Source organism: Meridianimarinicoccus zhengii, from assembly GCF_003254465.1.
In the GTDB taxonomy this organism is placed as follows: Bacteria; Pseudomonadota; Alphaproteobacteria; order Rhodobacterales; family Rhodobacteraceae; genus Meridianimarinicoccus; species Meridianimarinicoccus zhengii.
The window spans coordinates 1-56,135 of the sequence record NZ_QDFI01000013.1; the positions used below are offsets into that span (position 1 = coordinate 1).

At 66.6% G+C, this 56,135-nt stretch carries 57 protein-coding genes, 1 pseudogene and 1 riboswitch (1 of these 59 running past the window's edge); of the genes and pseudogenes, 14 read left to right on the top strand and 44 right to left on the bottom strand.

The genetic code is table 11. The features are described from left to right. Window positions 1-47: 47 nt before the first annotated feature. Window positions 48-1,040, bottom strand: coding sequence for an alpha/beta hydrolase (locus DDE13_RS06055; RefSeq protein ID WP_111402485.1), 993 nt, complete (start codon window positions 1,038-1,040; stop codon window positions 48-50). Window positions 1,041-1,214: 174 nt separating this feature from the next. Continuing rightward, window positions 1,215-1,309: riboswitch (TPP riboswitch) on the top strand. Window positions 1,310-1,356: 47 nt separating this feature from the next. On the opposite strand from DDE13_RS06055, the gene thiM reads away from it, so the two are divergent. Genes thiM through DDE13_RS06090 form a run of 7 tightly spaced genes read left to right on the top strand, consistent with a single transcriptional unit; the run spans window position 1,357 to window position 6,709 of the window. Further along, window positions 1,357-2,151, top strand: coding sequence for a hydroxyethylthiazole kinase (gene thiM / locus DDE13_RS06060; protein WP_111402487.1), 795 nt, complete (start codon window positions 1,357-1,359; stop codon window positions 2,149-2,151). Window positions 2,152-2,154: 3 nt separating this feature from the next. After that, the gene (thiE, locus tag DDE13_RS06065) at window positions 2,155-2,784 is read left to right on the top strand and encodes a thiamine phosphate synthase (protein ID WP_111402489.1); all 630 of its coding nucleotides are present in this window, start codon (window positions 2,155-2,157) and stop codon (window positions 2,782-2,784) included. After that, a complete protein-coding gene (gene thiD, locus DDE13_RS06070; protein ID WP_111402491.1) occupies window positions 2,781-3,593 on the top strand; it encodes a bifunctional hydroxymethylpyrimidine kinase/phosphomethylpyrimidine kinase in 813 nt (270 codons plus the stop codon). The genes thiE and thiD overlap by 4 nt, the downstream gene beginning before the upstream one ends. Window positions 3,594-3,598: 5 nt before the next feature. Continuing rightward, window positions 3,599-4,531 carry an ABC transporter substrate-binding protein gene (locus DDE13_RS06075; RefSeq protein ID WP_111402493.1) on the top strand — a complete coding sequence of 311 codons (933 nt, stop codon included), beginning with the start codon at window positions 3,599-3,601 and terminating at the stop codon, window positions 4,529-4,531. Then, window positions 4,528-5,196, top strand: a complete 669-nt coding sequence (tenA, locus tag DDE13_RS06080) for a thiaminase II (RefSeq protein WP_111402495.1) — start codon at window positions 4,528-4,530, stop codon at window positions 5,194-5,196. Before DDE13_RS06075 ends, tenA begins: the two co-directional genes overlap by 4 nt. A gap of 38 nt (window positions 5,197-5,234) precedes the next feature. Next, window positions 5,235-5,975 (top strand): ABC transporter ATP-binding protein, encoded by a 741-nt coding sequence (locus tag DDE13_RS06085; protein ID WP_111402497.1) that lies wholly within the window; start codon window positions 5,235-5,237, stop codon window positions 5,973-5,975. After that, complete coding sequence (locus DDE13_RS06090; RefSeq protein ID WP_111402499.1) at window positions 5,972-6,709, top strand: ABC transporter permease; 738 nt, start codon at window positions 5,972-5,974, stop codon at window positions 6,707-6,709. Before DDE13_RS06085 ends, DDE13_RS06090 begins: the two co-directional genes overlap by 4 nt. 105 nt (window positions 6,710-6,814) lie before the next feature. On the opposite strand, the gene DDE13_RS06095 is transcribed toward DDE13_RS06090, so the two are convergent. The 6 genes from DDE13_RS06095 to DDE13_RS06120 form a co-directional block, all read right to left on the bottom strand. Then, complete coding sequence (locus tag DDE13_RS06095) at window positions 6,815-7,210, bottom strand: F0F1 ATP synthase subunit epsilon (RefSeq protein WP_111402501.1); 396 nt, start codon at window positions 7,208-7,210, stop codon at window positions 6,815-6,817. Window positions 7,211-7,222: 12 nt separating this feature from the next. After that, window positions 7,223-8,647, bottom strand: coding sequence for a F0F1 ATP synthase subunit beta (gene atpD / locus DDE13_RS06100; protein WP_111402503.1), 1,425 nt, complete (start codon window positions 8,645-8,647; stop codon window positions 7,223-7,225). An 18-nt stretch (window positions 8,648-8,665) separates the two neighbouring features. Further along, window positions 8,666-9,538 carry a F0F1 ATP synthase subunit gamma gene (locus tag DDE13_RS06105; protein WP_111402505.1) on the bottom strand — a complete coding sequence of 291 codons (873 nt, stop codon included), beginning with the start codon at window positions 9,536-9,538 and terminating at the stop codon, window positions 8,666-8,668. Window positions 9,539-9,561: 23 nt separating this feature from the next. Further along, complete coding sequence (gene atpA, locus DDE13_RS06110; RefSeq protein ID WP_111402507.1) at window positions 9,562-11,100, bottom strand: F0F1 ATP synthase subunit alpha; 1,539 nt, start codon at window positions 11,098-11,100, stop codon at window positions 9,562-9,564. Between the two features lies 1 nt (window position 11,101). Then, a complete protein-coding gene (locus tag DDE13_RS06115) occupies window positions 11,102-11,662 on the bottom strand; it encodes a F0F1 ATP synthase subunit delta (protein WP_111402620.1) in 561 nt (186 codons plus the stop codon). 221 nt (window positions 11,663-11,883) lie between these two features. Further along, entirely contained in the window at window positions 11,884-12,690 is an 807-nt protein-coding gene (locus DDE13_RS06120) for a class I SAM-dependent methyltransferase (protein ID WP_111402516.1), read from the bottom strand. Between the two features lie 62 nt (window positions 12,691-12,752). Between DDE13_RS06120 and gloB the strand changes: the two genes are divergently transcribed. After that, on the top strand, window positions 12,753-13,520 hold the full coding sequence (gene gloB / locus DDE13_RS06125; RefSeq protein WP_111402518.1) for a hydroxyacylglutathione hydrolase: 768 nt from the start codon (window positions 12,753-12,755) through the stop codon (window positions 13,518-13,520). A 183-nt stretch (window positions 13,521-13,703) separates the two neighbouring features. After that, window positions 13,704-16,025, top strand: a complete 2,322-nt coding sequence (clpA, locus tag DDE13_RS06130) for an ATP-dependent Clp protease ATP-binding subunit ClpA (RefSeq protein WP_111402520.1) — start codon at window positions 13,704-13,706, stop codon at window positions 16,023-16,025. Between the two features lie 106 nt (window positions 16,026-16,131). Here clpA and DDE13_RS06135 read toward each other — a convergent pair whose 3' ends face one another. The 3 genes from DDE13_RS06135 to DDE13_RS06145 form a co-directional block, all read right to left on the bottom strand. After that, complete coding sequence (locus tag DDE13_RS06135) at window positions 16,132-17,901, bottom strand: peptidoglycan -binding protein (protein WP_111402522.1); 1,770 nt, start codon at window positions 17,899-17,901, stop codon at window positions 16,132-16,134. Between the two features lie 3 nt (window positions 17,902-17,904). After that, a complete protein-coding gene (locus DDE13_RS06140; protein ID WP_235868611.1) occupies window positions 17,905-19,041 on the bottom strand; it encodes a biopolymer transporter ExbB in 1,137 nt (378 codons plus the stop codon). A gap of 162 nt (window positions 19,042-19,203) precedes the next feature. Beyond that, window positions 19,204-19,758 carry a gamma-glutamylcyclotransferase gene (locus tag DDE13_RS06145; RefSeq protein WP_111402622.1) on the bottom strand — a complete coding sequence of 185 codons (555 nt, stop codon included), beginning with the start codon at window positions 19,756-19,758 and terminating at the stop codon, window positions 19,204-19,206. Window positions 19,759-19,821: 63 nt separating this feature from the next. Here DDE13_RS06145 and DDE13_RS06150 point away from each other — a divergent pair, with 63 nt between their 5' ends. After that, window positions 19,822-20,829, top strand: a complete 1,008-nt coding sequence (locus DDE13_RS06150) for a DUF2125 domain-containing protein (RefSeq protein WP_162630881.1) — start codon at window positions 19,822-19,824, stop codon at window positions 20,827-20,829. Here DDE13_RS06150 and DDE13_RS06155 read toward each other — a convergent pair. The 4 genes from DDE13_RS06155 to DDE13_RS06170 form a co-directional block, all read right to left on the bottom strand. Beyond that, window positions 20,774-21,745, bottom strand: a complete 972-nt coding sequence (locus DDE13_RS06155; protein ID WP_111402528.1) for a prephenate/arogenate dehydrogenase family protein — start codon at window positions 21,743-21,745, stop codon at window positions 20,774-20,776. The two genes, DDE13_RS06150 and DDE13_RS06155, sit on opposite strands and share 56 nt — an antisense overlap. After that, the gene (hisC, locus tag DDE13_RS06160; protein WP_111402530.1) at window positions 21,742-22,830 is read right to left on the bottom strand and encodes a histidinol-phosphate transaminase; all 1,089 of its coding nucleotides are present in this window, start codon (window positions 22,828-22,830) and stop codon (window positions 21,742-21,744) included. Before hisC ends, DDE13_RS06155 begins: the two co-directional genes overlap by 4 nt. A 124-nt stretch (window positions 22,831-22,954) precedes the next feature. Continuing rightward, entirely contained in the window at window positions 22,955-23,575 is a 621-nt protein-coding gene (rpsD, locus tag DDE13_RS06165; RefSeq protein ID WP_111402531.1) for a 30S ribosomal protein S4, read from the bottom strand. Window positions 23,576-23,774: 199 nt separating this feature from the next. Next, window positions 23,775-24,620, bottom strand: a complete 846-nt coding sequence (locus tag DDE13_RS06170; RefSeq protein WP_111402532.1) for a flagellar motor protein MotB — start codon at window positions 24,618-24,620, stop codon at window positions 23,775-23,777. Window positions 24,621-24,747: 127 nt separating this feature from the next. Between DDE13_RS06170 and DDE13_RS06175 the strand changes: the two genes are divergently transcribed. Further along, window positions 24,748-25,311, top strand: coding sequence for a gamma-glutamylcyclotransferase family protein (locus DDE13_RS06175; protein WP_111402533.1), 564 nt, complete (start codon window positions 24,748-24,750; stop codon window positions 25,309-25,311). Here DDE13_RS06175 and gltX read toward each other — a convergent pair. Next, on the bottom strand, window positions 25,308-26,636 hold the full coding sequence (gltX, locus tag DDE13_RS06180) for a glutamate--tRNA ligase (protein WP_111402535.1): 1,329 nt from the start codon (window positions 26,634-26,636) through the stop codon (window positions 25,308-25,310). The two genes, DDE13_RS06175 and gltX, sit on opposite strands and share 4 nt — an antisense overlap. 57 nt (window positions 26,637-26,693) lie before the next feature. Between gltX and DDE13_RS06185 the strand changes: the two genes are divergently transcribed. Both DDE13_RS06185 and DDE13_RS06190 read left to right on the top strand, forming a co-directional pair. Further along, window positions 26,694-27,104: a metallopeptidase family protein gene (locus DDE13_RS06185; RefSeq protein WP_111402537.1), complete on the top strand. Its 411-nt coding sequence runs from the start codon at window positions 26,694-26,696 to the stop codon at window positions 27,102-27,104. Window positions 27,105-27,228: 124 nt separating this feature from the next. Further along, the gene (locus tag DDE13_RS06190) at window positions 27,229-28,146 is read left to right on the top strand and encodes an MBL fold metallo-hydrolase (RefSeq protein ID WP_111402539.1); all 918 of its coding nucleotides are present in this window, start codon (window positions 27,229-27,231) and stop codon (window positions 28,144-28,146) included. A gap of 22 nt (window positions 28,147-28,168) precedes the next feature. On the opposite strand, the gene DDE13_RS06195 is transcribed toward DDE13_RS06190, so the two are convergent. The 28 genes and pseudogenes from DDE13_RS06195 to DDE13_RS06325 all read right to left on the bottom strand — a co-directional run bounded on the left by DDE13_RS06195 (window position 28,169) and on the right by DDE13_RS06325 (window position 54,267). After that, complete coding sequence (locus tag DDE13_RS06195; RefSeq protein WP_111402541.1) at window positions 28,169-29,209, bottom strand: succinylglutamate desuccinylase/aspartoacylase family protein; 1,041 nt, start codon at window positions 29,207-29,209, stop codon at window positions 28,169-28,171. A gap of 103 nt (window positions 29,210-29,312) precedes the next feature. Then, window positions 29,313-30,806, bottom strand: coding sequence for a DEAD/DEAH box helicase (locus DDE13_RS06200; RefSeq protein ID WP_111402543.1), 1,494 nt, complete (start codon window positions 30,804-30,806; stop codon window positions 29,313-29,315). 129 nt (window positions 30,807-30,935) lie between these two features. Then, complete coding sequence (locus tag DDE13_RS06205) at window positions 30,936-32,201, bottom strand: glycosyltransferase family 4 protein (protein WP_111402545.1); 1,266 nt, start codon at window positions 32,199-32,201, stop codon at window positions 30,936-30,938. After that, window positions 32,198-33,817, bottom strand: a complete 1,620-nt coding sequence (locus DDE13_RS06210; protein WP_111402624.1) for a peptide chain release factor 3 — start codon at window positions 33,815-33,817, stop codon at window positions 32,198-32,200. Before DDE13_RS06210 ends, DDE13_RS06205 begins: the two co-directional genes overlap by 4 nt. A 59-nt stretch (window positions 33,818-33,876) precedes the next feature. Then, a complete protein-coding gene (locus DDE13_RS06215) occupies window positions 33,877-35,547 on the bottom strand; it encodes a ribonuclease J (protein ID WP_111402547.1) in 1,671 nt (556 codons plus the stop codon). Then, window positions 35,544-36,320, bottom strand: coding sequence for a type III pantothenate kinase (locus tag DDE13_RS06220; RefSeq protein ID WP_111402549.1), 777 nt, complete (start codon window positions 36,318-36,320; stop codon window positions 35,544-35,546). Before DDE13_RS06220 ends, DDE13_RS06215 begins: the two co-directional genes overlap by 4 nt. A 15-nt stretch (window positions 36,321-36,335) precedes the next feature. Then, entirely contained in the window at window positions 36,336-37,085 is a 750-nt protein-coding gene (locus tag DDE13_RS06225) for a biotin--[acetyl-CoA-carboxylase] ligase (protein ID WP_111402626.1), read from the bottom strand. Window position 37,086: 1 nt separating this feature from the next. Next, window positions 37,087-38,526, bottom strand: coding sequence for an NADH-quinone oxidoreductase subunit NuoN (nuoN, locus tag DDE13_RS06230; RefSeq protein ID WP_111402551.1), 1,440 nt, complete (start codon window positions 38,524-38,526; stop codon window positions 37,087-37,089). A gap of 9 nt (window positions 38,527-38,535) precedes the next feature. Further along, complete coding sequence (locus DDE13_RS06235; protein ID WP_111402553.1) at window positions 38,536-40,080, bottom strand: NADH-quinone oxidoreductase subunit M; 1,545 nt, start codon at window positions 40,078-40,080, stop codon at window positions 38,536-38,538. Beyond that, on the bottom strand, window positions 40,080-42,140 hold the full coding sequence (gene nuoL / locus DDE13_RS06240; RefSeq protein WP_111402555.1) for an NADH-quinone oxidoreductase subunit L: 2,061 nt from the start codon (window positions 42,138-42,140) through the stop codon (window positions 40,080-40,082). The genes DDE13_RS06235 and nuoL overlap by 1 nt, the downstream gene beginning before the upstream one ends. A 5-nt stretch (window positions 42,141-42,145) precedes the next feature. Next, the gene (gene nuoK / locus DDE13_RS06245; RefSeq protein ID WP_111402557.1) at window positions 42,146-42,451 is read right to left on the bottom strand and encodes an NADH-quinone oxidoreductase subunit NuoK; all 306 of its coding nucleotides are present in this window, start codon (window positions 42,449-42,451) and stop codon (window positions 42,146-42,148) included. A 54-nt stretch (window positions 42,452-42,505) separates the two neighbouring features. Next, a complete protein-coding gene (locus DDE13_RS06250; protein ID WP_111402559.1) occupies window positions 42,506-43,120 on the bottom strand; it encodes an NADH-quinone oxidoreductase subunit J in 615 nt (204 codons plus the stop codon). Window positions 43,121-43,141: 21 nt separating this feature from the next. Beyond that, a complete protein-coding gene (gene nuoI, locus DDE13_RS06255; RefSeq protein WP_111402561.1) occupies window positions 43,142-43,636 on the bottom strand; it encodes an NADH-quinone oxidoreductase subunit NuoI in 495 nt (164 codons plus the stop codon). Window position 43,637: 1 nt separating this feature from the next. Further along, on the bottom strand, window positions 43,638-44,675 hold the full coding sequence (gene nuoH, locus DDE13_RS06260; RefSeq protein WP_111402563.1) for an NADH-quinone oxidoreductase subunit NuoH: 1,038 nt from the start codon (window positions 44,673-44,675) through the stop codon (window positions 43,638-43,640). A 147-nt stretch (window positions 44,676-44,822) separates the two neighbouring features. Beyond that, entirely contained in the window at window positions 44,823-46,844 is a 2,022-nt protein-coding gene (nuoG, locus tag DDE13_RS06265; RefSeq protein WP_111402564.1) for an NADH-quinone oxidoreductase subunit NuoG, read from the bottom strand. A 55-nt stretch (window positions 46,845-46,899) separates the two neighbouring features. Then, window positions 46,900-47,307, bottom strand: a complete 408-nt coding sequence (locus tag DDE13_RS06270) for a DUF5333 family protein (RefSeq protein ID WP_111402566.1) — start codon at window positions 47,305-47,307, stop codon at window positions 46,900-46,902. Then, entirely contained in the window at window positions 47,298-47,501 is a 204-nt protein-coding gene (locus DDE13_RS06275) for a hypothetical protein (protein ID WP_222626040.1), read from the bottom strand. Before DDE13_RS06275 ends, DDE13_RS06270 begins: the two co-directional genes overlap by 10 nt. Before the next feature lie 31 nt (window positions 47,502-47,532). Next, entirely contained in the window at window positions 47,533-48,828 is a 1,296-nt protein-coding gene (nuoF, locus tag DDE13_RS06280) for an NADH-quinone oxidoreductase subunit NuoF (protein WP_111402570.1), read from the bottom strand. Window positions 48,829-48,838: 10 nt separating this feature from the next. Next, window positions 48,839-49,081: a DUF5337 domain-containing protein gene (locus DDE13_RS06285; RefSeq protein ID WP_111402572.1), complete on the bottom strand. Its 243-nt coding sequence runs from the start codon at window positions 49,079-49,081 to the stop codon at window positions 48,839-48,841. Between the two features lie 3 nt (window positions 49,082-49,084). After that, on the bottom strand, window positions 49,085-49,663 hold the full coding sequence (locus DDE13_RS23795) for an NADH:ubiquinone oxidoreductase (protein WP_394340287.1): 579 nt from the start codon (window positions 49,661-49,663) through the stop codon (window positions 49,085-49,087). A gap of 108 nt (window positions 49,664-49,771) precedes the next feature. Then, window positions 49,772-50,470, bottom strand: a pseudogene (nuoE, locus tag DDE13_RS06295) (NADH-quinone oxidoreductase subunit NuoE); the annotation flags it as partial. A gap of 1 nt (window position 50,471) precedes the next feature. Continuing rightward, on the bottom strand, window positions 50,472-50,837 hold the full coding sequence (locus DDE13_RS06300; RefSeq protein WP_111402574.1) for a hypothetical protein: 366 nt from the start codon (window positions 50,835-50,837) through the stop codon (window positions 50,472-50,474). A gap of 1 nt (window position 50,838) precedes the next feature. Further along, entirely contained in the window at window positions 50,839-52,050 is a 1,212-nt protein-coding gene (locus DDE13_RS06305) for an NADH-quinone oxidoreductase subunit D (RefSeq protein ID WP_111402630.1), read from the bottom strand. A 14-nt stretch (window positions 52,051-52,064) separates the two neighbouring features. Continuing rightward, complete coding sequence (locus tag DDE13_RS22785) at window positions 52,065-52,226, bottom strand: hypothetical protein (RefSeq protein WP_162630882.1); 162 nt, start codon at window positions 52,224-52,226, stop codon at window positions 52,065-52,067. Next, window positions 52,223-52,666: a thioesterase family protein gene (locus DDE13_RS06310; protein WP_235868612.1), complete on the bottom strand. Its 444-nt coding sequence runs from the start codon at window positions 52,664-52,666 to the stop codon at window positions 52,223-52,225. The genes DDE13_RS22785 and DDE13_RS06310 overlap by 4 nt, the downstream gene beginning before the upstream one ends. Continuing rightward, on the bottom strand, window positions 52,667-53,269 hold the full coding sequence (locus tag DDE13_RS06315; protein WP_111402576.1) for an NADH-quinone oxidoreductase subunit C: 603 nt from the start codon (window positions 53,267-53,269) through the stop codon (window positions 52,667-52,669). A gap of 24 nt (window positions 53,270-53,293) precedes the next feature. Next, window positions 53,294-53,911, bottom strand: coding sequence for a NuoB/complex I 20 kDa subunit family protein (locus DDE13_RS06320; RefSeq protein WP_235868613.1), 618 nt, complete (start codon window positions 53,909-53,911; stop codon window positions 53,294-53,296). Then, window positions 53,902-54,267: an NADH-quinone oxidoreductase subunit A gene (locus tag DDE13_RS06325; protein WP_111402578.1), complete on the bottom strand. Its 366-nt coding sequence runs from the start codon at window positions 54,265-54,267 to the stop codon at window positions 53,902-53,904. Before DDE13_RS06325 ends, DDE13_RS06320 begins: the two co-directional genes overlap by 10 nt. A gap of 264 nt (window positions 54,268-54,531) precedes the next feature. Between DDE13_RS06325 and DDE13_RS06330 the strand changes: the two genes are divergently transcribed. Further along, window positions 54,532-55,821: a glycoside hydrolase family 108 protein gene (locus DDE13_RS06330; protein ID WP_162630883.1), complete on the top strand. Its 1,290-nt coding sequence runs from the start codon at window positions 54,532-54,534 to the stop codon at window positions 55,819-55,821. Window positions 55,822-55,879: 58 nt separating this feature from the next. On the opposite strand, the gene DDE13_RS06335 is transcribed toward DDE13_RS06330, so the two are convergent. Further along, a protein-coding gene (locus tag DDE13_RS06335; RefSeq protein ID WP_111402582.1) for a DegT/DnrJ/EryC1/StrS family aminotransferase crosses the window boundary here: on the bottom strand, window positions 55,880-56,135 show its 3' end. The gene runs 959 nt beyond the window's last position; 256 of the gene's 1,215 nt are visible here — the last part of the coding sequence; its start codon lies off the right edge, out of view; it ends in the stop codon at window positions 55,880-55,882.

Consider the following 56,135-nt stretch of genomic DNA (forward strand, 5'->3'; position numbering starts at 1 on the left):
GCGGCACGTCCCACGCCGCCGGCGGCGCCGTGCCCGGCCGGCCCGCCTCAGGCTGCCGCACTTGTTGCGCGCGCGGCGCACCAGTCCCGGATCGCCGCCCCCGCCTGTGCCGCCTCCGCATCATGCATCAGCATGTGGCCCGCCCCCGGCAGGATCACGGGCCGCGTGCCGTAATACCCGGCGGTCAGCCATGTGTCCGTGGGCGGCACCACCACGTCGCGCCCGCCCCCGATCACCAGCACGTCTTCGCGCGGGCCGGGCAACGGCGCGAAGGGGGGCCAGCCCGACGCCTGCACCAGTGCGGCCAGCGATTCGTCGCGCAGGTTGGCGACCAGCGCGAGAAAGGTCCGGTCGCGAACGCCGCCGGGAAAGAACACCTGCCGCATCAGGTCCATGTCCGCGGCCGCGGGTCCCTCCAGCGCGAAACGGCCCAGCATCCGCCAGACATGCGGCGCCGTCAGCGCCAGTTCGGCCGAGGCGCGCCACGTGCCATAGGGCGGCACTGAAGCCAAAAGAACCGTACCCGCCGGGGCCATGCCGCGTCGCAGCAAAAGCTGCGCCACGGCACCCCCCAGCGAATGGCCGACCACCACGGCGGGGCGGCCCACCTGCGCCAGCGCGCGCGCCAGCGCATCGGCGAAATCGCCCAGGTCCGGCCCGTCGACCAGCGACGCGCCCGGCAGCGCACGCACTAGCATCCGCAGCGCGCCTTCGCTGTCGCCGGTCTCCATGGCATGGGCCAGCGCGCGGTCGATCACGCCGGGGTCGCGGCTGATGCTTCCGCCCCCGTCGCGGCCCGGCAGGGTCATGGTCCAGACCGCGTAGCCATCTGATGTGAAACCGGAAATCCAGTCCTCCGGCCATATCCATGCGCCCGCCGACATGCCGTGCAGCAGCACGATATCCACGTCGCGCGCCGGTCCCGCCACCGCGCCATGGCGGGTCAGCGCCCAGCCCTGGTGCACCGCGATATCCCCTGTCCCGGCGGCGCCGGGCGGCATCCGCGTGAGATGCGGTTCTTCCGCCTGTGTCTGTGTCATCACCGTCTCCTCACAACGCTGGCGAGCATGCCGCACCCGCAATGCGGCAACGCGGCAATCCTATCCCGAACACGGGCGCCTGTCGCGGGTCTTTGCATCCGGATCGCCGCGGGCGCGCCAGCGGACCCCGAAAATTCCCCCGTGACAGCCCCGGCGGGCTGTGTTTTACACGGACGTCAAAGACAGGGGCGCCCCCGACAAGGGGCTGAGAAGCACCCTTTGAACCTGACCCGGTTAGCACCGGCGGAGGAAGTCTTGGCAGACCGGCCCCGCAGGCCGTGCCCGCCCGGCTTCCCCGACACCGACGGAGGCCAAGATGACCCTGACGACCACGCCCGATGCCGCCCTGACGCAGATGCGCGCCGCCCCGCCGCTGGTGCATTGCATCACCAATTACGTCGCCATGAACATCGCCGCGAACGTGCTGCTGGCCGCCGGGGCCTCCCCCGCGATGCTCCACACGCCCGAAGAGGCCGAGGATTTCGCCGCAATCGCAGGCGCGCTCACGATCAATTTCGGCACGCTCTCGCCCAACTGGGTCGCCGGAATGCACAAGGCCATCGACGGCGCCACCGGCGCGGGCAAGCCATGGGTGTTCGACCCGGTCGCCCATTACGCCTCCCCCTGGCGGGGCGGCATCGCGCGCGATCTGCTGGCCCGCACCCCCACGATCCTGCGCGGCAACGCGTCGGAAATCATGGCGCTGGCGGGCATCGACACCGCCAGCCGCGGCCCCGACGCCGCCGACAGCGTGGCCGCGGCCGAAGACGCCGCGCGCAGCCTTGCCGGGACCCAAGCCACCATCGTCGCCGTCACCGGCGAGGTCGATTTCGTCACCGACGGCACGCGCGCCGTGCGTGTCGAAGGCGGCGATCCGATGATGTCCCGCATCACCGCCATGGGCTGTTCGCTCACGGCCCTGACCGGCGCCTATGCCGCGACCGTCCCGGACCCGTTCGACGCCACCGTCGCGGCCCTTGCGCATTTCGCCGCCGCGGGCAACGCCGCCGCGGGTGCGCCCGGCCCGGCGTCGTTCCAGGCGCTCTTCGTCGATGCGCTCTACACCGCGACGCCCGACACGCTCGCCGCCATCCCCGTCACCGCGGCCTGAGCGATGCGCAGCCTGCCTGACCTGTCGCTCTACCTCGTCCTAGACCCGGCGCTTTGCGACCGGCACGGGCACGGCATGGTGGACACCGCCCGCGCCGCGGTGGCGGGCGGCGTCACCGCCGTGCAACTGCGCCACAAGACCGCCACGACGCCCGAGCGGATCGCCCTGGGCCGCGCGCTCATGACCGCCCTCCACGGCACGGGGGCCGCGCTCATCGTCAACGACGATGCCGACGCCGCCATCGCCATCGGCGCGCATGGCCTGCATGTCGGGCAGGACGACACGGACCCCGCGCGCGCCCGCGCCGCCATCGGACCCGCCATGATCCTCGGCCTCTCGGTCGAAACGCCCGAGGCCGCCGCCGCCATCGACCCGCGCGTCGTGGACTACGCCGGCGCAGGCCCGGTCTTCGCCACGCAGACCAAGCCCGACCACCGCCCGGCCACCGGCTGGAACGGGCTCATGCGCATCATCGCGGCCTGCCCCGTCCCCGCCGTCGCCATCGGCGGGCTGAACGCCACCCATGTCGCGCCCGCCCGCGCCGCCGGGGCCTGCGGTCTGGCGGTCGTGTCGGCCATCTGCGGCCAGCCCGACCCCGAAGCCGCCGCCCGCACATTCACGGAGCAGCCATGACAACCATCCGCAACGTCCTGTCGATCGCAGGCTCCGACCCGTCGGGCGGCGCGGGTATCCAGGCCGACCTGAAAACCTTCGCCGCGCGCGGCACCTATGGCATGGCCGCGCTCACGGCGCTGACCGCCCAGAACACCCAAGGCGTCACCGGTATCCACACCGTGCCACCCGAATTCGTCGCCGACCAGATCGCCGCCATCTTCGACGACATCACGGTCCACGCGGTCAAGATCGGCATGATCGCCAACGCGGACATCGCCCGCGCCGTGGCCAGCGCCCTGCGCCCGCACCGCGGCATCCCCGTCGTGCTCGACCCGGTGATGGTCGCCAAGGGCGGCGCGCGCCTGCTGCCCGACGACGCGGTGGCCGCACTCCGCGACGATCTCTTGCCCCTGGCCACGCACCTGACGCCCAACATCCCCGAAGCCGCCGTCCTGCTGGACGCGCCCGAAGCGACGGACCGCGACATGATGCAGCTTCAGGCCGCCGCCCTCGCCGCGCTCGGCCCGCCCGCCGTCTTGCTGAAAGGCGGGCATCTCGCGGGCGACGACAGCCCCGACGTGCTGGTGATCGAAGACGCCGCCCACTGGTTCACCGCCCCGCGCACCGACACCGCGAACACCCACGGCACGGGCTGCACGCTCTCCGCAGCACTCGCCGCGGAACTCGCCAAGGGCCTGCACGACACCGACGCCGTCGCCGCCGCGAAGACCTATGTCGCGGGCGCCGTGGCCCAGGCCCACCGGCTGTCGGTCGGCCATGGCCACGGCCCCACCCACCATTTCCACGCGCTCTGGAGCCAGCAATGACACGGATGACACATTTCGCCCTCGCCGCCGCCCTGTTCGCCACGCCCGCCGCGGCACAGGACCGGATGACCCTGATCCTCGACTGGTTCATCAACCCCGACCACGCGCCGATCATCGTGGCCGAGGAACGCGGTTACTTCGCCGACGCGGGGCTTGAGGTAGACATCGTCCCCCCCGCCGATCCCGCCGACCCGCCCAAGATGGTCGCCGCGGGACGCGCCGATCTTGCCGTCTCCTACCAGCCGCAGCTTCACCTTCAGGTGGCCGAGGGGATGCCGCTCGTGCGCGTCGGCACGCTGGTCGCCACGCCGCTCAACTGCCTTCTGGTGCTCGAAGACGGACCCATCGAGACGCTCGCGGATCTCAAGGGCAAGCGCGTCGGCTTCTCCGTCGCGGGGGTTGAGGAAGCCCTCCTCGAAGCGCTTCTCGCGCAGGCGGACCTGACCATGGACGACATCACGCTCGTCAACGTCAACTGGTCGCTCTCGCCCGCGCTGATGGCGGGCAACGTGGATGCCGTCCTTGGCGCCTATCGCAATTTCGAGCTGAACCAGATGGATATCGAAGGCGTGCCCGGCAGATGCTTCTATCTCGAAGAACACGGGATCCCCGCCTATGACGAACTGATCTACGTCGCCAATCCCGACACCATGGACGCGGACATGATCCGCCGCTTCCTCAAGGCCACGGAACTCGCCACCCATTACATCGTGAACAACCCCGACGCGGCGTGGGAAATCTTCTCGGGCACCGCCCGCGAATTGCAGGACGAACTGAACACCCGCGCCTGGGCCGACACGTGGCCGCGCCTCGCGCTGTCGCCCGCGGGTCTCGATGCCGGGCGCTATGCCGCGTTCGAACAATTCCTGTTCGACGGGGGCCTGATCGACGACATGCGCCCCGTCAGCGCCATGGCCGTCGATCTCGGCGCGCAATGACTTACGGGACCACCTTCCCCCTCTGGCGCGCGTCCTGCGCGCCGGACTGGGAGGATTACACCCGCCACCCGTTCGTGGCGGGCATGGCCCACGGCACCCTGCCGCGCGATGCGTTCCTGTTCTACATGCGGCAGGATTACCTGTTCCTGATCCATTTCGCGCGGGCATGGGCGCTGGCCGTGACCAAGGCCGGCAGCATCGCCGACATGCGCGCCTGCGCCGCCACGGTTCACGCCCTGATCGACGACGAGATGCGCCTGCATGTCTCCACCTGCGCGGCGCTGGGTCTGTCCGAGTCCGATCTGGAAGCGACCCGCGAACACCCCGCCACCCTCGCCTATACCCGCTACGTGCTCGACGCCGGGCACGCGGGCGACATGGCCGACCTTCTGGCGGCCCTCGCCCCCTGCGTGCTCGGCTATGGCGAAATCGGCGCGCGGCTGGCGGGCACGGGCGGGCCTTACGCCGACTGGATCGCCACCTATGCCGGCGACGACTACCAGCAGACCTGCGCCGATGTGAGCGCGCTGATCGACCGGGTCATCGCTGCGCGGCTGGGGGCCGACCCGGCGGCATCGCCGCGCTGGCCCGCGCTCTGCGACCGTTTCGCCGTGGCGACCCGGCTCGAACGGGACTTCTGGCAGATGGGCTGGGACGCTGCGTGATGGCCGGGAACGTCGGCTCAGATTCATATGAAAGTCATATGGGAGTCATACGCGATTCATACGACGCGCCGGGGCTGCGGCTGGCAGGGTCGGTGCGCTTCGGCGGCGTGCCGCTTCTGGCCGACGTGACCCTCGATCTCGCCCCCGGCGGCTGGACCTGCCTGCTCGGCCCCAGCGGGTCCGGCAAGTCCACACTGCTGCGCCTGATCGCCGGCCTGGACACCGGCGCTGATTTCGACGGCACGATTATCCCGAGCGATGACAAGGACTTGTCGGGCCGCGTCGCCTACATGGCGCAGGACGATCTGCTGATGCCGTGGCTGGATCTGCGCGGCAACGTGGCGCTTGGCGCCCGCCTGCGCGGCGATCCGGTGGACTGGCCGCGGCTCGATGCACTGGTGGACCGGCTGGGCTTGTCGGACCATGCTGCCAAGCGCCCGGCCAAGCTGTCGGGCGGGCAGCGCCAGCGGGTCGCGCTTGCCAGAACCTTGATGGAAAACAAGGACTTCGTGCTCCTTGATGAACCATTCTCCGCGCTCGATGCCCGCACCCGCGCCGACATGCAGGACCTCGCCGCCCGGCATCTGGCGGGCCGCACCGTTCTCCTGGTGACCCACGACCCGATGGAGGCCGCGCGTCTGGGCCACAAGATTTACCTGATGGAAAACAACGCCCTGTCAGAGATACCTCCAGCTCCCGGCGCGACCGTCCCCCGCCCCGGCGATGATGCCGCGATGCTGTCCCATGGTGCGGCACTGCTCGAGCGGCTGCGCACATGATCCGCACCCTCACCCCCCTCGCCATCGCCGCCACCGTCCTGCTCGCATGGCAGGCGCTGGTGACGCTGGCAGCCCTGCCGCCCTTCATCCTTCCGGGGCCATGGCGCGTGGCCAAGGCCTTGGCGGAAAACGCGGATCTCATCGCGTGGCACGCGGGCGTCACGCTGACCGAGGTGATCCTCGGCCTCATCCTCGGCTCGCTCCTCGGGGCCGGGACCGCCCTGCAACTGGCGATTTCCCCCGTCGCCCGCCGCCTTTTGCGCCCGGTTCTGGTGCTGACACAAGCGCTGCCGGTCTTCGCCCTCGCCCCGATCCTGACGCTCTGGCTCGGCTACGGGCTGGAATCGAAGATCCTGATGGCCGTGCTCATCATCTATTTCCCTGTTACATCAGCCTTTTTCGACGGGCTGATGCACACGCCGCGCGGCTGGCTCGACCTTGCGCAGACGATGCAGGCCCGGCCCCGCCACGTCCTGTGGCGCATCCGCGTCCCCGCAGCCCTGCCCTCGCTGGCGTCGGGCCTGCGGCTTGCAGCTGTCTATGCCCCTATCGGCGCGATCATCGGCGAGTGGGTCGGCGCAAGCCAGGGGCTCGGCTATCTCATGCTGCTGGCCAACGGGCGCGCGAAGATCGACCTGATGTTCGCCGCCCTCGCCGTGCTCGCGGTGATGACGCTTCTGCTGCACAAGGCTGTCGGGATCGCCTGCGACCGGCTGGTGGCGCGGCTGAACTGACCGCGGGCGCGGCCCCCAACACCTTGCCCTTTCACGAAAAACCCCCGCCTCCGGGACGGAGACGGGGGATGACGTTTCGCGGGCGAAACACGCCCGACAGACGGATTACTGCATCCGCTCCAGAAGATGCACAAGATCGGACACCATCTTGTCGGCCCCCGCCTTGTCGTGATCCACCGCGTCGCTTGCCGCCTTCCGCGCGTCTTCAAGATGCGCCTCGATCGCCGCGCGGTTATCCGCGTGGCGCTCATAGGCCCGTTCCGCCAGAACGGTCGTGCCCTCGGGCGTGATTTCCGCGAACCCGCCCGTGACGGCGAATTCGGTCACGCCATCGGGCGCGGTCACGGTCAGGATACCCGGACGCAGGATCGTGATGACCGGCGCGTGGTTGGCCATCGCGGTCATGTCGCCCTCGGCGGCCGGGATCTGCACCGCCGTCGCCGGGCCGGAGGCAAGGCTCCGTTCCGGCGACACGAGGTCGAATTGCATGGTATCGGCCATCGGTGGGTCCCCTTACGCGGCGGCTGCGGCCAGTTTCTCGGCCTTGGCGACAACCTCGTCGATATCGCCCACCATGTAGAACGCCGCTTCCGGCAGGTGGTCGAACTCGCCCGCGACGACGCGCTTGAAGCTGTCGATGGTCTTGTCGAGCGGCACCTGGATGCCGTCGGATCCGGTGAAGACCTTCGCCACGTCGAAAGGCTGCGACAGGAAGCGCTGGATCTTCCGGGCGCGGGCCACGGTCAGCTTGTCCTCTTCGCTCAGTTCGTCCATCCCGAGGATCGCGATGATGTCCTGCAGCGACTTGTAGCGCTGGAGGATCCCCTGCACGTCACGGGCGACCTTGTAGTGCTCCTCGCCCAGAATGGCGGGGTCCATCAGGCGCGACGAACTGTCGAGCGGGTCTACGGCCGGGTAGATGCCCAATTCCGAGATCGCGCGCGACAGAACGGTCGTGGCGTCGAGGTGGGCAAAGGTCGTGGCCGGCGCGGGGTCGGTCAGGTCGTCTGCAGGCACGTACACGGCCTGGATCGACGTGATCGAACCAGCCTTGGTGGAAGTGATCCGTTCCTGCATCGCGCCCATGTCGGTGGCCAGCGTCGGCTGGTAGCCCACGGCGGACGGGATGCGGCCCAGAAGGGCCGACACCTCGGACCCCGCCTGCGTGAAGCGGAAGATGTTGTCCACGAAGAACAGAACGTCCGACCCGGACTGGTCGCGGAACTGTTCGGCCAGCGTCAGGCCGGTCAGCGCCACGCGGGCCCGCGCCCCCGGCGGTTCGTTCATCTGGCCGTAGACCAGCGCCACCTGCGATTCCGACAGGTTGTCGGGCTTGATGACGTTGGATTCGATCATCTCGTGATAGAGGTCGTTGCCTTCGCGGGTCCGTTCCCCCACGCCCGCGAACACCGAATAGCCCGAGTGCACCTTGGCGATGTTGTTGATCAGTTCCATGATGAGAACTGTCTTGCCCACGCCCGCGCCGCCGAAGAGGCCGATCTTCCCGCCCTTCGCATAGGGCGCCAGCAGGTCGATCACCTTGATGCCCGTCACGAGGATGTCGGACGATGTCGACTGCTGTTCGAAGCTGGGCGCGGGCTGGTGGATCGACCGGGTCTCGGACGATTCAACAGGCCCCTTCTCGTCGATCGGTTCGCCGATAACGTTGAGGATCCGCCCGAGCGTCGCGTCGCCCACGGGGATCGAGATCGGCGCACCGGTATCGGTCACGGGGGCGCCGCGCACGAGCCCCTCGGTCGCGTCCATCGCGATGGTGCGGACGGTGTTCTCGCCCAGGTGCTGGGCCACTTCCAGAACCAGTTTCTTGCCGTTGTTGTCGGTCGTCAGCGCGTTGAGGATCGCGGGCAGTTCGCCTTCGAACTGCACGTCCACGACGGCGCCGATGACCTGGGCCACTTTGCCATTTGCTTGAGCCATGGGGGTTCTCCGGTTCCTTTAGAGCGCCTCGGCGCCCGAGATGATTTCGATAAGCTCGTTGGTGATGACGGCCTGGCGCGAGCGGTTGTACTCGATGGTCAGGTCCTCGATCATTTCACCGGCGTTGCGGGTCGCGTTGTCCATGGCGGACATCCGCGCGCCCTGTTCCGACGCGGCGTTTTCGAGCAATGCGGCGAAGATCTGCACCGCGACACCGCGCGGCAACAGGTCGGCCAGGATGCCTTCTTCGCTGGGTTCGTAGTCGTAGAGCGAGCTGGCCGCGGGCGCATCACCGTCGAACTTCGCCGGGATGACCTGCTGCGCCGTCGGCACCTGGCTGATCACCGTCTCGAAGCGCGAGAAGAAGATCGTGCAGATGTCGAACTCCTCCGCGTCGAAACGCGTCAGCAGATCCTTGGCGATGGCCTGCGCGTTCTCGTAGCCGACGCGCTTGACCTCGGTCAGGTCCACATGGCCGACCAGATAGTCGCCGTAATCCCGCTTGAGCTGTTCGCGGCCCTTCTTGCCGACCGTGACGATCTTCACGGTCTTTCCCTCGCCCAGAAGCTTTTCGGCCCGCTGCTTGGCCAGCTTCACGATGGACGAATTGAAGCCGCCGCACAGGCCGCGTTCCGCCGTCATCACGACCAGCATGTGGGTCTTGTCGGACCCGGTGCCGCGCAGCAGCTTGGGGGCCGTCGGGCTGTCGCCCACGGACGCCGCAAGCCCCGACATCACGTCGTTGAACTTCTCGGTATAGGGGCGCGCCATCTCGGCCGCCTCCTGGGCGCGGCGGAGCTTTGCCGCCGCGACCATCTGCATCGCCTTCGTGATCTTCCGCGTGCTCTTGACGCTGGAGATCCGGTTCTTGAGATCCTTGAGATTTGCCATTGGCCTGTTCCCTTTCGCCCCGCTTACGCGAAGGTCTCGGCGAACTCGGAAATGGCGGCCTTCAGTCGGTCGGCGGCATCACCCTTGATCTTCGGATCGTCCTTGGTCAGCCAGTCCAGCAGGTCCTTGTGCTGGTTGCGCAGGTGCGACAGCAGCCCGGCCTCGAACTTGCCCACGTCGCCGACTGCGATCTTGTCGAGGAACCCGTTGGTGCCCGCGAAGATCACGCAGACGATTTCCGCGTTGGTCAGGGGCGAATACTGGTTCTGCTTCATCAGCTCGGTCAGGCGCGCGCCGCGGTTCAGAAGCCGCTGGGTCGATGCGTCGAGGTCCGAGCCGAACTGCGCGAAGGCCGCCATTTCGCGATACTGCGCCAGTTCCAGCTTCACCGGCCCCGCGACCGACTTCATCGCGTTGGTCTGCGCGGACGAACCCACGCGCGACACCGACAGGCCGGTGTTCACCGCGGGGCGGATGCCCTGGTAGAACAGTTCCGTTTCAAGGAAGATCTGCCCGTCGGTGATCGAGATCACGTTGGTCGGGATGAAGGCCGACACGTCGCCGCCTTGCGTTTCGATGATCGGCAGCGCCGTGAGCGAGCCGTTGCCATGGTCGTCGCCCAGCTTGGCCGAACGCTCCAGCAGGCGGGAGTGGAGGTAGAACACGTCGCCCGGGTAAGCTTCGCGGCCCGGCGGACGGCGCAGCAGCAGCGACATCTGGCGATAGGCCACGGCCTGCTTCGACAGGTCATCGTAGACGATCAGCGCGTGGCGGCCGTTGTCGCGGAAATATTCCGCCATCGCGGTCGCGGCATAGGGTGCGAGGAACTGCATCGGCGCGGGGTCCGACGCGGTGGCGGCCACGACGATGGTGTAGTCGATGGCCCCCGACTCTTCGAGCTTCTTGACCAGCTGCGCCACTGTCGACCGCTTCTGGCCGATGGCGACATAGATGCAATACAGTTTCTTGCTCTCGTCGTCGCCCGCCGCGTCGTTATAGACCTTCTGGTTCAGGATCGTGTCGAGCGCCACGGCCGTCTTGCCCGTCTGACGGTCGCCGATGATGAGTTCGCGCTGGCCGCGCCCGATCGGGATCATGGCGTCGACGGATTTCAGGCCGGTCGCCATCGGTTCGTGCACCGACTTGCGCGGGATGATGCCCGGCGCCTTCACGTCCGCGATGCGGCGCTCGGACGCCTCGATTGCACCCTTGCCGTCCAGCGGGTTGCCCAGCCCGTCCACGACCCGCCCCAGCAGGCCGTCGCCCGCGGGCACGTCCACGATGGAGTTGGTGCGCTTGACCGTGTCGCCTTCCTTGATGTCCTGGTCGGACCCGAAGATCACGACGCCGACATTGTCGGATTCGAGGTTCAGCGCCATGCCGCGGATACCGCCGGGGAATTCCACCATCTCGCCGGCCTGAACGTTGTCCAGCCCGTAGACACGGGCGATCCCGTCACCGACGCTCAGGACGCGGCCAACCTCGGCGACTTCGGCTTCCTGCCCGAAGTTCTTGATCTGCTCCTTGAGGATCGCAGAAATTTCGGCTGCCTGGATTCCCATGTTATCCGACCTCTTTCATGACTTGCTGGAGGGTCGCAAGCTTGGCGGCGATCGACGTGTCGATCATCCGCGAGCCCACCTTGACGACGAGACCGCCGATGAGAGTTTCATCCACGGTCGATGTAATCTTGACGTCCTTACCAACCTTCGCACGCAGCGTGTCGGCAAGTTTCGCGATCTGTGCATCGCTCAGCGCGGTGGCCGAGGCGACCTCGGCGGTGACGATGCCCCGCGCGTCGGCGATCCGGTCGCGCAGCTGCGCGATCAGCGCGGGCAGCACGAACAGGCGCCGCTTGGACGCCATCAGGGACAACGTGTTGCCGGTCAGGGCCGACAGCCCCATCGCCCGCGCCAGCGCGGCCACCGCCGCCTGCTGATCGGCCCGCGCTACGAGCGGCGAGTGCACCATCCCGGCGAAATCGGGACTGTCGCGGAGTGCGGCGTCGAGCGCGTCGATGTCGGCTTCGAGCACGTCGAGCTGGTTGTCGGCCTGCGCCAGTTCGAACACGGCCGTCGCATAGCGATCGGCGATGCCCTTGGAGATCGAAGCTGGTTCGGACACGTCCACCCTTTCGATGTCTTGGCCCGAGCCTGAACGATCAGCGCCGGGCGAGGTCTGCGGCCCGTGCGCTCACGATGCCGTCACAAATCGCGCAGGGTGTAGCAAAGGGTTCCTGCGCAGGCAACCGCTCAACTGGCCGAAGGAATGCCCCCATCGACCTTGCGCGGAACGGAATTTCTGCAGGTGCGACCCTATGCGCAGTCTGCGACACACGATTTGTTTCAGCATCGCTGCCGCGCGGCAACGATTCCCGTTGCTGCACCGGCAGCGTTGGTGGCGCAAACATTGTCGCGGGCCGGTTGCGCCAGCGCGCCGGCCGTCCGCAAGGGCGCGCGCATCCCGTCGCGCACGGGGGTCCCACCCGGTTGCGGCGCGTCCTTGCTGGCGTCCACCAGCAGCACGCCACCGGCATAGCGATTGGACAGCCGGTTGCCCACGCGTTCGCAATAGGGGCCGGCACGCAGCCAGAACCGCCGGTGCGACGGCGGCTGGAACAGCGCGACCTCGTGCGTGTCGGCGGTGAAGCCGTGGCGGGACAGCTGCGCCTCCAGCTGCCCGAGGCTGTAAGGCCGCCCGTAGCCGAACGGTGTCTGGTCGCTCCGCGCCCAGAGCCCGGCCCGGTTCGGCACGATGAAAAGAACGCGCCCGCCGGGCCCGAGAACGCGGCGCACCTCGTCCAGCAGCAGCGACGGGTTTTCCGACGTCTCCAGACCGTGCATCACCACGAGCCTGTCCACGAGCCCGGTGGGCAAGGGCCAGAGCGCATCCTCGCACAGCACGCTGACATTGCCGAGCCCCCCGCCCGGCCACGGCATGACCCCCTGCGGTGCGGGCATGAGCCCGATTACCCGGCGCGCGCGGTCCAGAAACGGGCGCAGCAGCGGCACCGCGAAACCGAACCCCACCACGGTCTGGCCCTTCGTGTCCGCCCAGTGCGCCACGACGCGATCGCGGATCACGCGCTGCGCCGCGCGTCCCAACCGGGTGCGGTAATAGAATGTTTTCAAGTCCTGCACGTCGAGATGCATTGCGAAGCCCCGCAGCGGCGCCTTAGCCTGCGGGGACCATAGCGCAAGCGGAGTGAAACGCCATGCCTCTCGACCTCGTCACCGTGCCCTGTCTGAAGGACAACTATGCCTATCTCGTCCATGACGCGGCCAGCGGCGCGACCGCCGTCGTCGATGTTCCGGAGGCCGCGCCGATCGAAGCGGCGCTTGCCGCGCGAGGCTGGCGGCTGACGGACATCCTGCTGACCCATCACCATCATGACCATGTCGGCGGCGTCGATGCGCTGCGCAAGGCGACCGGGGCGGCGGTCTGGGGGGCCGCGCAGGATGCCGCGCGGCTGCCCGCCCTGGATCGCCCGGTGCGCCCGGGCCGGGACGAAGGCTTCGCAGGCCAGTCGGTGGAGATCATCGATGTTCCGGGCCACACCATCGGCCACATCGCCTATTTCTTCGCCGGGGCGCATTTTCTGTTCTCGGGGGACAGCCTGATGGCGCTCGGATGCGGTCGCCTTTTCGAAGGAACGCCGGACCAGATGTGGGACAGCCTGTCCCGGCTCGCGGCGCTGCCGGGCGACACGCTGGTCTGTTCGGGACACGAATACACGCAGTCGAATGCACGATTTGCCCTCAGCCTTGGCGACGTGCCGCCCGCACTGGCCGAACGCGCCGAAATAATTGACGTCGCGCGCGCAGCGGGCGAAGCGACAGTGCCGGTCCGGCTCGATGTCGAACGGGCCACGAACCCGTTCCTGCGCGCGGCGGATCCGGGCCTGCGGGCCGCGCTCGGGCTGGAAAAGGAAAGCGATGCCAAGGTCTTCGCCCATATCCGCGCCCTCAAGGATTCGTTCTGATGAAAATAGCGGCAGACCCGGCGGGCGATGCCATCCGGCGCATCGTGCCCAGCCGCACAGAACCGCTGCCAAGGACGTTACGAAAAAAGACTTGAAGACGGGCGCGGAAAACCAAACTTTAAACCTACGAGCCCACGGTGGTGGCGGGAGACCCCATCGCCCCGACTGAAAGGAGCACGTCGCGTGCCGTCATTTTCGAATACGCTTGAACAAGCAATTCATGCGGCTCTGGCCCTGGCAAATACCCGTCGTCACGAACTGGCCACGCTCGAGCATCTGTTGCTGGCGCTGATCGACGAACCGAATGCCGCGAAGGTCATGCAGGCCTGCGGGGTAGACCTGGCCGCGCTCAAGACAACGCTGGTCGAATTCGTGGACGAGGAACTGTCGACCCTCGTCACCGATATCGACGGTTCCGAAGCCGTGCCCACGGCAGCCTTTCAGCGGGTGATCCAGCGCGCGGCGATCCACGTGCAGTCGTCCGGCCGGACCGAAGTCACGGGCGCCAACGTGCTCGTGGCGATCTTCGCCGAGCGCGAAAGCAACGCGGCGTTCTTCCTGCAGGAACAGGAAATGACCCGTTACGACGCGGTGAACTTCATCGCCCACGGCGTCGCCAAGGACCCGAACTTCGGCGAAAGCCGCCCGGTCAAGGGTGCCAGCGACTATGAAGAGGAAACCGCACAGGCGGCGGAGCCCGAGAACAAGGACTCGGCGCTGGCGAAGTACTGCGTGGACCTGAACGCGAAGTCGCAGAAGGGCGATATCGACCCGCTGATCGGCCGCGAGTCCGAGGTCGAACGCTGCATCCAGGTCCTGTGCCGCCGGCGCAAGAACAACCCGTTGCTGGTGGGCGATCCCGGCGTGGGCAAGACGGCCATCGCCGAGGGGCTCGCGCGCAAGATCGTGCAGGGGGAAACGCCTGACGTGCTTGCGGGCGCGACGATCTACTCGCTCGATATGGGCGCGCTGCTGGCGGGCACCCGGTATCGCGGCGACTTCGAGGAACGGCTGAAGGCGGTCGTGAGCGAACTTGAGGATCATCCGGATGCGATCCTGTTCATCGACGAGATCCACACCGTCATCGGCGCCGGGGCGACGTCCGGCGGCGCGATGGATGCGTCGAACCTGCTGAAGCCCGCGCTGCAAGGCGGCAAGCTGCGCTGCATGGGCTCCACGACCTACAAGGAATTCCGCCAGCATTTCGAGAAAGACCGCGCGCTCAGCCGCCGGTTCCAGAAGATCGACGTGTCGGAACCGTCGGTCGATGACACGGTCAAGATCCTCAAGGGTCTGAAGCCGTATTTCGAGTCGCATCACGACATCCGCTACACGTCCGATGCGATCCGGACCGCAGTGGAACTGTCGGCGCGCTACATCAATGACCGCAAGCTGCCCGACAAGGCGATCGACGTGATCGACGAGGCGGGGGCGGCCCAGCATCTTCTGTCCGAAAGCCGGCGGCGCAAGACCATCGGCCCGCGCGAGATCGAAGCCGTGGTTGCCAAGATCGCCCGCATTCCGCCGAAGAACGTGTCCAAGGACGACGCGGAAATCCTGCGCGATCTCGAAGGGGCGCTCAAGCGGGTGGTGTTCGGGCAGGACAAGGCGATCGAGGCGCTGTCTTCGGCCATCAAGCTGTCCCGCGCGGGCCTGCGCGAACCGGGCAAGCCCATCGGGAACTACCTGTTCGCGGGGCCGACCGGCGTGGGCAAGACCGAGGTCGCCAAGCAGCTCTCGGAATCGCTCGGCGTTGAACTCCTGCGCTTCGACATGTCGGAATACATGGAAAAGCATGCCGTATCGCGCCTGATCGGGGCGCCGCCGGGCTATGTCGGGTTCGACCAGGGCGGGCTGCTGACCGACGGGATCGACCAGCACCCGCATTGCGTGCTGCTCCTCGACGAGATCGAGAAGGCGCATCCGGATGTTTACAACATCCTGCTGCAGGTTATGGATCACGGCAAACTGACCGATCATAACGGGCGGCAGGTCGATTTCTCGAACGTCATCCTGATCATGACCTCCAACGCGGGGGCCGCGGAGCAGGCCAAGGCAGCCATCGGCTTCGGGCGCGACCGCCGCGAGGGCGAGGACACTGCCGCGATCGAACGGACCTTCACGCCGGAATTCCGCAACCGGCTCGACGCGGTGATCAGCTTCCAGCCGCTGCCGCAGGAGGTGATCATGCAGGTGGTCGAAAAGTTCGTGCTTCAGCTCGAAGCGCAGCTGATGGACCGCAACGTGTCCATCGAACTGACACCCGATGCGGCCACGTGGCTGGGCGTGAAGGGCTACGACGACAAGATGGGCGCCCGTCCGCTTGGCCGGGTGATCCAGGAGCACATCAAGAAGCCGCTGGCCGAGGAACTCCTGTTCGGCCGTCTGGCGAAGGGCGGGATCGTCCGGGTCGAGGTGAAGGACGACAAGATCCATCTCGAGATCCTGCCGCCGGAACGGGCGCGCCTGTCCAGCAAGCGTCCGCCGCTTCTGACGGCAGACTGACACCGCGACACCCGAGAAAACGAGACCCCGCCTGCCCGGCGGGGTCTTTTCGTATCAGGAACAAGTTTCGACCCCCAGCAAACCGGGCGCAGGGTCGGGTGCGGGCTCAACGTTCGGTCAGTTTCAACTCGATCCGGCGGTTACGGGCGCGTGCCTCGGGCGTGTCGCGCGGATCGACGGGCTGGAACTCGGCGAACCCGGTCGCAGCCAGTCGGTTCGGCGGAAAACCGAAATTGTCCACCATGTAGCGCACGACCGACAGCGCCCGCGCCTGGCTGAGTTCCCAGTTATCGGCAAACTCGCTGGACGTCGAAACGGGCACATCGTCCGTGTGCCCATCCACGCGGATCACCCAGTCGATCCCTTCCGGGATGACCGCAGCGACCTCCTGCAACCGACGGGCGACATTGGCGACCTCCGCCTCGCCCTCCGGCGACAGGTCGGCCGAACCGGACGCGAACAACACTTCGGACGAGAACACGAACCGGTCACCCACGACCTGCACCCCGTCCTGGTCGCCGAGGATCTCGCGCAGCCGCCCGAAGAATTCGGACCGGTAGTTCTCCAGCCGCCGGGCTTCTTCCTCAAGCCGGGCGCGCTCTGCCGCTTCCAGCTCCGCGCGGCGCCGCTCTTCGGTTGCAACCCGCGCCAGCGCCGCGTTCAGCCGCTGTCCCAACGCCTCGATCTGCACATCCGCAACCGCATCGCGCGCCTCGGCATCGTCAAGCAGCGCCTGCACATCGGCCAACTGCCCCCGCAGCGCATCGATTTGCGCCGTCAGCGCTGCGATGCGGCGGCGATCCGCGGCGCTGCTCTCTTCAGCCTCGGAAAGTTCGTCGCGCGCCTGCGCCAGCAGCCGCGCCTGCCGCTCCGCCTCTAACATCGCGTCGGCCGTTCCCGCTTCGGCCTGTTGCCGCGCGGCAAGCGCATCGGCAAGCCGCGCGCGCAGATCCGCGGCGGTGGCGCCCTCCTCCGCCAAACGGTCCCGCGCGGCGTCCAACTCCGCCCGGGCCGCGGCCAATGCCTCCTCGGTCGCGTCGCCGTCGGCCAGGGCTGCCATCAGCCTTTCGTCCAGGTCTTCCTGCGCATCGCGCGCCGCGGCCAGCAGGGTCAGCGTCTCCTCGGCCCGCGCGCGTTCCTGTTCCAGCCGGAGCGTCATCGCCGTCAGTTCCGCATCGGCCGACTCAAGTCGCGCACGCAGACGCCGCGCCGCCTCGGCCTCCGCCAGCCGCGCGGCTTCTTCCGCCGACAACGCCTCGGCCGTGTCGTCCAGTTCGGCCTGCACCTCGGCCAGCGCCGCGTCCGTGTCGGCCTGCTCGGCGCGAATCTCGGCCACCATCGCCTCCAGCGCGGCGCGTTGGGCCTCGGCCAGTTGCGCCGCTTCCTGCTCGGCATCCAGCGCCTCGCGCGTGGACGCCAGGGTCTCTCCCAATTCGGCGGCCCGGTCCCGTGCCGCATCCCGGTCGGTCAGCAAGGTCGCCACCCGCGCCTCGAAGTCGGTGATCTGTGCCCGCGCATCGGCCAGTGCCGCGTCCGTCCGGTCCAGTTCCGCCGACAGCGTGTCGATCAGCCTGTTCTGGAATGCTTCGTTGTCGCGTGCGCGGGCAAGATCGTTCCCAAGCGCATCGACATCCTGTTCAAGTTCGAAGTTGCGCTGCTGTTCGACACCCAGCGCCGACGCCAGTTCTCCTACCTCGCGCTGCAGGGCGTCCAGTTCGGTTTCCTGCCCGCTGATGGTTTCCGTGAGGATCGACTGGACCACCATGAAGATCGTCAGCACGAAGATCAGCACCAGCAGCAGCGCCGTCATCGCATCGACGAACCCCGGCCAGATGGAGGCCTGGAACCGCTGCCCGCTGCGCCGGTTCAGCGCCATGGCCTAGCGCCCCTGCCCGGCTGGCCCGTTGGGGTCGGCGGCGATCTCGATCACGCGGGTCAGGCGGGCAAGGTCGCGGCGCAGTTCGGTCGTGCTTTCCTGCCGTCCGGCGGTCAGTTCCTCGAGAATGCGCAGAAGCTGCACGTCGATGCTGCGCAGGCGCGACCGCGTCTCGGCCTCCATCGCGTCGGCATCCGACATGGGGCGCGCCGTGATCGCGTTGATCGCGGCGATCAGGTTTTCCTGCCCCTCGGCGATCCGCGCGAGCGTCGCGTTGATGTTGGCGTCTTCCGACACCTTCTGCGACAGCCGCTCGACCGATGCCGCGAGCGCGCCCAGCTTTTTGTCCACCGCAGCCCGGCTCTGGTCGCTTTCTATGAAGGTCGTGTTCAGGGCGTCGAACTGTTCGGTCATCTGGTCCATCAGCGTGGCGAACATCGCGCTTTCCGCGGCCATGTCGCTGTCGCCCGCGCTGAAACCGACACGCGTGATGCCCGACAGCCATTCCTCCAGCTCGCGGTAGAACCGGTTCTGGCCATGGCCCGCGAACAGCTCCAGCAGCCCCACCACGAGCGAGCCCGCAAGCCCCAGCAGCGACGAGGCGAAGGCCGTGCCCATGCCGCCCAACTGGGTTTCCAGCCCCCCCATCAGCCGCCCGAAGATCGCCGTGGAGCTTTCGCCTTCCTGCGGTGCGAGCGACCGGATCGTGTCGACCACCGCGGGGATGGTCGTTGCCAGCCCATAAAACGTGCCCAGAAGCCCGAGGAAGATCAGCAGGCTGGTGATGTAGCGCGTGATGTCGCGCGCCTCGTCCAGCCGGGTCGCCACGCTGTCGAGGATCGACCGGGCCGAGGACGACCCGATCTGCATCCGGGCACCACGCGAGCGCAGAAGTGCCGCCAGAGGGGCCAGCAGCCGCGGCGGGCGCTTGATGTCGAAACCGGGGCGGTCACGCGCGAAATCCTCGATCCACGTCACCGCCGAAATCAACTGGATCACCTGGAGGAAACAGGCCAGCACGCCCACGACGAAGACGACCCCGATGGTGCCGTTCAGAAACGGACTAGCGGCAAAGACGGGGGCGACGCGCGGATAGACGACATAGGCACCCGCACCCACCGCGCCGATCACGATCAGCATCAACAGGATCTGCCGGACAGGCTGGGAAAACTGCGCGCGTACCGCGCGGCTTCGTTGGGGTCCCGGCCGCCCTACGCCCTGCACTGCCATTCCCGCGCCTTTCCAATGGGTTTGACGCAGCATAGGGGTTGCACGCGCCCGTTCAACCGGCTTTCTCCGCGCTCATGGCAGTTCGGCCACACGTGCGGCCAACCAGTCGAGATCCGCATCGGGCAGACCGATATCGCGCAGATGTGTGGCGGTGTTGAACAGGTAATCCCGGTTCGGCCCGCGCCCGCCCGTCGCGCGGGCGATGATCCGTGCCTGTTCTTCCAACGGCAAGCCGCCGCAATACTGCACATGGTCGGGATCGATGACATAGGTCACGGCCTCCACCCGGCGTCCGTTGTCGAGTTCGACGACGAGCGTCCGTTCGAGATAGGCCGCCGACACCAGTTCGCGTTCCCGCAGGTAGGCCAGTGTCGGGCCCACGTCCGGCGCGGCCACGCCGAAGGCGACGCCCGAGCAGCGCGCGCCCGGATCGGCGTCAAGCGCCAGCACAAGGCCCGGCTCCGCTTCGGTGCCGCGATGGTGGATCGAGCGCATGCAGAATGACCGATGGTAGCCGGGCAGCACCGCGAGATGCCGGGCCATGACCGGAAAACCCGGATTCCAGATCAGCGATCCGTATCCGAAGACCCAAAGGGCGGGGGCATCCTGGGGCGTGGTGGCGGCCATGACTCTGGTCCTCTCCTGCGTCCCCCTGTAAACACGCGGCAAGCGGACAGGAAAGGCCCGTCGATGCGAATTCTTCTGGCAGTGATCCTCGTGGCGGCGGTGGCATGGGCCGGGTACTGGTTTCTGGGCGCTCAGGCCGTCGAACGGGGCCTGCGCGGCTGGCTCGATGCCCGCACGGCAGAAGGCTGGGTCGTGTCCGTGGAGCGGCTGGAAACGGCGGGCTTTCCGAACCGCTTCGACACGACCCTGACCGGGGTCGAACTGGCCGATCCCGCGACTGGCTGGGCATGGCAGGCGCCGTTTTTCCAGACGCTCGCGCTCAGCTATCGGCCCAACCATGTCATCGCTGTCTGGCCGGACAGCCAGACACTGGCCACCCCGCTGCAACGGATGGACATCGGCAGCGACCGGATGCGCGGCTCACTTGTGTTCGCGGGCGGCACGGCCTTCACGCTCGACCGCGCGACGGTCGAGATGTCCGCGGTGACGCTGGAATCGAATGCCGGATGGCAGGCCGCGATGGCCGATAACCAGCTGGCCCTGCGCCGCACGCCTGCAAAGGCCGGGCACAGCTATGACATCGCCTTCGACGCCACGGATCTCGCCCTGCCCGACGGGCTGGCGGCGCGTCTGGGCCAAGGGGCCAATGTGGGCGACGTGGTGCAGCGGCTGAGCATGGAGGCGCAGGTGGAATTCGACGCCCCGTGGGACCGCCGCGCCATCGAGGATCGCCGCCCCCAGCCAACCCGCATCGACCTGACGCTCGCGCGGGCAAGCTGGGGCGGGCTCGATCTGCGCCTTGCAGGCACTTTGGACGTGGACACGGCCGGCGTGCCCACGGGCAGCGTCACGATCAAGGCCACGAACTGGCGCGAGATGCTGGACATGGCCACGGCCGCCGGGCTGGTGCCCGCGAACCTCGCCCGGCTTCTCGAAGGCGGGCTTGCCCAGATGGCGCGGATGAACGGCAATCCCGATACGCTCGACGTGCCGCTGCGCTTCGCCGAGGGGCGGGTCAGCCTTGGCGGGCTTTTGCCGCTGGGACCGGCGCCGCGGCTGGTGCTGCGCTGACCGGCGCGCCACCGCGCCCGAAATCCGGTGCGGCAGTATCCTGCCCCGCCTCGATGATGCCGCGGCGGATCGCGCGGGTCCGGGTGAAATAGGCGTGCAGGTGGTCGCCATCGCCCGTGCGGATCGCCCGCTGCAACGCGAACAGCTCTTCCGTGAAACGCCCGAGGATCTCCAGCGTCGCCTCGCGGTTGTTCAGGAACACGTCGCGCCACATGGTCGGGTCGGATGCCGCGATACGGGTGAAGTCGCGGAAGCCCGCGGCGGAGTATTTCACCACCTCGCTGTCGGTCACGCGGCGCAGGTCGTCGGCCACGCCCACCATCGTGTAGGCGATCAGGTGCGGTGCATGGCTCGTCACGGCGAGGACGAGATCATGATGATCCGCGTCCATCTCGTCAACATTGGCGCCCATCCCTTCCCACAGCGCGCGCAGCCGGCCGGTGGCGGCCGGGTCGGTCCCGTCAACAGGCACGAGCAGGCACCAGCGATTGTCGAAGAGCGACGCGAAACCCGAGCGCGGCCCGGAATGTTCGGTGCCCGCCAGCGGATGCGCGGGGACGAAATGGACACCGTCGGGCAGATGGGGTGCGACGGCGTCGATCACCGACCGCTTGACCGAGCCCACATCGCTGACTGTCGCCCCCGGTGCGAGATGCGGTGCAATCTCTGCGGCCAGCGGACCCATCGCCCCCACGGGCACGCATAGCACCACGAGATCCGCCCCCGCGACTGCCTCGGCCGCGGTGTCCGTCACGCGGTCGCACAGCCCATCGGCGCGCGCGATCTCGCGTGTCTCGGGCGTGCGGGCGGTGCCCACGATCTCGCCCGCCAGGCCGCCGCGCCGAATGGCATGGGCCATGGACGACGCGATCAGCCCCAGCCCGATCAGCGCCACGCGGTTGTAGATCACGCTCATGCGACCCTCGCGCAGAACTCGGCCATCGCGGCAACGACCCGCGCGCAGGCATCGTCATCGCCCACGGTGATACGCAGGCAATGCGGCAGGCCGTAGCTGCCGACGCGCCGCACGATAAGGCCGCGAGATTGCAGGTGCAGGTCGCAGGCCTCGGCCTCTGCCGTGTCGGCAAAGCGCGCCAGCACGAAATTGGCCTGCGACGTGTCCGAGGGAATACCGAGCGCGGCAAGGTCATGGGCCAGCCGGTCGCGCAGACGCGCGTTTTCGACCCGGCAATGCTCGGCATAAGCCGTGTCACGCACCGCGGCCTCGGCGGCATCCAGCTGGGTCTGGGACAGGTTGAACGGACCGCGCACCCGGTTGAGCACGTCGATGATGGCGCGCGGCCCGTAGCCCCAGCCGATGCGCAACCCGCCCAGACCGTAGAGCTTGGAAAACGTTCGCGTCATGACAACGTTATCGCGCGTGGTGGCCAGCCCCGCCCCGCCGTCATACCCGTCCACGTATTCCGCATAGGCCCCGTCGATCACGAGGATCGCTTGCTGCGGCAAGCCGTCTGCCAGCCGGGCAAGGTCGTTGCCCCCGATCATGGTCCCCGTGGGGTTGTTCGGATTGGCGAGGAACACGAGCCGCGTGCGGTCGGTACAGGCGGCAACGATCGCGTCGACATCGGCGGTGCGTTCGCGTTCGCGCACCACCACGGGCGTGGCCCCCGCCGCACGGGCGGAGATCGCATACATCAGGAAGCCGTGCTCGGTGTGCAGCACCTCGTCGCCCGGCCCGGCATAGGCTTGGCAGAGAAATGTGATGATCTCGTCGCTGCCCACGCCGCAGATGATCCGGTCGGGATCGAGCCCGTGCACCGCGCCGATTGCCGCGCGCAGGCTAGCATGGTCGGTCGGCGGATAGCGGTGCAGACTGCCGAGCGACGCCTGTGCCGCTTCGATCGCGCGGGGCGACGGGCCGAACGGGTTCTCGTTCGACGACAGCTTCACGACGTCCGCGACGCCGTCGAGCTTCGCCTTCCCGCCGACATATAGCGCGATATCCATGATGCCGGGCTGGGGGGTGATGGCGCGTGTCATGGCAACTCCTGCTGTGCTGCCGGTGTAGCGGGGGGTGCGGCGCAGATCCAGCCGCGCCGAGTCGTGAAAAAGGCCGCAGCCGGTTGCCCGGCGCGGCCCCTTCGGATGGCGCTGGACGAACGGATTAGTTCTGCGCGTAATATTCGATGACGAGGTTCGGTTCCATCTGAACCGCGAACGGCACGTCGCCAAGACCGGGACGGCGCACGAAGGTCGCGGTCATCTTGGAGTGGTCGGCCTCGATGTAGTCGGGCACGTCGCGTTCCGACAGGCCCACGGCTTCGAGCACGACCGCGAGTTGCTTGGATTTCTGGCGCACCTCGACGATATCGCCTTCCTGCACGCGGTAGGACGGGATGTTCACCCGCTTGCCGTTCACCAGCACATGGCCATGGTTCACGAACTGGCGCGCGGCGAAGACGGTCGGCACGAACTTGGCGCGGTAGACAACCGCGTCCAGGCGGCTTTCCAGCAGGCCGATCAGCAATTCACCGGTGTCGCCGCGCACCCGTTCGGCTTCGGCGAAGATCTTGCGGAACTGCTTTTCCGTCAGGTCGCCGTAATGGCCCTTCAGCTTCTGCTTAGCGCGCAGCTGCAGGCCGAAATCGGAAATCTTGCCCTTGCGGCGCTGGCCGTGCTGGCCGGGGCCGTATTCGCGGCGGTTCACAGGGCTCTTGGCGCGTCCCCAGATGTTCTCGCCCATGCGGCGGTCGATCTTGTACTTGGCAGCAGTGCGTTTGGTCACTGGCTGATCTCCTTCTGACGGGGGTTGGATTCCCCTATTGCATGAAGGGCGTTGTCCTCTGCCGCGCCGGGTCCCGAAACCGGAAAACCGCCTTGGCCGACAGGCATCCCCTTGCGGGGGCCACCAACACCAATTTCGCCGGCTGGGCCGGAGACCGTGCGCTTAGACAGGGTTCAGGCGGGTGTCAAGTGCGGCGGCGTCAGACATCCTCCCGCAGGATGGTGATCACGACCCGGCTGTTGCGCAGGGCCATCGGGTTGTCCGGATCGGCCGGGCGCCGGTCGGCGTAGCCCGTGATCCGCAGGATGCGCGCAGGATCGAGCCCCACCCGTTCCAGCCGCGCCTGCACGGCGCCCGCCCGCGCGGTCGTATCGGCCCAGACCGGATTCTCGGCCACGACCAGCGGACGCGCCGGCAGATGCGCCTCGACCGACACCTGGTTCGTCACCATGTCCAGCACGTTGTCGACCACCCGCAGCGTGGAATCCAGCCGCGGCGTGATGGCACCTGTCGCGGGGTCGAATATCCGTGCCTCGGGCAGGTCGAATATGTCGATCTCAAGCCCCATGTCCGACACGCGCGTGACCACATGGGGCATGTCCGCCAGTTCGGCCATGCTTTCGCCGCTGCGCGCCGCCAGAACGCGCATGAGATCGCGCACCACGGCCTCCGGGTTGTCGGAACTGCGCAACTCGCCTTCCTCGCCCTCGCTGCCATTGGCCTGCTGCTGTTCGGCGGGCAGCAGCATCGTGGCCCCGGTGCCATTCTGGGCCAGCACGTCCTCGGCGAAGACGCTGTCGCCCCAGAACGATCCCTCCCCCCCGCCGGACACGCGATTGATGGGAATCACCGGCGAGAAATAGTCGGCCAGCCCCTTGCGCTGCTTTTCAGTCGTCGCGTTCAGGAGCCACATCAGCAGGAAGAACGCCATCATGGCGGTCACGAAGTCCGCATAGGCGACCTTCCACGCGCCGCCGTGATGGCCGTGGGCCGCCTCGTACCGCTTCTTCTTGATGATGATGGGCGCAAGAGGTTCGTTCGACATGGGCTGAGTCCCGATTGATACACGCCCCAACCCCTAGCGCCGCAGGGGTGAAGGCAGGATTAAGGCGTGCCCCTTGCGCGGCCCCGCCCTGCTTGGCACAACCGCGCCAACCCGCGAAAGGTTGCCCATGCACCGGCACTATTTCTTCGGCTACGGCTCGCTCGTGAACACGCGCACCCATGCCTATCCCGACGCACGCCGCGCGCGGCTGGCAGGCTGGCGGCGGGTGTGGCGCGGCACGCCGCTGGCCCCGCAGGCTTTCCTGTCGGTCGAACCCGCCGGGGCCGAAATCCACGGGCTGGTCGCCGCGGTGCCGGATGCGGACTGGGCCGCGCTCGACGCCCGCGAACACGGGTATGACCGGCAGGGCGTGGTCAGCGGGATCACCCATGACCTGCCCGACCACGCGGCGGTGCAGGTCTATGCCGTGCCCGACCGCAACCACCTGCCCGCTGACCGCAGCCCGATCCTGCTGAGCTATCTCGACGTGGTGGTGCAGGGGTTCCTGCACCAGTTCGGGCAGGACGGCGCGGCGCATTTCTTCGAAACAACCGCCGGATGGGACCGGCCCGTGATCGATGATCGCACGTCGCCGCTATACCCGCGCCACCAGACCCTGACGGCGGCGGAGCGTGCCATGGTGGATCGCCACCTCGCCGCGCTGCCCGTGACGATCGCGCCCCCAGGTTAGTCCGGCAGGCGCGGCTTGACTTGCAGCAATGGCAGGAAATCGGCCATCTCGGGGCCGCGTTCGCGCCCGGTCACGGCCTTGCGCAGCGGCATGAACAGTGCGCGCCCCTTGCGGCCCGTCGCGTCCTTCACGGCCGCCGTCCATGTCGCCCAAGTTTCGCCATCATAGGGCGGGTCGGGCAGCAGCGCGAAGGCTTCCGCCACGAAATCGGCGTCCTCGGGCGCGACAAGCGGGTCCGGACCATGGGCGACGACCTGCCACCACGGGGCGATGTCGTGCCGGGTGGTGATGTTCTCGCGCACAACGGTCCAGAAGGCCGGCTGCAGATCAGCCGGTACGCCCGCGGCGTCGAGATCCGCGGCGACTGCCGCCACGTCGCGGGACGCAAGATCGCGGGCGGTCAAGGGGAACAGGTCGTTCTCGTCGAACTTGGTCGGCGCCGAACCGAAACGCGCCAGATCGAACCCCTCGACAAGATCGTCCACCGAGCCGCGCATCTCCACCGGGTCCGCGGAACCGAGCCGCGCCATGAGGGACAGGAGCGCCATCGGCTCTACCCCACCCGCGCGCAGGTCGCGCAGGGACAGGGTGCCGAGCCGCTTCGACAGCGCCTCCCCCTGCGGGCCGGTCAGCAGAGAATGATGGGCAAAGGCGGGCACGGCGCCCCCCAGCGCTTCGATCATCTGGATCTGCGTCGCTGTGTTGGTCACATGGTCAGAGCCGCGCACCACATGCGTGACACCCATGTCGGTATCGTCCACGACCGACGCGAGCGTGTACAGCACCTGCCCGTCACCGCGGATCAACACCGGGTCCGACACGCTGGCGGCATCGATGGACAGATCCCCGAGGATGCCATCGGTCCATTCGATCCGGCTTTGGTCCAGCTTGAACCGCCAGTGCCCGGGCCCGCGTTCCGCGCGCAGCCGGTCGCGGTCGGCCTCCGACAGGTCCAGAGCCGCGCGGTCATAGACGGGCGGGCGACCCATGTTCAGCTGTTTCTTACGCTTCAGGTCCAGTTCGGTCGGCGTTTCGAAACACTCGTAAAACCGCCCCATCCCGCGCAAGTGATCCGCCGCCTCGGCATAGCGGTCGAGCCGCTCGGACTGCCGTTCCACGCGGTCCCAGTGCAGGCCCAGCCAGTCGAGATCTTCCTTGATCGCATCGACATACGCCTCCTTCGACCGCTCCGGGTCGGTGTCGTCAATGCGCAGGATGAATGTCCCGCCCGCCTTGCGCGCGATAAGGTAATTGAACAGCGCCGTGCGCAAGTTGCCGACATGGATATACCCGGTGGGCGACGGGGCGAAACGGGTGATGGTCATGGGCGTCTCCTTGGCGATGCGTCTTTCACAGGCGCGCGTTCTTGTCCATATGGGGGCATGGCTGACGACTGGTCCGACACGATGCCCCCGGATCTCGACACGATCGAGACGCTCGCCCGCGCGGCGCTGGCGAGCCTGCCCGCGCCTTTCGACGCGGCGGCGCGGGGGGTCGCACTGCGGGTCGAGGATCTCGCAACCGACGACATGCTGGACGATCTCGGGATCGACGATCCCTTCGCGCTCACCGGGCTATATGACGGCATCCCGCTGACCGAGAAGTCCGTGATGGACCAGCCCGGCCAGCCGGACGTGATCTGGCTCTTTCGCCGGGCGATTCTGGACGAATGGATCGGACGCGGGGATATCGCGCTGGGGGATCTGGTGACCCATGTGCTGGTGCACGAGCTGGCGCACCACCTTGGCTGGTCGGACGACGACATCGCCGCGATCGACCGCTGGTGGGAATGACGCCGGGTTGTGCATTCCGGCACAGATCGGGTGCATGATCGATCCGATGGCCACGCGATCGTGCCTCGCCCCGCGCGGACAACGCCTTACCATCATGGCGCGACCAACACAGGAGGATCATGACATGACCACGATCACACGCCGGCAGGCACTGGCCGCCACCGCCGCGATGCCCGCTTCCGCCTGGGCCGGGCGCGGCTTTGCCGCCGCCGAAATGAAAGGCCCCGCCATGCCCCGCTTCAACCGCTTCACCCTAGGCGGGTTCGAGGTCACGACCCTGCTGGCGGGCACGGCCCCGCGCGAGGAACCGCAATCGATCTTCGGCATGAACGTGAGCGAAGAGGAATTCGCGGCTGTGTCCGCGGACAATTTCCTTCCGACTGACGTGGCGCAATTCTTCTTCACGCCCACCGTCGTCAACACGGGGTCGGAACTGATCCTGTTCGACACCGGCCTGAACGCCGCCGCCACGTCCGAGGTGATGGGCGCCGCGGGCTACACGCCCGACCAGGTGGACACGGTCGTGCTGACCCACATGCACGGCGACCATATCGGGGGCCTGCGCGCCGACAGCGGTGAAACCTTCGCCAATGCACGCTACGTTACCGGTGCCGCGGAACACAACCACTGGTCCGGCGCGGGCAACGAAGGGTTCGACACCAATGTGGCCCCGCTGAACGACCGCATGACATTCCTCGAAGATGGCGGATCGGTGGCATCGGGCGTGACCGCCATGGCCGCCTTCGGGCACACGCCGGGGCACATGACCTACATGCTGGAAAGCGACGGCCAGCAGCTTCTGGTCGCGGCGGACTTCGCCAACCACTATGTCTGGTCGCTGGGCTATCCCGACTGGGAGGTGCTGTTCGACATGGACAAGGCCGCCGCTGCCGCCACGCGCCGCCGCATCCTCGGAATGCTGGCCGCGGACAAGGTGCCGTTCATCGGCTACCACATGCCCTTCCCCGGCATGGGTTTCGTGGAAACCCGCGGCGACGGGTTCCGCTACGTACCTGCTAGCTACCAGATGATGCTGGGCTGAACGGCCCGGAACGGGGACGGGATCAGATGATCTCGTCCTCGTCGAACAGGGTGCTTTCGTCCATCTGGTTCGCCAGCGCCTCGACCGTCTGTTCGGCAACATCAGCGGACCCGATGGCGGCAAGATGAAAAAGCGCATCGCCCTCGTTCACGATGGGCATGATGGCGCGCCCCACGATCACGCCCTTTTCCGGCGCGGTGATCTCGGTTTCCACCTCACCGAACGGGTCAGACACCATCGCCAGCAGGTCGCCCGCCTGCACCACGTCCCCTTCGGACCGGAACATGCGCAACAGGCCGCCCTGCGGCGCGCGAAGCCATAGGCTCGCCTTGCACAGCATCGGCTGCTTGCGCGCCTTAGGGACCGACCGCGGCGGGATCATGCCCCGATCCGCAAGAATGCGCAGGATGCCCGTGACCCCCGTACGGACGCCGTACTCGTCGAAGCGCAGGCCCTCCCCCGCCTCGTAAAGCAGGATGCCGATGTCGCGGTCTTGGGCGGCCATGCGCAGACTGCCGTCGCGCAGTTTCGATCGCAGCACCACGGGCGCGCCGAACAGCATCGCCAGCCGCATCAGCTCCGGCTGGTCCGGGGCCACGCGTACCTGCGGCAGGTTGGTGCGGTTCACCGCCGCCGAATGCAGGTCGATCCCCAGATCGCAGCGTTCCACGACCTCGGACAGGAGCAGATGCGCCAGCCTCGCGGCAAGTGAGCCGCCGGGCGAGCCGGGAAAACAGCGGTTGAGATCGCGCCGGTCGGGCAGGTAACGCGAATGGTTCATGAAACCGTAAGCGTTGACGATGGGCACCGCGATCAGCGTCCCCGACAGGCCGTCAAGCCGTGGAAGCGCCAGCAGACGGCGCACGATCTCCACCCCGATCACCTCGTCGCCATGGATGCCCGCGGTGATGCAGACCACCGGGCCGGGCTTGCGGCCATGGATGACATGGGCGGACATCGTGACCGGCGTGTGGTCGCTCAGCACGCTGACGGGCATGTTGATGGTGCGCCGCTTGCCGGGCGCGACCAACTGCCCGCCGATGGCAAAGGCGGTGCGCGTCATGGGCGGGCCGCGGAGAACAGGATCATGCAAACGGTTCCGAAGGACGGATAACCCGAGAGGTTGCACCGCGCCGCGCGCGGCGCAAGTGCAGGGCCGCGCCAGTTCAACCTGTGCGCCGTTCCTCGAAGCTGAGTGCGATGAAACTGGGCAGATGGTCACCCATGCCGACCACGTTGTCGTCGCGCCGGTTGCCGCCCCGTCCGCCGCCGGACCGTCCGCGTGACTTGCCCGCCGATTTCGGCGCGGTGTCTGCCTTCGGCGCGGTGTCTGCCTTCGGTGCAGGGTCGGCGGGCTTGTCGTGCTTCTGTTCAGGTGCAGGGGCGGCCTTCGCCTCGACCGGTTCCGACTCGGGTGCGGGCTTGTCCTTGCGCTTGACGACACGGCGCCGTGCGGGTTTCGGGGCATCTTCAGCCGCTTCCGGGGCGGCAGGGGCCTCGGCGGCGACATTGCCCAGCGGGTTGTCGAGCCGCGGGATATCCTTGGCGATCAGCTTCTCGATGGCTGCAAGGTTCTTTTCGTCCGACGGCACCGCGATCATCAGCGCCTTGCCGTCGCGGCCCGCCCGGCCCGTGCGCCCGATCCGGTGCACGTAATCCTCGGCATGGCTGGGCACGTCGAAATTGAACACATGGCTCACCGCCGGCACATCCAGCCCCCGCGCCGCGACATCAGACGCCACGAGGAAGCGCAGCTTGCCATCGCGGAAGCCCTGCAACGTCGCGGTGCGCTGGGACTGGTCGAGGTCGCCATGGATCGGCGCCGCGTCATAGCCCGACTTCGCCAGCGACTTGGCGACGATGTCGACGTCCGACTTGCGGTTGCAGAAGACGATGGCGTTGGAACAGGCGGCCCCCTCTGCGTCGATCAGCGCGCGCAGCAGGTCGCGCTTTTCCTTGGCCTGTCGGTCCTTGCGGCTGGGTTTCAACTCCACCACATTCTGCGCGATCGTTTCCGACGCGGTGGCCTGCCGTGCGACCTCGACCCGCGCGGGGTTCGACAGGAAGGTGTTGGTGATCCGCTCGATCTCCGGCGCCATGGTAGCCGAGAAGAACAGCGTCTGCCGCGTGAACGGCGTCAGGCTGAAGATCCGTTCGATATCGGGGATGAACCCCATGTCGAGCATCCGGTCGGCCTCGTCGACCACCATGATCTCGATGCCCGTCAGCAGCAGCTTGCCGCGTTCGAAATGATCGAGCAGGCGGCCGGGTGTGGCGATCAGCACGTCCACGCCCTTGTCGATCAGCAGGTCCTGTTCCTTGAAGCTCACCCCGCCGATCAGCAGCGCCTTGGACAGCTTCACATGCTTGGAATAGGTGTCGAAATTCTCGGCTACCTGTGCTGCCAGTTCGCGGGTCGGTGCCAGCACGAGACTGCGGGGCATCCGGGCGCGCGCGCGGCCGCGCGCCAGCTTGGTGATCATGGGTAGCGTGAAGGACGCGGTCTTGCCCGTGCCTGTCTGTGCGATCCCGAGCACGTCGCGCCCTTCGAGCGCAGGGGGAATGGCACCGGCCTGGATCGGGGTCGGGATGGTATACCCCGCCTCGTCTATGGCTTTCATGACCTTCGGGCCAAGGTTGAGATCTGCGAATGTCGTCATGTCGTCCCGTTCCGCGGCACGGGGCCGCGCTTGATGGTGATGGGACGCGAATTGACCGGGCGTCCCGGCGTCAGCACTGGGCCCGAATGGCCAAGTTGTGCCGCGTCATAGCGGGTTTGGCCCCGCCGGTCAATCGACGTGGGGCAGTCGGGCCAGTGCCGCCTCCAGCCCGTCGAAATGGGTATCCCATCGCGGTGGCACGAACCCGGCCAGCCGCGCCAGTGCCGCGGCGCGTTCGGGGCTTTCGGGCACGGCCCAGGCGACGACCGCATCGGCCCACGCGCCCGGGTCAGCCGGATCGAGGAGCGTGGCACAGCCCTGCGCCGCCTCGTGAAACGCCGGAATGTCAGAGGCTATGGCAGGAAGGCCCATCACCGCGGCCTCGACCAGCGGCATCCCCCAGCCTTCGGTAAAGCTGGGAAACAGCAGCCCGCGCGCATGCGCGAGTTCATCCATCAGCCGCCCGTCGTCGACGCGGTCGAGCATCACGACATCGGGCGTCATTGATGCCGCGCGTTCGAAATCGCCGTCGTTCGCCGCAGTGACCCAGCCACGCTTGCCGATCACCCGCAATTGTGGAACCGCGCCGCCGCGCGCCCGCAGGATATCCCACGCATCGAGCAGCACGCGTAGGTTCTTGCGGGGCTCCACGGTGCCGACCGTGACGAAGGTCGGGCGCGTGTCCCGGTCTTCCACCTGCGGCAGCGGTGCGAAAAAATGCGGCTCCACCCCGATATGCAGGACCACGCCCGGCGGCGGATCGATCCCTTCGCGCGCGGCGAAGGCGGCAAAGCGGTCGCGCGAATAGTCCGAGTTGAAGATCGCCAGATCCCCCTGCCCCGCCGCGATCCGCATCCGCACCGCATGCTTCGCGTCATGACCGGGGCGCACGTACTCTGGAAAGTCGATCGGGATCAGATCATGTACGAAGAACACCCGCGCCGCCCCCAGATCGTCGCGCAGCGCGGCGAAGAGCGCGGGTTTCGTCATGCCCTTGTGCGACGCGTTGACATAGACCACGGGTCCTTCGACCCGCACCAGCCGCCGCCGCAGGCTGGCCGGAAACCGGGCGCCGGTCAGCGCCTGCACGATCTTCGGACCCAGCCCCATCGCCTTGCCGCGCAGATAGATGCGGCGGGTCGCCCGCGCCTCCGCGCGCGTCATGGGCGCGCGGTCGAGCCAGCGCTTGCACAGTAGCCCGTGGATTGCGCGCACGTCGCCATCGGCATAGACCGCGAGCGCATCGCGCTTCTGCGCCACACCGATTACCCTGGTATCGGGATCGTTCAGGAAATGGTCGAGATAGCGCAGATCCACCCGGTCGATGCCTGTGGGCGTGGCGGACTTCGCCCGCGCCATGAGCCGCCCGCAGTCATACAGGACGACCCGGCTCACACCATCATTTCCTTCGTGGCACTGAGCGTCAGCTCCGGATGGTCCCGGACGATCCGGTCAATGTCCCATTGCAACCGCGTCAGATAGACAATGTCGCCGTCATTGTCGTGCGCGATATGGCCCTTGTTGCCCTGCACGAAGGCCTCCACCTTCGCCTTCGGCCCAGTCACCCAGCGGGCGGAGGTGAATTGCGACCCCTCGAAGCGCACCGGCAGGCCGTATTCCAGCTCGATCCGGCTTGCCAGAACCTCGAACTGCAGCCCGCCCACGACGCCCACGATGAAGCCCGACCCGATCATCGGCTTGAACACCTTGGCCGCGCCTTCCTCGGCGAACTGCATCAGCGCCTTGTCGAGATGCTTGGCCTTCATAGGGTCCATCGCGCGCACCGATTGCAGCAGTTCCGGCGCGAAGCTGGGGATGCCGGTGACGCGCAACGCCTCCCCTTCCGTCAGCGTATCGCCGATGCGCAGCTGGCCGTGGTTCGGGATGCCGATGATGTCGCCCGCCCAGGCTTCTTCGGCCAGTTCCCGGTCGGCGGCAAGGAACATCACCGGGGACGCCACGGTCATCACCTTCTTGCTGCGCACATGGGTCAGCTTCATGCCGCGGGTGAAATGCCCCGATGCCAGCCGGACGAAGGCCACGCGGTCGCGGTGCTTCGGGTCCATGTTCGCCTGTACCTTGAACACGAAGCCCGACACGTTCGGTTCATCTGGCGCGATCTGGCGCGGTGTGGCGCGTTGAGGCTGGGGTTCCGGGCCTAGCCTTGCGATGCCCTGCATCAGTTCCTGCACGCCGAAGGAGTTGATGGCCGAACCGAACCAGATCGGCGTCATGGTGCCGTCGCGCACCGCCTGCACGTCGAGCGCGGGCAGAAGGCCGCGGGCCATCTCCACCTCCTCGCGCAGCTTGTCGAGCAGATGTGCGGGGACGTGATCGGCCAGCTTCGGATCGTCCAGCCCGCTGATCTGGATGCTTTGCGCGACCTTGTTGCGGTCGGCGCGCTCCATCAGGTCAAGACGGTCGTTGATGAGATCATAGGAGCCGAGAAAATCGCGCCCCATCCCAATCGGCCAGCTTGCCGGCGTCACGTCGATGGCGAGGTTTTCCTGGATCTCGTCGATGATCTCGAAGGTGTCGCGCGCTTCTCGGTCCATCTTGTTGCAGAAGGTCAGGATCGGCAGGTCGCGCAGGCGGCAGACCTCGAACAGTTTGCGGGTCTGGCTTTCCACGCCCTTGGCGCCATCGATTACCATGACCGCCGCGTCCACCGCCGTGAGCGTGCGATAGGTGTCCTCGGAAAAGTCCGAGTGGCCGGGCGTGTCCACGAGATTGAACCGGTGCCCATCGAAATCGAAGGACATGGCCGAGGCCGATACGGAAATGCCCCGGTCCTGTTCCATCTTCATGAAATCCGACCGGGTGCGCCGCGCTTCCCCCTTGGCGCGGACCTGACCGGCCATCTGGATCGCGCCGCCATAGAGCAGGAACTTTTCCGTCAGCGTGGTCTTGCCCGCGTCGGGGTGCGAGATGATGGCAAAGGTCCGGCGCCGGGCGATTTCCGGCGGCAGGGTGGGGGCGTTGGCGTTTCGGCTGAGGCTTGGCTCTGACATGGGCGGCGTATAGCGCCGCGGCGGGGCCTGCGCAATCGCGGCCCCGCTGATCAATTCTGTCAGTTCGACAGGCGCGAGATGACCACGGTGATCTCCGGCTTGCGCCCGATTTCCGTGTTGGCGGTGTTGCGCGCGATGCGGCGGATTTCCTCGGTCAGCTTGTCGTCGTCCACCAAAAGGTCGTCGTCGGCGCGGCCCAGCATCCGGTCGATATCGGCTTCCAGCACGTCGGTCAGCGGCGCACCTGAGCGGCCCTTTTCCGGCAGGCCCATCGCTTCGCACCACGGTTCGCCCAGCGGTTCGTCATCCTCGTCGATCAGCACGTTCACCATGACATGCCCGTTCAGCGCCATGCGGATGCGTTCGCGCACCACGCCGTCGAGCGCCCCGACCTGCACCGAGCCATCCAGATAAACCCGGCCCGTTTCCACGTATTCCACCACGCGCGGCGCGTTGCCGGTCAGTTCCAGCATGGTCCCGTTGGGCGCCAGCACACCCGCCCGCCCGCGCGCCTGCGCCAGCTTGGTGTGTTCGCGCAGGTGGCGATGTTCGCCATGCATGGGCACCACGATCTGCGGGTTCATCAGGTCATGGACGAATTCGAGGTCGGGCCGGTTCGCGTGGCCTGAGACATGATACCGCCCCGCGCTGTCGTCGACCACGTCCACGCCCTTCTCCGAGAAGGCGTTGATGATCTTAAGCACGCCCCGTTCGTTGCCGGGGATCGTCTTGGAGGAAAAGAGGAACAGGTCCCCCTCTTTCATCTCCAGCCCCAAATACTTGCCGCGGGCCAGCTGGGCGGAGGCCGCCCGCCGTTCGCCCTGGCTGCCGGTGACGATCAGCATCAGGTTCTCGCGCGGGACTTGGCCCGCCTGTTCGACAGGGATCGTGGGGGGAAAGGAATCGATCACGCCGGTATCTTCCGCTGCGCGCACCATCCTGTGCATCGCGCGCCCCAGCAGCACCACCGAGCGGCCCGCCGCAATCCCCGCATCGGCCAGCGTCTTCAGCCGTGCCACATTCGAGGCGAAGGTCGTCGCGACCACCATGCCCGGTGCGTTCTGCACCAGTTCCGCGATGTCCGGGGCGAGCGTCGCTTCGGACCGGCCCGGATGCGCGCTGAACACGTTCGTGCTGTCGCAGGCAAGCGCCAGAACGCCGAGCCTTGCGACCTCGGCCCACGCCGCCTCGTCAAAGGGCGCGCCCAGGATCGGGGTCTTGTCGAGCTTGAAATCGCCTGTGTGCACCACGCGCCCCGCCGGGGTGTCGATCACGACAGCCGAGGTTTCCGGGATCGAATGGGACGTTGGCAGGTAGCCGACCCGGAAGGGACCCGCATCTACCATGTGCGGCAGCGCGTCGATTTCCCGGACCTCGGCCTTGGGCTGGCCCTGTTCTTCCATCTTGCGGCGCGCGATATTGGCCGTGAAGGCCCGGCAATAGACCGGCGCGCGCAGTTGCGACCAAAGGTGCCCGATGGCCCCCACGTGATCTTCGTGGGCATGGGTGATGAAGATGCCGTCCAGCCGGTCGGCGCGTTCGATCAGCCATGCCATGTCCGGAAAGATCAGGTCCACACCGGGCGACGTGTCCATGTCCGGAAACGCCACGCCCAGATCCACCAGGATCAGCCGTTCCTTCCCCGCGGGCCCGTAGCCGTAGACATAGGCGTTCATGCCGATCTCTCCGGCTCCGCCGAGCGGGAGGTAGATCAGTCGGTCGGTGCTCATGGGGCGGCGTCCTTGTTATGTTCGTGGATGACGGTCAGGCCGTGCATCGTCAGGCGTTCGTCGAAGGCGTCAAATAACACGTCGCCCTGTTGAAACAATGGGGCCAGCCCGCCGGTCGCGATCACGCGCATCGGGCGGCCATGTTCCGCGCGGATACGCGCTGTGATCTCGCGGATCAAGCCGACATAGCCCCAGAACACCCCCGACTGCATGCAATCGACCGTGTTCTTGCCGATGACACGCGTGGGCGTCGCGATGTCGATATGGGGCAGCGCCGCCGCGGCCTGGTGCAGCGCCTCGAGGCTCAGGTTCACGCCGGGCGCGATCACGCCGCCGATATAGGCCCCGTCATGGTCCACCACGTCGAAGGTCGTGGCCGTGCCGAAATCCACCACTATCAGATCGCCGCCGAACAGGTCATGCGCGCCCACCGTGTTCACCAGCCGGTCGGGGCCGACATTGGTGCCCGGATCGACCCGCACATCAACCGGCAGTCGGCATTCCGGCCGCCCCACGACCAGCGGACGGCATTCGAAATAGCGGTTGCAGAGCACGCGCAGGTTGAACACCACCCGCGGCACGGTGGAGGAAATGATCGCGCCGGTGATGTTCACGTCCAGCTTCGCGGCCTGCATCAGCGCGTTGAGCCAGACGAAATACTGGTCCGCCGTGCGCCCGTGATATGTGGATGTCCGCCAGGTCGCCACGAAATCGGCGCCGTCCCAGATCGAGAATACGGTATTGGTGTTGCCGCAATCGATGGCCAGCAGCATGGGCGGTGCCTTTCGTCAGAAAAAAATGTCGGCGGCCTGCACCGTCTGTCGCCCGCGCGCCGTGATCAGCACAAGCGCGCCGGTGTCGTCGATATCGGTGAAGGTCCCGGTGATCGTGTCGCTGCCTGTCCGCGCGGTAATCGTGTCGCCCAGCCGCGCGGCGCGATCGAGGAACGCGCGCCGCAGCGGGCCGAAGCCGTGGGTGACCAGCCGCGTTTCCCACTGCGCGAAGGCCGGGGCGAGAAGTGCCAGGAAAGTCTCAGGGTCCAATTGCGCGCCGGTGGCGGACAGGACCGATGTCGGTGCGAGCGCGCCGGGTTCCAGCGCGGTCGTGTCGGGCGCATGGGCAAGGTTCACGCCTATCCCGATGGCGAGCGGCGCGATGACACCCCCCTGCCCGGCTGTCTCCAGCAGAATGCCCGCGACCTTGGCGCCGTTCATCAGCACGTCGTTGGGCCATTTCAGGGCGATGCTTTCGGGCCGCCCGGTCGCCTGCGTCAGCGCATCGGCCAGCGCCAGCGCCGCCACGAAGGACCGTTGCGCGGCGGCGGCCGCGTCGCCTTCGACGCGCATCACCAGCGTCGCGGCGAAATTGCCCGGCGGGTCGGTCCAGGCCCGGCCGCGCCGCCCCCGTCCCGCGGTCTGGCGCAGCGCCAGAAGCCATGTCGGGCCGGCGAGCGTGGGCGCCAGCCGCGCGGCTTCGGCGTTGGTGCTGTCGATCTCTGGGAACACCCGCCGGTCATAGCCGGCAGGCCAATTCGGCAGGCTACTGGACAAGCGACGCCGCCGCCACCGCCGCGAAACCCTCGACCCCGAAGAGGTTGATGATCCCGACGACCATCACCGCGGCGGACGCCACCACGAGACTGGTCAGAAGCGGCGTTTCGACCGTGTCCAGCGGGTCGGTCTCGGTCCCGAAATACATGTAGTAGACAATCCGCAGGTAGTAGAACGCACCGATCACCGACGCGATCACCCCGGCCACGGCCAGCCACGCCATGTCGGCCTGAAGCGCCGCGTTCAGCACGTAGTACTTGCCGAAGAACCCGACCAGCGGAGGCACGCCCGCAAGGCTGAACATCAGCACCAGCATCGCGAGCGCCTTGAGCGGATCGCGCGCCGACAGGTTGTTCAGCGACGCGATGTCGGTGACGGGCTGGCCGTTGCGGCTCATGGTCATGATGAAGGCGAAGGTGCCCACGTTCATGGTGACGTAGATCGCCATGTAGACCAGCATCGCCTGCACCCCAAAGGCCGTGCCCGCCGCCAGCCCCATCAGCGCGTAACCCATATGGGCGATGGACGAATACGCCATCAGACGCTTGATGTTGGTCTGCCCGATCGCGGCGATCCCGCCAAGGAACATGGAGGCCACGCTGAGCAGCGCCACCACCTGCCCCCAGTCCGCCGTCGCGGCACCGAACGCGTCATGGGCGACGCGGGCGAACAGCGCCATCGCCGCCATCTTGGGCGCGGTGCCGAAGAACGCGGTCACGGGTGTGGGCGAGCCTTCGTAGACATCCGGGGTCCACATGTGGAACGGCGCCGCGGACACCTTGAACGCCAGCCCCGAGATCAGGAAAACCAGACCGAACAGCAGCCCGAGCGACAGATCGCCCGACTGCGTCGCTTGCAGGATGCCCGCGAATTCCGTCGTGCCCGCGAACCCATAGGTCAGCGAGGCGCCATAAAGCAGCAAGCCCGAACTGAGCGCGCCGAGCACGTAGTATTTCAGGCCCGCTTCGGTCGATTTCACGCTGTCGCGCCGCAGGGCCGCCACGACATAAAGCGCCAGCGACTGCAGCTCCAGCCCCATGTAGAGCGCCATCAGGTCGCCAGCCGACACCATGACCATCATGCCGACCACGGCAAGCACGATCAGGATCGGGTATTCGAAGCGCAGAAGGTTGCGCCGGGCCATGTAGTTTTCGCTCATCAGCAGCACGGCACTGGCCGCGAGCAGGATCGTCACTTTCGCGAAACGCGCGAAGCCGTCGTCGATGAACATGCCGCCGAAACCGACCCGCGTGTCGTTGTGGTCGAGCCCGACCCAGAGGGCCGCAAGGAACAGCACGGCCACGGTCAGTCGCAGCACGAGCGATGCCACGGCGTCCTTGCCATTGTAGACCGCGATCAGCAGTGCCGCCATCGCATAGAGCGACAGGACGATCTCGGGCAGGATGACGGAAAGATCGGCAGCGATCATGGCATGCTCTCAGTGCTGTGCCGCGACCTGAACACCCGAAGCGGCGTCCAGAAGCGCGGTCTGATGGTCCGACAGAAGCGCCGCGACGGCGGGGCCGGTGATGTCGATGACGAGGCTGGGATACACCCCGAGCAGGATGGTCATGACCACGAGCGGCGCGAAGATCGCGCGCTCGCGCAGGGTCATGTCGGTGATGGATTTCAGACTTTCCTTGATGAGATCGCCGAACACCACTCGCCGATAGAGCCAGAGCGCATAGGCCGCCGACAGGATCACGCCCGTCGTCGCCACCGCCGCGACCCATGTGTTTGCCTGGAACATGCCCATCAGCGTCAGGAATTCGCCCACGAACCCGGACGTGCCCGGCAGCCCCACATTGGCCATGGTGAACAGCATGAAGATCAGCGCGTAGGCCGGCATGCGGTTCACCAGCCCGCCATAGGCGTCGATCTCCCGCGTGTGCATCCGGTCGTAGATCACGCCGACGCACAGGAACAGCGCGCCCGAGATGAAGCCGTGCGACACCATCTGGAAGATCGCGCCATCGAGCCCCTGCTGGTTGATCGAGAAGATGCCGGCGGTCACGTATCCCATGTGCGCCACGGACGAATAGGCGATCAGCTTCTTCATGTCCGACTGCACCAGCGCCACGAGGGACGTATAGACGATGGCGATGGCCGACAGCCACAGGATGAGCGGTGCCAGCAGTTCCGAGGCCACGGGGAACATCGGCAGCGAAAACCGCAGGAAGCCGTAGCCGCCCATCTTCAGCAGGATCGCCGCCAGAACGACCGACCCGGCGGTCGGCGCCTGCACGTGGGCGTCGGGTAGCCATGTATGGACCGGCCACATGGGCATCTTGACCGCGAAGGACGCGAAGAACGCGATCCACAGCAGTGTCTGCATGCCGCCCACGACATGCACGCCCAACAGGTTGAAACTCTCGGAGCCGAAGCTGTGCGTCAGCAGGGTCGGGATGTCCGTCGTGCCCGCGTCCCACGCCATGGCGATCATCGCCACCAGCATCAGCACGGAGCCGAGGAAGGTATACAGGAAGAACTTGAAGCTCGCGTAGATGCGGTTCGCCCCGCCCCAGATGCCGATGATGAGGAACATCGGGATCAGACCGGCCTCAAAGAACAGGTAGAACAGCACGAGATCCAGCGCGCAGAACACGCCCAGCATGAGCGTTTCCAGCACAAGGAACGCGATCATGTATTCCTTCACCCGCGTCTTGACTGTCCAGCACGCGGCAATGGTCAGCGGCATCAGGAACGTCGTGAGCAGCACGAACAGGACCGAGATCCCGTCCACGCCCATCTTGTAGCGCAGCCCGAGGATCCATTCGCGGTCCTCGACGAACTGGAAATCCGTGTTGGCGGGGTCGAACCCGGCATAGATGAACAGTGACAGCAGGAAGGTCAGCACCGTCGCGGCCAGCGCCACCCACTTGGCATTGCGCTGCGCATCTTCATCCTCGCCCCGCAGGAACAGCGCAAGGATCAGCGCCGCCACCGCGGGCAGGAAGGTGACGATCGACAGAAGGTTTGCCATTACTCCGCCCCTCCGGTGAGCGTCATCAGGGTCAGCAGCACCGCGATCCCGAGGACCATGGCGAAAGCATAGTGGAAGAGATACCCGGACTGCGCCCGCCCCGCGAGCCGCGTGAAGAACGGGATGATCCCCATGGCAAGCCCGTTGATCCCGCCGTCGATGGTCGCGCCGTCACCGTATTTCCACAGCAGACGACCCGCCGACTTTGCGGGCCGCACGAAGAGGAAATCGAAGATCTCGTCGAAATACCACTTGTTGAGCAGGAACTGGTAGAGCGGCCAGTTGGCTGCGGCGACCTTGCCCGGAAGCTCGGGGCGGCGGATATACATTACCCATGCGAGCCCGAGGCCCAGCACCATCGCAACGAAGGGCGACACCTTCACCCATTTCGGCGCGTGGTGCGCGTCGTCCATGACGTGGTTGTCGGGGGCCATGTAGATGCCGCCGAATTCGACCGGCCCGTGCGCGGGCGCGGAGTCGGCGCCCTCTGCGGCATGGTCACCGCCCTCTGACGCCTCCACGTGGTGGGGGATGCCGAAGAAGTCGTTGACGCTGTCATGGTCGCCAAAGAACGAGTTGTACCAGACCATCCCCGCCAGCACCGACCCGACCGCCAGCACACCCAGCGGGATCAGCATCACGCGCGGGCTTTCATGGGCATGATCGTGGGTGTGGTGGTCGCCCCGCGGCGCGCCGTAGAAGGTCAGGAAGATCAGCCGCCAGCTGTAGAAGCTGGTCATGGCCGCGGCGATCACCAGCATCCAGAACGCATAGTCCGCAGCCCCGTTCGTTCCCGCCCACGCGCTTTCGATTACCGCATCCTTGGACAGGAACCCGGCGAACCCGATATGGGTAAGCGGAATGCCGACGCCCGTGATGGCCAGCGTACCGATCATCATGGCGGCGAAGGTCAGGGGGATCTTTTTGCGCAGCCCGCCATAGTTCCGCATGTCCTGCTCGTGGTGCATCGCGTGGATGACCGACCCCGCGCCAAGAAACAGCATTGCCTTGAAAAAGGCATGCGTCAGAAGGTGGAACATCGCCACCGAGTAGACGCCCACACCGGCCGCGACGAACATGTAACCGAGCTGCGAGCAGGTCGAATAGGCGATGACGCGCTTGATGTCGTTCTGCACCAGCCCCACGGTCGCCGCGAAGAACGCGGTCGTCGCCCCGAGGAACGTCACGAAGGTCATCGCGTTGGGTGCGAATTCCATGATCGGCGACATGCGGCAAACAAGGAATACGCCCGCCGTGACCATCGTGGCTGCGTGGATCAGCGCCGACACCGGGGTCGGGCCTTCCATCGCGTCGGGCAACCATGTGTGCAGGAAGAGTTGCGCCGACTTGCCCATCGCCCCGATGAACAGCAGGAACGCCACGATTTCCGATGCCGTCCAGTCGCGCCACAGGAAGAACAGTTGCGTTTCCGCCAGTTCCGGCCCGGCCGCGAATACCACGTCGAAATTGATGCTGTCCGTCAGGAAGAACAGCGCGAAAATCCCCAGCGCGAAGCCGAAATCGCCGATCCGGTTGACCACGAAGGCCTTGATGGCAGCCGCGTTGGCCGACGGCTTGCGGTAGTAGAACCCGATCAGCAGGTAGGACGCGACGCCCACGCCTTCCCAGCCGAAGAACATCTGCACGAGGTTGTCCGACGTCACCAGCATCAGCATGGCGAAGGTGAAGAACGACAGATAGGCGAAGAAGCGCGGCTTGTAGACCTCGCCCTCGCGCCATTGCGGGTCGTGGTCCATGTAGCCGAAGCTGTAGAGATGCACGAGCGCGGACACGGTCGTGACCACGATCAACATGATCGCCGTCAGCCGGTCGAGCCGGATACCCCATGAAGTACTAAGCGAGCCGCTTTCGATCCAGCGCAACAGGTCGATGGTCCGCGTGGTGCCGTCGAAGCCGATGAACACCACCCAGGACAGCAGGCAGGCCAGGAACAGCAGGCCCGTGGTGACATACATCGCGGCCTGTTCGCCAATGAATTTCCAGCCGAAGCCACAGATCAGCGCGCCGACCAGCGGGGCGAAAAGGATGATCGTTTCCATGCGCCTCAGCCCTTCATGTTGTTCACGTCCTCGACCGCGATCGTTCCGCGGTTGCGGAAGAAGCAGACGAGGATGGCAAGGCCGATCGCGGCCTCGGCGGCGGCGACGGTCAGCACGAACAGGGTGAAGACCTGCCCGGTCAGATCGCCGAGATGGCTGGAGAACGCCACGAGGTTGATGTTGACCGCCAGCAGGATCAGTTCGATCGACATCAGGATGATGATGACGTTCTTGCGGTTCAGGAACAGCCCGAAGATGCCGATCACGAACAGCGTCGCCGCCACCGCGAGATAGTGTTCAAGTCCAATCATCCATGTCCCTCCGGGTCTTTGGCCCGTGTCGTCGTTATTCGATGCGCCGCGCGGTCAGAGACCCTGCCCGGGCTTCACGTCCTTGAGTTCCATCGCCTTGGCCGGGTCGCGGTACATCTGCGCCAGCACGTCCTGACGCTTGATGTCCGCGCGGTGGCGCAGGGTCAGTACGATGGCGCCGATCATGGCCACCAGCAGGATCAGGCCGGCCAGTTGAAACAAAAGGAAGTAGCGGTCGTAGATCAGCATCCCCAGCGCCGCGGTGTTGTGCAGTTCTTCCGGCGCGGGTGTGACGTTGGCGCGCAGGTCCATCGCGTCTGGTGCGACCTGCCAGACCCCGAAGGCCAGCGACAACTGCATCAGGATCACGATCCCGATCAGCAGCGCAATGGGGATGTATTTCGCCATTTCCGCCTTCAACTCGGCGAAATTCACGTCGAGCATCATCACCACGAACAGGAACAGCACCGCAACCGCGCCCACATAGACGATCACCAGAAGCATCGCGACGAATTCGGCCCCGAGCAGGACAAACAGACCGGCCGAGGACAGGAAGGCGAGGATCAGCCACAACACGGAATGCACGGGGTTGCGCGCGATCACGGTGAACAGCCCCCCGGCGATGACCCCGATGGCGAAGGCGTAGAAGGCGATGGCGGCGACGGTCATGGGTGTTCCTCCGGGCCGGATTCAGCGATAGGGCGCGTCGATTTCGAGATTGCGGGCGATCTCGGCTTCCCAGCGGTCGCCGTTCTCCAGAAGCTTGGCCTTGTTGTAGAACAGCTCCTCGCGGGTTTCGGCGGAGAATTCGAAATTCGGCCCCTCGACGATGGCATCCACCGGGCAGGCTTCCTGGCAGAAGCCGCAATAGATGCACTTGGTCATGTCGATGTCGTAGCGCGTTGTGCGACGCGACCCGTCCTCGCGCGGTTCGGCGTCGATGGTGATGGCCTGCGCCGGACAGATCGCCTCGCACAGCTTGCACGCGATGCAGCGCTCCTCGCCGTTGGGATAGCGGCGCAGGGCGTGCTCGCCCCGGAACCGGGGCGACAGCGGCCCTTTTTCATGGGGATAGTTCACCGTGGCCTTGGGCGCGAGGAAGTATTTCATCCCCAGACGCAGACCATGGATGAAATCCTGCATCAGGAAATACTTGCCCGCGCGGGTCCAGTCGATTGCCGTCATGTCAGCCTCCCACGGCCCAGCGGGCGTAAGCGCCGCCGAACAGTTCGAATTTCGCAAGGAATGCCACGATCACGACCCAGGCGAGCGACATGGGCAGGAAAACCTTCCAGCCGATCCGCATCAACTGGTCGTAGCGATAGCGCGGCACCACCGCCTTCACCATGGCGAAGAGGAAGAAGAACACCGCCATCTTGCCGACCATCCAGATCGGCCCGTCAGGGAGGCCGGGGATGGGCGACAGCCAGCCGCCGAAGAACAAGAGGCTCATCAACGCACACATCAGGAAGATGGCGATGTATTCGCCGGCCATGAACAGCAGGAACGGCGTGGACGAGTATTCTACCTGGTAGCCCGCCACGAGTTCGGATTCCGCCTCCGGCAGGTCGAAAGGCGGGCGGTTCGTTTCCGCCAGCGCCGACACGAAGAACAGCACCACCATGGGCAGATGCGGCAGCCAGTACCAGTTGAAGAACCCGAGGCTGCCGTCCTGTGCGCGCACGATGTCGCCGAAATTCATCGACCCCGTGGAGATGATGACACCCACGATGATCAGCCCGATGGACACTTCGTAAGAGATCATCTGCGCCGCGGATCGCAGGCTCCCGAGAAAGGGGTATTTGGAGTTCGACGCCCAACCGCCCATGATGACGCCGTACACCTCGAGCGAGGACACGGCGAAGACGAACAGGATGGCCACGTTGATATCGGCCAGCACCCACGTGTCGTTGAACGGGATCACGGCCCACGCGAGCACCGCCAAAACAAAGCTCGTGAGCGGGGCGAGCATGAACACGGTCCGGTCCGCGCCCGCGGGCACGACGATTTCCTTGACCACGTATTTCAGCGCGTCGGCGACGGTCTGAAGCAGACCCCATGGGCCCACCACGTTCGGGCCGCGGCGCATCTGCACGGCGGCCCAAATCTTGCGGTCGCCGTAGACGAGGAACAGCAGCGACACCATGACGAAGCCAAGCACCGCAAGACATTGGGCGACGATGATGACCCCGATCCCGAGAGTGGTGGCGAAGAAATCAGCCATGAACGGTGTCCTCCGGTGTCAAGGGACCGGCCCCGCCGGGCGTGTCCCCGCGGCGCGCCTGTTGGCCGGGGTAAACAGCATGCGCGGGGCGTTTTCCAGCCATCGCGCACGGGCTTGTGCGAAGATGTCGCGGTGCAGCGCAGATCATCATTCCGCCGCCATGGGATGGTGGCCGCGGGCGCGTGCCGCGGCGCTCAGTTCCGCCATCAGCGTGGAAGCACGGGCGATCGGGTTGGTCAGGTAGTGATCGGCCAGAGCATTCACGAGGCGGGCGCTGTCAGGCGCGGCCAGTGGCAGCGGGGCCCAATCGTTGTCTGGCACCGTGTCGATCTGCGCGAGATGCGGTACCTCGTCCACGAGCGCGCGGCGGAGTGCCGCCAGCGTGTCATAGGGCAACTGGTGGCCGAGCCGCGGCGACAGGGCGCGCAGGATCGCCCAGTTTTCCTTGGCATCGCCCGGCGGGAATCCGGCGCGCAACGCCAGTTGCGGCCGGCCTTCGGTGTTGACGAAAAGTCCCTGTTCCTCGGTCCACGCGGCGGCGGGCAGGATGATGTCCGCCCGATGCGCGCCCCGGTCGCCGTGGCTGCCCTGGTAGATCACCGTGGGTCCGGCGGGAATCTCCATCTCGTCCACGCCAAGGGCATAGACCACTTCGGCCCCGTCGAGCGCGGCATCGACGCCGCCTTCGGTCACGGCACCCGCATCCATCGCGCCCACGCGCCCCGCGGCGGTGTGCAGCACCAGCAGGCCCGAGCCCGAGCGTTCCGCCATGCGCATCGCCTGGCTCAGCACTGCCGGGCCATCGGGACGGGTCAGCGCGCCCTGCCCCACGATCACCAGCGTCTTCTTCGCACGCGTCTCTTCGCTGACCTCTTCCTCGGCCATCGACACGAGCGCATCCGGCCCTGCCCCCGCGTGGTAATAGCCATAAGTCAGATCCACGGCTTCCCCGATCACCGCAATCTCGGCACCTTGCAGCCATGCCTTGCGGATGCGCGCGTTCAGCACCGGTGCCTCGTCCCGCGGGTTCGTGCCCACGAGGAGGATCATGCGCGCGTCGTCGATATCCGCGATGGACGCCGTCCCGACATAGCCCGAGCGGTTGCCGGCAGGCAGCGCCGCGCCGTCGGTGCGGCACTCGACCTTGCCGCCCAGGCCTTCGACCAACTGCTTCAGCGCAAAGGCGGCCTCGGTCGGGACCAGATCGCCCACAAGCCCGGCGACGCGCTTGCCTGACATCGCTTCGGCGGTGGCCGACAATGCCTCCTCCCAGCTTGCGGGGCGCAGCTTGCCGTTCTCGCGGATATAGGGCCTGTCGAGCCGCTGGCGGCGCAGCCCGTCCCAGACGAAGCGCGACTTGTCGCCCAGCCATTCCTCGTTCACGCCGTCGTGGTTGCGCGGTAGAAAGCGCATGACCTCGCGCCCCTTGGTGTCCACGCGGATGTTGCTGCACAGCGCATCCATCACGTCGATGCTTTCGGTCTTGGTCAGTTCCCACGGCCGCGCGGTGAAGGCATAGGGTTTCGACACCAGCGCCCCCACCGGGCACAGGTCGATGATGTTGCCCTGCAGGTTGCTCGACAGCGTCTCGCCCAGGTACGACGTGATCTCGCTATCCTCGCCCCGGCCGGTCTGGCCCATCTGGCTGATCCCCGCGACCTCGGTCGTGAATCGCACACAGCGCGTGCAGGAAATGCAGCGGGTCATGTGGGTTTCCACGAGCGGCCCGAGATCGAGGTCCTCCGACGCCCGCTTCGGTTCGCGGTAGCGCGAGAAATCCACACCGTACGCCATCGCCTGGTCCTGCAGGTCGCACTCGCCGCCCTGGTCGCAGATCGGGCAATCGAGCGGGTGGTTGATGAGCAGGAACTCCATCACGCCCTCGCGGGCCTTCTTGACCATGGGCGAGTTGGTCTTGACCACAGGCGGCGCACCTTCGGGGCCGGGGCGCAGGTCGCGCACCTGCATGGCGCAGCTCGCCGCAGGTTTGGGCGGGCCGCCTACGACCTCCACGAGACACATCCGGCAGTTGCCCGCGATGGACAGCCGTTCGTGGTAGCAGAAGCGCGGGATCTCGATCCCCGCTTCCTCGCAGGCCTGGATCAGCGTCATCGCGGGATCGACCTCGATCTCGCGGTCGTCGATGATGATCTTGCGCAGGTCAGACATGGCCCTGTCCTTGTCTCTCTGCCGCGGGTACGGACCCCCGGCACGTGTGAAATTCTCAGCCCGCAGTCAGGAAGGCCCCGATCGCGCTGCCGCGGTCCATCTCGGCACGGGCGGCGGTGCAGGCCGTTGCGGGCGCATCCAGGTCCACCGCGTTCGCCGCCAGATAGGCCCGCGTGCGTGCCTCGATCGCGCCGGTGTCCAGCGTGTTCGGGAAGGCCGCGATATCGTCGGGGGTGAAGCCCTGGTCGCGCAGCGCGACGCCCAGATCGCGCGCCCCCGCCCCCATGGCGGACTGGTCCAGCGCCACGGACGGGCAAGCCCCCGCGAGCAGCCGTGCCACCTGCACGTTCGCCGCGTAATCGGCAAAGGCGGGCGGCGGGGCCATGCGCGGGGCGCAAGCCGCAACCGTCACCGCGATCGTTCCGACAAGCGCGACGCGCTTTGGCCACTTCATCACATCCATGGAATACCCACCCAGATCATCAGACCGTGGATGACGCCGACCGGAAAGAAGACCACCCCGATCACCAGCAGGATCCACGCCTGCACCTGTATGCAGATCACCACATGCGTGATCCAGGCCGCGGCGAACACGAGCGACGCGAGCATCCCGACCGTGCTGCTCAACAGTCCCACCAACGCGTTTATCAGTCCCAAGCGATATCCAATTCATTGCTCGTCGTATCCGTCATTCCGCCGCCACGGCGCTCAGGCGCCCGGTGCGCTTGGCCTTGATGCGGTCCTCGATCTCGTCGCGGAAGTTGCGGATCAGGCCCTGGATCGGCCAGGCCGCCGCATCGCCAAGCGCACAGATAGTGTGGCCTTCGACCTGCTTGGTCACGTCGAAGAGCATGTCGACTTCCTCGACCTCCGCCTCGCCGCGCACCAGCCGGTCCATGACGCGCATCATCCAGCCGGTGCCTTCGCGGCAGGGCGTGCACTGCCCGCAGCTTTCATGCTTGTAGAACTTGGACAGCCGCCAGATCGCCTTGATGATGTCCGTGTCCTTGTCCATCACGATCACCGCCGCGGTCCCGAGGCTCGATCCGACCTCCTTCAGCGCGTCGAAATCCATGATGGCGTCGCGGATCTTCTCGCCCCGCACGCACGGCACCGAGGACCCGCCCGGGATCACGGCCTTGAGGTTGTCCCAGCCGCCGCGCACGCCGCCGCAATGCTTGTCGATCAGTTCCTCGAACGGGATCGACATCGCCTCCTCGACGACGCAGGGGTTGTTGACGTGGCCCGACACCGCGAAGATCTTCGTGCCCGCGTTGTTCTGGCGTCCGAAGCCCGAGAACCAGTCCGGTCCGCGGCGCAGGATCGTCGGCACCACGGCGATGGATTCCACGTTATTCACCGTGGTCGGGCACCCGTAAAGCCCCGCGCCAGCCGGGAAGGGCGGCTTCATGCGGGGCATCCCCTTCTTGCCCTCGAGGCTTTCGATCAGCGCCGTCTCCTCGCCGCAGATATAGGCCCCTGCGCCATGCGCGAGATAAAGGTCGAAATCCCAGCCCGACCCGGCCGCGTTCTTGCCCAGAAGCCCCGCGTCATACGCCTCGTCGATGGCGGCCTGAAGCGCCTCTTTCTCGCGGATGTATTCGCCGCGGATGTAGATGTAGCTGGCATGGGCGCCCATCGCGAAGGATGCGATCAGGCAGCCCTCGATCAGCGTGTGCGGATCGTGGCGCATGATTTCCCGGTCCTTGCAGGTGCCCGGTTCGGATTCGTCCGCGTTCACCACGAGGTAATGGGGGCGCCCGTCGCTTTCCTTGGGCATGAAGGACCACTTGAGCCCGGTGGGGAAGCCCGCCCCGCCGCGCCCGCGCAGGCCCGACGCCTTCATCTGGTCCACGATCCAGTCGCGGCCCTTCTCGATAATATTCGCGGTGCCGTCCCAGTGCCCGCGCGCCTGTGCGCCGCGCAGGGACCGGTCCTTCATCCCGTAGAGATTCGTGAAGATACGGTCTTCGTCCTTGAGCATCACACTTTCCTCACTCTCCGCCATGCCCGGCGGACTGGCGCGCACGCCAAATCTGGAAGGTCACGACCAGCGCCCAGAAGAGCGCGGCCAGGGCCGCGAAATCGAACAGGAAGACGAAGCGCACGGGCCAGCCCATGGCCGCCCCCAGCGCTTGCGCCCCCAGCCACAGGATGGCGGTGCCCGCCATCACACCCGCGGCCAAACGCGCCTTGCGCGCGAGCATCGGGTCCTGCGCATGGGGACGCGCCGCCATCGCTCAGCCTTCCGCCGCCAGCGTCTTGGCCTGGCTGACCCAGTCGTCGCGGCTGACACGGCCCTTGAAACCGGTCAGGTTCTCGTCGACCCAGGCGACCTCGTCCTCAGTCCATGCGGCAATCTGGTCGAAATGATAGAATCCCATGGAATGGAGCAGTTCTTCCAGCTTGGGTCCTACACCCTTGATCTGCTTCAGATCGTCCGGTGACCCGTCGCGCGCCGCCGAAAGCGTGGCCGGCGCGGTGCCCACGGGGGCGGTGTCTTTGGCGGCGGATGCCGCCTTCGCTGCCGGCGCCTTGGAGCCTGCCGACGTGCCGGCCGCCTTTGCAGAGGTGGTCGACGGCGCGGATCTGGACGGGATGTTGCCGGGGCCGCGCGGCGGCTCCAGCGTGCCGCGCATCAGAAGCCACATGGCGACCGCCACCACCACGCCGACAGTACCGCCGATCGCAAGCGCGGCGACCAGTCCCTTGGCGAACACCACCATCATCAGCACCGTGGCCACCACGGCGACCATCGCCGCGAACATGGCCGTTTCCGCCAGTACCGCGCCTGCTTTCCGTTCGATCCGCATCGTCATTCTCCCTGTCCGTCGTTCTGCCTGGGGTTTCGTCCCCAGCGCAGTCTAACGTCCGCGCACCCGTCTGTCTTGCCCGTCCGCGTCGGCGCGTCACACATCCGCAGCCTGACGCCACGGTGCGCGCAGCGGCACTTCGGTCCCGTCGATCCTCTTGACGGTATCGCCCAGTTCCGTGGCCAGCCCGACCGACCCGTTCGACGGCATGTCCGGCTCCGGCATCTTCAGGCTGGTCAGACCCGATTTCGGCTCCGACGCGAAGCGCCCGGTCTGCGAGCCGGGCACCGGCGCCTCGCCAGCGGCCAAGCGGTCGAGCAGTGCCGCGAAACTGTCCGCTGTCAGGTCTTCGTAGTAGTCCTTGCCGATCTGGGCCATCGGCGCATTCGCGCAGGCACCGAGGCATTCGACTTCTTCCCAGCTGAACTTGCCGTCGGCGCTGAGCTGGTGCGGCTCCGGCGCGATCTTGTCGCGGCAGACCCCGATCAGATCCTCGGCCCCGCAGATCATGCAGGACGTGGTGCCGCAGACCTGAACATGGGCAACACTGCCAACGGGTTGCAGCTGGAACATGAAGTAGAATGTGGCGACCTCGAGCGCGCGCATGTAGGCCATGTCGAGCATGTCGGCCACGGCTTCGATCGCGGGGCGGGTCAGCCAGCCTTCCTGTTCCTGCGCGCGCCACAGTAGCGCGATGATCGCGCTGGCCTGGCGGCCCTTAGGATACTTGGTGATCTGCGCCTCGGCCCACGCCTGGTTCTCGGGCGTGAAGGCAAAGCTTTCGGGCTGGTCGGGATGCAGACGGCGCAGCATGTCACAGAACTCCGGTCGGGGCCGCGAGAAAGGCCAGCGCGCTCAACAAAAGCGCCCCAAGCCCTGCGGCCAGATGTTTCACGTACGGATGCCCCGCACGGGCATAGATCAGCGTGTCGCCAAGCCCCGGCACGGCCAGAATGGCGAAGGTCACGGCGATGATCGTCATGTCGCCCGACAGCGCCGCAACCGCGGCAAACAGCGCGAATGTGGCATAGCGGTTGACCATCACGCGCGGCAGCGCGTCCAGCCGGTGCGTCGCCTGCGCCAGCGCCCTTTCGGCTGGTGCCAAGGCGAAGACTGCCGCAATGTAGGCCGGGATCAGCGCCCCGACCCAGGCCAGCGTGATGATCGTCCCCTGCCCCATCTCAGCGGTCGATTTCCCCGAACACCACGTCCATGGTGCCGATGATTGCTGCAACGTCGGCCAACTGGTGTCCCTTGGCGACGTGATCCATGGCCTGCAGGTGCAGGAAGCCCGGCGCGCGCAGCTTGGCGCGATAGGGCCGGTTCGTGCCATCCGCCACGAGATAGACGCCGAATTCGCCCTTCGGGGCCTCCACCGCGGCATAGACCTCGCCCGCGGGAACGTGGAAGCCTTCGGTGTAGAGCTTGAAGTGATGGATCAGGGCTTCCATCGACGTCTTCATGTCGCCGCGTTTGGGCGGCGTGATCTTGCCGCGGGTCAGGATGTCGCCCGGCTCGTTGCGCAGCTTCTCGCAGGCCTGCTTGATGATCTTCGTGCTCTCGCGCATCTCGGCCATGCGGCACAGGTAGCGGTCGTAGCAATCGCCATTCTTGCCAACGGGGACCTGGAACGCGAACTCGTCGTAGCACTCGTAGGGCTGCGCGCGGCGCAGATCCCACGCCAGCCCGGAGCCGCGCACCATGACACCCGAGAAACCCCAGTCGAGAATGTCCTGTTCCGTCACTACGCCGATATCGGCGTTGCGCTGCTTGAAGATGCGGTTCTCCGTCAGCAGCCCGTCGATATCGTCGAGAACCGCCGGGAAATGGTCGGCCCATGCATCGATGTCGTCGATGAGCGCCGGCGGCAGGTCCTGGTGCACGCCGCCGGGCCGGAAATAGGCCGCGTGCAGCCGCGCACCGCAGGCCCGTTCGTAGAAGACCATCAGCTTCTCGCGCTCTTCGAAGCCCCAGAGCGGCGGGGTCAGCGCGCCCACATCCATCGCCTGCGTCGTCACGTTCAGAAGATGGCTGAGCACACGTCCGATTTCCGAGAACAGCACCCGGATGAGCGAGGCCCGCCGCGGTACTTCCACATTGGTCAGCCGTTCGATGGCCAAGCACCAGGCGTGTTCCTGGTTCATCGGCGCCACGTAATCCAGCCGGTCCAGGTAGGGCAGGTTCTGAAGGTAGGTGCGGCTTTCCATCAGCTTCTCGGTGCCGCGATGCAGCAGGCCGATATGCGGGTCGCAACGCTCCACGATCTCGCCGTCAAGTTCCAGCACGAGCCGAAGCACACCATGCGCAGCAGGGTGTTGCGGGCCGAAATTGATGTTGAAGTTCCGGATCTTCTGCTCACCCGTCAGGGCGTCGTCGAATTGCGTTCCGTCCATCATCTCGCCCTCTTTCAGTCCTCGACCCGTGCGGCCATGATCCACAGCAGCACGATCAGCCCCGGCAGAGCCACAGCGCAAAGTGCGAACCACGGGTTGATCCCGTATTGCGGCAACAGCTTGAACAGCGGCACGATCGTCAGCGCGCTCAGGACCAGGAACCACAACATGCTCATGCCGCACCCTCCGCTTCCAGCACCGGGGCCGCGCGGCGCGTGTCCACACGGGATTGGAAGCGCGCCCAGTCGACAACCGCACGCGCGTGCCGCCCTTCGGAAATCACGCCGTGATCGTCCCGCAACCGCACCTTGAACCACAGCTTGTTGTCCTCGATGGCGGTCACTTCGCTTTCAACCGTCACGGTCAGACCGGGGGGCGTGGGCGCGACATGGCCTACGTCCACGTGAATTCCAAGCGACCCTTCGCCATCGTCGAAATAGGGAGCGATCTGTTCGACGCAGGCCCATTCCATCAGTCCGACCATGTAGGCCGTGGCGAAGACCCGCGGCATGCCGTGCAGCACGCCCGCATCGGGGAACAGGTCGGACACGACCTCCCGCTCCGTCACCACGCGCGAAAAGCTCGCCGTGTCGCCGATATGCAGGCCGGGCTTCACTCAGGCGCCCTTCTTCTCGTCGCCGGGGAGGACGTATTGCGCCCCTTCCCATGGCGACAGGAAGTCGAACTGCCGATACTCCTGCACCAGCGACACCGGTTCATAGACCACGCGCTTGCGCGCCTCGTCATAGCGGACCTCGGTATAGCCCGTCGTCGGGAAATCCTTGCGCAGCGGATGGCCGCGGAACCCGTAATCGGTCAGCAGGCGGCGCAGATCCGGATGGCCGGAAAAGAGAATGCCGAACATGTCGAACACTTCCCGCTCGAACCAGTTGGCCGACTTGTGCACGGGGATCAGCGACGGAACCATGTCCTCGTCTCGCACCTCGACCCGGACACGGATGCGCTGGTTCTGGTACATCGACAGCAAATGGTAGACCACGTCGAAGCGCCGTTCACGGTCAGGGTAATCGACCCCCGTGATGTCCACCAACGTGGAGAACCGGCAGGTATCGTCCTCCTTGAGGAACGCGCAGAACGGCACGAGTGCCGCGAGCGTCACCGTCACGGTCAGTTCGCCGAACGCGATATCCGTTCCGAGAACGCAATCTGGCCGCGCGGTTTCGAGATGGGCGGCGAGGTCTTGGAGGGCTTCGGTCATCGTGGCTCCTTGGTCGGCCCCGCCTCAGCGCACCAGCGTGCCGGTGCGGCGGATCTTGCGTTGCAATTGCAGCAACCCGTACAGCAGCGCCTCGGCCGTGGGCGGGCAGCCGGGCACGTAGATGTCCACCGGCACGATCCGGTCGCAGCCGCGCACCACCGAATAGCTGTAGTGGTAATACCCACCGCCATTCGCGCAGGACCCCATAGAGATCACGTAGCGCGGTTCCGGCATCTGGTCATAGACCTTGCGCAGCGCAGGGGCCATCTTGTTGGTCAGCGTGCCCGCGACGATCATCACGTCAGACTGGCGCGGTGATGCGCGCGGCGCGATCCCGAAGCGTTCTGCATCGTAGCGCGGCATGGAGGTGTGCATCATCTCGACCGCGCAGCAGGCCAGCCCGAAGGTCATCCAGTGCAGCGACCCGGTGCGCGCCCAGTTGATGACATCCTCGGCCGAAGTGAGCAGGAAACCCTTGTCCTGCAACTCGCGGTTCAGCGCCTGCGTCGCCACCTCGGCGTCGGCGCCGGCGGTCGTGCTGCCATAGGGGGCGAGCGCGGACGGCTTCGACTTGATCCGGTCGCCCTGCGCGCCGTCACCCTGCACTTCGGTGACCAACGGGGTGTCTTCGTTCACTCCCATTCCAGCGCTCCCTTCTTCCATTCGTAGGCGAAACCGACGGTCAGAACCGCAAGAAACACCATCATCGACCAGAACCCGACCATCGACACGTCCTTGAACGCGACGGCCCAGGGGAACAGGAACGCCACCTCGAGATCGAAGATGATGAACAGGATCGACACGAGGTAGAATCGCACGTCGAACTTCATGCGTGCATCGTCGAAGGCGTTGAACCCACATTCATAGGCGGACAGCTTCTCCGGATCCGGGCTGCGCACGGCGATCACCACCGCGGCGAGGATCAGGACAAGCCCCAGTCCGATCGCAATGCCCAGAAAAACGAGGATCGGCAGGTATTCACGAAGCAGGTCATCCATGGGCATCGGCCTCCGGGTCGGGCGGTATTGGCGAGGATGTAACCCCCTGCCCCGAGGCGGTCAACCGGCTGCCAACCTGCATGAACTTGAATATGTGCGCGATATCAATGCGCTGAACAAAGTGGCCTGCCAAGCGCCGTAATGACGCAGCAATGCCCGAAGGCAGGATACGCCGCGCGCTTGTCCCGCAGCGTCGGCAACACCCGACTTGACCGGATATTACCTTGGGTCATGCTGACAGCGCAACCGGCCAGGAGACACTCCATGAACCCGCTCATCGGACTTGCCGTGAACTTGCTCCCCGATCTCGCCCGCCACCTGACCCGCGGCGCGAAGCCGGAAACCTCGGACCTGGTGGTGTCTGTGGTGCGCGACGTGCTCGGCACCGATGACCCGGAAGAGGCCGCCCGCCGCGCCGAAGATGCGCAACTGTCCGCGGAACTGCGCCTCAAGCTGGCCGAGATCGATCTTCAGGCCCGCGCACAAGAAGCCGCCGCGGAAGAAGCCCGCCGACGGGACGAACTGGCCGACCTGTCCGCGCGGCTGGATGCCGACGCAGCGCGGCGCGAGGCGGAGATACGGGAATTGACCGCCCGGATGGGCGACCAGCAGAACGCGCGCGGCATCTTCCGCGATCTCGCGGTCAAGGAAAGCGCCTATGCCCGCGGCCCGGTCCTCGTGTCGGGCGTGGTGACGGTGGGATTCTTCGCGACGCTGCTGGCGCTGATCTGGTTGATGACAATCGGCAAGGACCTGAGCACGAACTCGAACCTGATGCAGATCATCAACATCGCCATCGGTGCACTGACCGCGGGGTTCGCCACGGTCGTCAGCTTCTGGCTCGGCTCATCCGACGGGTCGCGGCGAAAGGACATGAACGCGATCCAGACCCAGACGGAGAACGCCGCGATCCAGCGCGAAGGCGTCGAATCCACCCGTCGCATCGTGGCCGACCAGACGCGCGAGACCGCCAAACTTCTGGAACAGGTCGCGCGCGCGCCGCAGGCCACGGCGACACCGCCGCCGGGACCGCAAAAGGATGCGCGCCAGTTCACCCGCTGCGTCGACCTGATCTTCCGGCACGAGGGTGGTTTCGTGGACGATCCCGCGGATCCGGGCGGCGCCACGAACATGGGTATCACCATCGGCACCCTCGCGGCCGTGCGCGGCACGCCGGTCAGCCGCGAGGATGTCGAGAACCTGACGCGGGACGAAGCCCGGCAGATCTATCGCGCGCATTACTGGAACGCGCTGGGGTGCGACAGCCTGCCGCCGGGGATCGACCTCGTCGTGTTCGACTTCGGCGTGAACGCGGGCGTGTCGCGGTCGGCGAAGCTTCTGCAAAAGCTGGTGCATGTGGAAGCGGATGGCGAGGTCGGGCCGATCACGGTCGGGGCCGCGCGCGCCATCGATCCGGTGCATATCGTGAACGCCTTCAGCGACGCGCGAATGGACCATTACCGCAGCCTGTCGACATGGGAGCGGTTCAGGAACGGCTGGACCCGGCGCACTGCCGAAGTTCGGGAGGCGGCGTTGAAGATGCTGCCCGGCTGAACCGGTTCCGCGCCGCCCCGCCAACGACGAAGGCCCCGTCCACAGGCGGGGCCTTTTGCTATTCCGCCGCGGCGGCGCCCGCCATGGCGCGCGACGGCGTTTCCAGTTCCGACCGCAGGATCCGCGCGATGGCCGCGCAGTCGTCCAGCGTGAAGGTCAGCGGCAGCCGCATGTCCAGCAGCCCCGCCAGCAGCGCATCGGTGCCCGCCAAGGGTAAGGGCGCGGCATAGCGCCAGTGATCGTAGCGCGAGGTGAAGGCCACGGGCCGATCCGCGCCGAACCATTTCAACTCCACGCCCCGCGCCGCACAACGC

Bases quoted from the DNA above. Each gene is read 5' to 3' on its own strand.
- DDE13_RS06055 (WP_111402485.1), bottom strand. From the start codon at position 1,040: ATGACACAGACACAGGCGGAAGAACCGCATCTCACGCGGATGCCGCCC.
- thiM (WP_111402487.1), top strand. From the start codon at position 1,357: ATGACCCTGACGACCACGCCCGATGCCGCCCTGACGCAGATGCGCGCC.
- thiE (WP_111402489.1), top strand. From the start codon at position 2,155: ATGCGCAGCCTGCCTGACCTGTCGCTCTACCTCGTCCTAGACCCGGCG.
- thiD (WP_111402491.1), top strand. From the start codon at position 2,781: ATGACAACCATCCGCAACGTCCTGTCGATCGCAGGCTCCGACCCGTCG.
- DDE13_RS06075 (WP_111402493.1), top strand. From the start codon at position 3,599: ATGACACATTTCGCCCTCGCCGCCGCCCTGTTCGCCACGCCCGCCGCG.
- tenA (WP_111402495.1), top strand. From the start codon at position 4,528: ATGACTTACGGGACCACCTTCCCCCTCTGGCGCGCGTCCTGCGCGCCG.
- DDE13_RS06085 (WP_111402497.1), top strand. From the start codon at position 5,235: ATGGGAGTCATACGCGATTCATACGACGCGCCGGGGCTGCGGCTGGCA.
- DDE13_RS06090 (WP_111402499.1), top strand. From the start codon at position 5,972: ATGATCCGCACCCTCACCCCCCTCGCCATCGCCGCCACCGTCCTGCTC.
- DDE13_RS06095 (WP_111402501.1), bottom strand. From the start codon at position 7,210: ATGGCCGATACCATGCAATTCGACCTCGTGTCGCCGGAACGGAGCCTT.
- atpD (WP_111402503.1), bottom strand. From the start codon at position 8,647: ATGGCTCAAGCAAATGGCAAAGTGGCCCAGGTCATCGGCGCCGTCGTG.
- DDE13_RS06105 (WP_111402505.1), bottom strand. From the start codon at position 9,538: ATGGCAAATCTCAAGGATCTCAAGAACCGGATCTCCAGCGTCAAGAGC.
- atpA (WP_111402507.1), bottom strand. From the start codon at position 11,100: ATGGGAATCCAGGCAGCCGAAATTTCTGCGATCCTCAAGGAGCAGATC.
- DDE13_RS06120 (WP_111402516.1), bottom strand. From the start codon at position 12,690: ATGCATCTCGACGTGCAGGACTTGAAAACATTCTATTACCGCACCCGG.
- gloB (WP_111402518.1), top strand. From the start codon at position 12,753: ATGCCTCTCGACCTCGTCACCGTGCCCTGTCTGAAGGACAACTATGCC.
- DDE13_RS06135 (WP_111402522.1), bottom strand. From the start codon at position 17,901: ATGGCGCTGAACCGGCGCAGCGGGCAGCGGTTCCAGGCCTCCATCTGG.
- DDE13_RS06140 (WP_235868611.1), bottom strand. From the start codon at position 19,041: ATGCTGATCGTGATCGGCGCGGTGGGTGCGGGTGCCTATGTCGTCTAT.
- DDE13_RS06145 (WP_111402622.1), bottom strand. From the start codon at position 19,758: ATGGCCGCCACCACGCCCCAGGATGCCCCCGCCCTTTGGGTCTTCGGA.
- DDE13_RS06150 (WP_162630881.1), top strand. From the start codon at position 19,822: ATGCGAATTCTTCTGGCAGTGATCCTCGTGGCGGCGGTGGCATGGGCC.
- DDE13_RS06155 (WP_111402528.1), bottom strand. From the start codon at position 21,745: ATGAGCGTGATCTACAACCGCGTGGCGCTGATCGGGCTGGGGCTGATC.
- hisC (WP_111402530.1), bottom strand. From the start codon at position 22,830: ATGACACGCGCCATCACCCCCCAGCCCGGCATCATGGATATCGCGCTA.
- DDE13_RS06170 (WP_111402532.1), bottom strand. From the start codon at position 24,620: ATGTCGAACGAACCTCTTGCGCCCATCATCATCAAGAAGAAGCGGTAC.
- DDE13_RS06175 (WP_111402533.1), top strand. From the start codon at position 24,748: ATGCACCGGCACTATTTCTTCGGCTACGGCTCGCTCGTGAACACGCGC.
- gltX (WP_111402535.1), bottom strand. From the start codon at position 26,636: ATGACCATCACCCGTTTCGCCCCGTCGCCCACCGGGTATATCCATGTC.
- DDE13_RS06185 (WP_111402537.1), top strand. From the start codon at position 26,694: ATGGCTGACGACTGGTCCGACACGATGCCCCCGGATCTCGACACGATC.
- DDE13_RS06190 (WP_111402539.1), top strand. From the start codon at position 27,229: ATGACCACGATCACACGCCGGCAGGCACTGGCCGCCACCGCCGCGATG.
- DDE13_RS06195 (WP_111402541.1), bottom strand. From the start codon at position 29,209: ATGACGCGCACCGCCTTTGCCATCGGCGGGCAGTTGGTCGCGCCCGGC.
- DDE13_RS06200 (WP_111402543.1), bottom strand. From the start codon at position 30,806: ATGACGACATTCGCAGATCTCAACCTTGGCCCGAAGGTCATGAAAGCC.
- DDE13_RS06210 (WP_111402624.1), bottom strand. From the start codon at position 33,817: ATGTCAGAGCCAAGCCTCAGCCGAAACGCCAACGCCCCCACCCTGCCG.
- DDE13_RS06215 (WP_111402547.1), bottom strand. From the start codon at position 35,547: ATGAGCACCGACCGACTGATCTACCTCCCGCTCGGCGGAGCCGGAGAG.
- DDE13_RS06220 (WP_111402549.1), bottom strand. From the start codon at position 36,320: ATGCTGCTGGCCATCGATTGCGGCAACACCAATACCGTATTCTCGATC.
- nuoN (WP_111402551.1), bottom strand. From the start codon at position 38,526: ATGATCGCTGCCGATCTTTCCGTCATCCTGCCCGAGATCGTCCTGTCG.
- DDE13_RS06235 (WP_111402553.1), bottom strand. From the start codon at position 40,080: ATGGCAAACCTTCTGTCGATCGTCACCTTCCTGCCCGCGGTGGCGGCG.
- nuoL (WP_111402555.1), bottom strand. From the start codon at position 42,140: ATGGAAACGATCATCCTTTTCGCCCCGCTGGTCGGCGCGCTGATCTGT.
- nuoK (WP_111402557.1), bottom strand. From the start codon at position 42,451: ATGATTGGACTTGAACACTATCTCGCGGTGGCGGCGACGCTGTTCGTG.
- DDE13_RS06250 (WP_111402559.1), bottom strand. From the start codon at position 43,120: ATGACCGTCGCCGCCATCGCCTTCTACGCCTTCGCCATCGGGGTCATC.
- nuoI (WP_111402561.1), bottom strand. From the start codon at position 43,636: ATGACGGCAATCGACTGGACCCGCGCGGGCAAGTATTTCCTGATGCAG.
- nuoH (WP_111402563.1), bottom strand. From the start codon at position 44,675: ATGGCTGATTTCTTCGCCACCACTCTCGGGATCGGGGTCATCATCGTC.
- nuoG (WP_111402564.1), bottom strand. From the start codon at position 46,844: ATGTCTGACCTGCGCAAGATCATCATCGACGACCGCGAGATCGAGGTC.
- DDE13_RS06270 (WP_111402566.1), bottom strand. From the start codon at position 47,307: ATGGATGTGATGAAGTGGCCAAAGCGCGTCGCGCTTGTCGGAACGATC.
- nuoF (WP_111402570.1), bottom strand. From the start codon at position 48,828: ATGCTCAAGGACGAAGACCGTATCTTCACGAATCTCTACGGGATGAAG.
- DDE13_RS06285 (WP_111402572.1), bottom strand. From the start codon at position 49,081: ATGGCGGCGCGTCCCCATGCGCAGGACCCGATGCTCGCGCGCAAGGCG.
- DDE13_RS23795 (WP_394340287.1), bottom strand. From the start codon at position 49,663: ATGACGATGCGGATCGAACGGAAAGCAGGCGCGGTACTGGCGGAAACG.
- DDE13_RS06300 (WP_111402574.1), bottom strand. From the start codon at position 50,837: ATGGGGCAGGGGACGATCATCACGCTGGCCTGGGTCGGGGCGCTGATC.
- DDE13_RS06305 (WP_111402630.1), bottom strand. From the start codon at position 52,050: ATGGACGGAACGCAATTCGACGACGCCCTGACGGGTGAGCAGAAGATC.
- DDE13_RS22785 (WP_162630882.1), bottom strand. From the start codon at position 52,226: ATGAGCATGTTGTGGTTCCTGGTCCTGAGCGCGCTGACGATCGTGCCG.
- DDE13_RS06315 (WP_111402576.1), bottom strand. From the start codon at position 53,269: ATGACCGAAGCCCTCCAAGACCTCGCCGCCCATCTCGAAACCGCGCGG.
- DDE13_RS06320 (WP_235868613.1), bottom strand. From the start codon at position 53,911: ATGGGAGTGAACGAAGACACCCCGTTGGTCACCGAAGTGCAGGGTGAC.
- DDE13_RS06325 (WP_111402578.1), bottom strand. From the start codon at position 54,267: ATGGATGACCTGCTTCGTGAATACCTGCCGATCCTCGTTTTTCTGGGC.
- DDE13_RS06330 (WP_162630883.1), top strand. From the start codon at position 54,532: ATGAACCCGCTCATCGGACTTGCCGTGAACTTGCTCCCCGATCTCGCC.